The sequence below is a fragment of the Mesorhizobium sp. 43Arga genome (genome assembly GCF_053714255.1).
Window position 1 is genome coordinate 1 of sequence record NZ_JBSKBO010000011.1, and the last position, 53522, is coordinate 53522.

At 63.4% G+C, this 53522-nt stretch carries 57 protein-coding genes and 4 pseudogenes (1 of these 61 running past the window's edge); 30 read left to right on the top strand and 31 right to left on the bottom strand.

Annotated elements, in window-relative coordinates:
• From ACWGS8_RS29190 to ACWGS8_RS29200, 3 genes and pseudogenes are all read right to left on the bottom strand, one after another.
• Nucleotides 1-132 (bottom strand): annotated as a pseudogene (locus ACWGS8_RS29190) (IS110 family transposase); the annotation flags it as partial.
• Between the two features lie 270 nt (nt 133-402).
• Nucleotides 403-609 (bottom strand): tautomerase family protein, encoded by a 207-nt coding sequence (locus tag ACWGS8_RS29195; protein ID WP_140703857.1) that lies wholly within the window; start codon nt 607-609, stop codon nt 403-405.
• Nucleotides 610-771: 162 nt separating this feature from the next.
• A complete protein-coding gene (locus ACWGS8_RS29200; protein ID WP_454584178.1) occupies nt 772-1692 on the bottom strand; it encodes an SMP-30/gluconolactonase/LRE family protein in 921 nt (306 codons plus the stop codon).
• Between the two features lie 295 nt (nt 1693-1987).
• Here ACWGS8_RS29200 and ACWGS8_RS29205 point away from each other — a divergent pair, with 295 nt between their 5' ends.
• A complete protein-coding gene (locus ACWGS8_RS29205; RefSeq protein ID WP_019862058.1) occupies nt 1988-2155 on the top strand; it encodes a hypothetical protein in 168 nt (55 codons plus the stop codon).
• Nucleotides 2156-2373: 218 nt separating this feature from the next.
• Here ACWGS8_RS29205 and ACWGS8_RS29210 read toward each other — a convergent pair whose 3' ends face one another.
• The 4 genes from ACWGS8_RS29210 to ccmA all read right to left on the bottom strand — a co-directional run bounded on the left by ACWGS8_RS29210 (nt 2374) and on the right by ccmA (nt 4766).
• Nucleotides 2374-2952 (bottom strand): DsbE family thiol:disulfide interchange protein, encoded by a 579-nt coding sequence (locus ACWGS8_RS29210; protein ID WP_454584179.1) that lies wholly within the window; start codon nt 2950-2952, stop codon nt 2374-2376.
• Entirely contained in the window at nt 2949-3122 is a 174-nt protein-coding gene (gene ccmD, locus ACWGS8_RS29215) for a heme exporter protein CcmD (RefSeq protein WP_454584180.1), read from the bottom strand. Before ccmD ends, ACWGS8_RS29210 begins: the two co-directional genes overlap by 4 nt.
• 161 nt (nt 3123-3283) lie before the next feature.
• Entirely contained in the window at nt 3284-3949 is a 666-nt protein-coding gene (gene ccmB, locus ACWGS8_RS29220) for a heme exporter protein CcmB (protein WP_454584181.1), read from the bottom strand.
• Between the two features lie 211 nt (nt 3950-4160).
• Nucleotides 4161-4766, bottom strand: a complete 606-nt coding sequence (gene ccmA, locus ACWGS8_RS29225) for a heme ABC exporter ATP-binding protein CcmA (protein ID WP_454584182.1) — start codon at nt 4764-4766, stop codon at nt 4161-4163.
• Between the two features lie 285 nt (nt 4767-5051).
• On the opposite strand from ccmA, the gene acnA reads away from it, so the two are divergent.
• On the top strand, nt 5052-7742 hold the full coding sequence (acnA, locus tag ACWGS8_RS29230) for an aconitate hydratase AcnA (protein ID WP_454584183.1): 2691 nt from the start codon (nt 5052-5054) through the stop codon (nt 7740-7742).
• A gap of 113 nt (nt 7743-7855) precedes the next feature.
• Here the strand turns inward: acnA and ACWGS8_RS29235 are convergent.
• Nucleotides 7856-7993, bottom strand: a pseudogene (locus tag ACWGS8_RS29235) (ceramidase domain-containing protein); the annotation flags it as partial.
• Between the two features lie 178 nt (nt 7994-8171).
• Here ACWGS8_RS29235 and ACWGS8_RS29240 point away from each other — a divergent pair.
• A complete protein-coding gene (locus tag ACWGS8_RS29240) occupies nt 8172-8978 on the top strand; it encodes a DUF1223 domain-containing protein (protein WP_454584184.1) in 807 nt (268 codons plus the stop codon).
• A 160-nt stretch (nt 8979-9138) separates the two neighbouring features.
• Here the strand turns inward: ACWGS8_RS29240 and ACWGS8_RS29245 are convergent.
• Nucleotides 9139-9263, bottom strand: a pseudogene (locus tag ACWGS8_RS29245) (4-hydroxybenzoate octaprenyltransferase); the annotation flags it as partial.
• A gap of 470 nt (nt 9264-9733) precedes the next feature.
• Between ACWGS8_RS29245 and ACWGS8_RS29250 the strand changes: the two are divergent.
• Nucleotides 9734-10120: a DUF2794 domain-containing protein gene (locus ACWGS8_RS29250; protein ID WP_454584185.1), complete on the top strand. Its 387-nt coding sequence runs from the start codon at nt 9734-9736 to the stop codon at nt 10118-10120.
• Nucleotides 10121-10201: 81 nt separating this feature from the next.
• Here the strand turns inward: ACWGS8_RS29250 and ACWGS8_RS29255 are convergent, their stop codons facing one another.
• The 4 genes from ACWGS8_RS29255 to ACWGS8_RS29270 all read right to left on the bottom strand — a co-directional run bounded on the left by ACWGS8_RS29255 (nt 10202) and on the right by ACWGS8_RS29270 (nt 15278).
• Entirely contained in the window at nt 10202-10786 is a 585-nt protein-coding gene (locus ACWGS8_RS29255) for an N-acetyltransferase family protein (protein ID WP_454584186.1), read from the bottom strand.
• Nucleotides 10787-11031: 245 nt separating this feature from the next.
• Nucleotides 11032-11805, bottom strand: coding sequence for a Bax inhibitor-1/YccA family protein (locus ACWGS8_RS29260; RefSeq protein WP_454584187.1), 774 nt, complete (start codon nt 11803-11805; stop codon nt 11032-11034).
• A gap of 228 nt (nt 11806-12033) precedes the next feature.
• The gene (locus tag ACWGS8_RS29265; protein WP_454584188.1) at nt 12034-14583 is read right to left on the bottom strand and encodes an ABC transporter permease; all 2550 of its coding nucleotides are present in this window, start codon (nt 14581-14583) and stop codon (nt 12034-12036) included.
• Nucleotides 14583-15278 (bottom strand): ABC transporter ATP-binding protein, encoded by a 696-nt coding sequence (locus ACWGS8_RS29270; RefSeq protein WP_454584189.1) that lies wholly within the window; start codon nt 15276-15278, stop codon nt 14583-14585. Before ACWGS8_RS29270 ends, ACWGS8_RS29265 begins: the two co-directional genes overlap by 1 nt.
• An 89-nt stretch (nt 15279-15367) precedes the next feature.
• Here ACWGS8_RS29270 and ACWGS8_RS29275 point away from each other — a divergent pair, with 89 nt between their 5' ends.
• Both ACWGS8_RS29275 and thpR read left to right on the top strand, forming a co-directional pair.
• Complete coding sequence (locus ACWGS8_RS29275) at nt 15368-16012, top strand: arylesterase (protein ID WP_454584190.1); 645 nt, start codon at nt 15368-15370, stop codon at nt 16010-16012.
• Nucleotides 16013-16139: 127 nt separating this feature from the next.
• Complete coding sequence (thpR, locus tag ACWGS8_RS29280) at nt 16140-16736, top strand: RNA 2',3'-cyclic phosphodiesterase (protein ID WP_454584191.1); 597 nt, start codon at nt 16140-16142, stop codon at nt 16734-16736.
• On the opposite strand, the gene ACWGS8_RS29285 is transcribed toward thpR, so the two are convergent.
• Nucleotides 16640-17152 carry a low molecular weight protein-tyrosine-phosphatase gene (locus tag ACWGS8_RS29285; protein ID WP_454584192.1) on the bottom strand — a complete coding sequence of 171 codons (513 nt, stop codon included), beginning with the start codon at nt 17150-17152 and terminating at the stop codon, nt 16640-16642. The genes thpR and ACWGS8_RS29285 overlap by 97 nt on opposite strands.
• Before the next feature lie 102 nt (nt 17153-17254).
• On the opposite strand from ACWGS8_RS29285, the gene ACWGS8_RS29290 reads away from it, so the two are divergent.
• Both ACWGS8_RS29290 and ACWGS8_RS29295 read left to right on the top strand, forming a co-directional pair.
• On the top strand, nt 17255-17548 hold the full coding sequence (locus ACWGS8_RS29290) for a 4a-hydroxytetrahydrobiopterin dehydratase (RefSeq protein ID WP_454584193.1): 294 nt from the start codon (nt 17255-17257) through the stop codon (nt 17546-17548).
• Between the two features lie 235 nt (nt 17549-17783).
• Nucleotides 17784-18146, top strand: a complete 363-nt coding sequence (locus ACWGS8_RS29295) for a YkvA family protein (protein WP_454584194.1) — start codon at nt 17784-17786, stop codon at nt 18144-18146.
• Between the two features lie 47 nt (nt 18147-18193).
• Here ACWGS8_RS29295 and ACWGS8_RS29300 read toward each other — a convergent pair whose 3' ends face one another.
• Entirely contained in the window at nt 18194-18805 is a 612-nt protein-coding gene (locus ACWGS8_RS29300; RefSeq protein ID WP_454584195.1) for a methyltransferase family protein, read from the bottom strand.
• Nucleotides 18806-19157: 352 nt separating this feature from the next.
• On the opposite strand from ACWGS8_RS29300, the gene ACWGS8_RS29305 reads away from it, so the two are divergent.
• Nucleotides 19158-19661, top strand: coding sequence for an invasion associated locus B family protein (locus ACWGS8_RS29305; RefSeq protein ID WP_095774831.1), 504 nt, complete (start codon nt 19158-19160; stop codon nt 19659-19661).
• Between the two features lie 57 nt (nt 19662-19718).
• Here ACWGS8_RS29305 and ACWGS8_RS29310 read toward each other — a convergent pair whose 3' ends face one another.
• Both ACWGS8_RS29310 and ACWGS8_RS29315 read right to left on the bottom strand, forming a co-directional pair.
• A complete protein-coding gene (locus tag ACWGS8_RS29310; protein ID WP_454584196.1) occupies nt 19719-21074 on the bottom strand; it encodes a chloride channel protein in 1356 nt (451 codons plus the stop codon).
• 192 nt (nt 21075-21266) lie between these two features.
• Complete coding sequence (locus ACWGS8_RS29315; protein WP_454584197.1) at nt 21267-21566, bottom strand: hypothetical protein; 300 nt, start codon at nt 21564-21566, stop codon at nt 21267-21269.
• Between the two features lie 261 nt (nt 21567-21827).
• Between ACWGS8_RS29315 and rlmN the strand changes: the two genes are divergently transcribed.
• Genes rlmN through ACWGS8_RS29330 form a run of 3 tightly spaced genes read left to right on the top strand, consistent with a single transcriptional unit; the run spans nt 21828 to nt 23985 of the window.
• Nucleotides 21828-23060 (top strand): 23S rRNA (adenine(2503)-C(2))-methyltransferase RlmN, encoded by a 1233-nt coding sequence (rlmN, locus tag ACWGS8_RS29320; protein WP_454584198.1) that lies wholly within the window; start codon nt 21828-21830, stop codon nt 23058-23060.
• Nucleotides 23057-23506: a hypothetical protein gene (locus ACWGS8_RS29325; protein ID WP_454584199.1), complete on the top strand. Its 450-nt coding sequence runs from the start codon at nt 23057-23059 to the stop codon at nt 23504-23506. Before rlmN ends, ACWGS8_RS29325 begins: the two co-directional genes overlap by 4 nt.
• Nucleotides 23503-23985 carry a hypothetical protein gene (locus tag ACWGS8_RS29330; RefSeq protein WP_454584200.1) on the top strand — a complete coding sequence of 161 codons (483 nt, stop codon included), beginning with the start codon at nt 23503-23505 and terminating at the stop codon, nt 23983-23985. The genes ACWGS8_RS29325 and ACWGS8_RS29330 overlap by 4 nt, the downstream gene beginning before the upstream one ends.
• Here ACWGS8_RS29330 and ACWGS8_RS29335 read toward each other — a convergent pair.
• The gene (locus tag ACWGS8_RS29335) at nt 23957-24598 is read right to left on the bottom strand and encodes a LysE family translocator (protein ID WP_454584201.1); all 642 of its coding nucleotides are present in this window, start codon (nt 24596-24598) and stop codon (nt 23957-23959) included. The genes ACWGS8_RS29330 and ACWGS8_RS29335 overlap by 29 nt on opposite strands.
• A gap of 195 nt (nt 24599-24793) precedes the next feature.
• Here ACWGS8_RS29335 and ACWGS8_RS29340 point away from each other — a divergent pair, with 195 nt between their 5' ends.
• Complete coding sequence (locus tag ACWGS8_RS29340; protein WP_454584202.1) at nt 24794-26281, top strand: hypothetical protein; 1488 nt, start codon at nt 24794-24796, stop codon at nt 26279-26281.
• 86 nt (nt 26282-26367) lie between these two features.
• On the opposite strand, the gene ACWGS8_RS29345 is transcribed toward ACWGS8_RS29340, so the two are convergent.
• The gene (locus tag ACWGS8_RS29345) at nt 26368-28446 is read right to left on the bottom strand and encodes a putative bifunctional diguanylate cyclase/phosphodiesterase (RefSeq protein ID WP_454584203.1); all 2079 of its coding nucleotides are present in this window, start codon (nt 28444-28446) and stop codon (nt 26368-26370) included.
• Between the two features lie 353 nt (nt 28447-28799).
• Between ACWGS8_RS29345 and ACWGS8_RS29350 the strand changes: the two genes are divergently transcribed.
• Entirely contained in the window at nt 28800-30023 is a 1224-nt protein-coding gene (locus tag ACWGS8_RS29350; RefSeq protein ID WP_454584204.1) for an argininosuccinate synthase, read from the top strand.
• A gap of 120 nt (nt 30024-30143) precedes the next feature.
• Nucleotides 30144-30779, top strand: a complete 636-nt coding sequence (locus ACWGS8_RS29355; protein ID WP_454584205.1) for a hypothetical protein — start codon at nt 30144-30146, stop codon at nt 30777-30779.
• Nucleotides 30780-31013: 234 nt separating this feature from the next.
• Here ACWGS8_RS29355 and ACWGS8_RS29360 read toward each other — a convergent pair whose 3' ends face one another.
• The gene (locus ACWGS8_RS29360) at nt 31014-31811 is read right to left on the bottom strand and encodes a lytic murein transglycosylase (protein WP_454584206.1); all 798 of its coding nucleotides are present in this window, start codon (nt 31809-31811) and stop codon (nt 31014-31016) included.
• Nucleotides 31812-32199: 388 nt separating this feature from the next.
• On the opposite strand from ACWGS8_RS29360, the gene ACWGS8_RS29365 reads away from it, so the two are divergent.
• The 7 genes and pseudogenes from ACWGS8_RS29365 to ACWGS8_RS29395 all read left to right on the top strand — a co-directional run bounded on the left by ACWGS8_RS29365 (nt 32200) and on the right by ACWGS8_RS29395 (nt 38865).
• Nucleotides 32200-33297: a zinc-binding metallopeptidase family protein gene (locus ACWGS8_RS29365; RefSeq protein ID WP_454584207.1), complete on the top strand. Its 1098-nt coding sequence runs from the start codon at nt 32200-32202 to the stop codon at nt 33295-33297.
• A gap of 63 nt (nt 33298-33360) precedes the next feature.
• Nucleotides 33361-33966, top strand: a complete 606-nt coding sequence (locus ACWGS8_RS29370) for a DUF1236 domain-containing protein (RefSeq protein ID WP_454584208.1) — start codon at nt 33361-33363, stop codon at nt 33964-33966.
• Nucleotides 33967-34119: 153 nt separating this feature from the next.
• A complete protein-coding gene (locus ACWGS8_RS29375) occupies nt 34120-35106 on the top strand; it encodes a CPBP family intramembrane glutamic endopeptidase (protein ID WP_454584209.1) in 987 nt (328 codons plus the stop codon).
• Between the two features lie 389 nt (nt 35107-35495).
• Nucleotides 35496-37094 carry a signal recognition particle protein gene (gene ffh, locus ACWGS8_RS29380; protein ID WP_454584210.1) on the top strand — a complete coding sequence of 533 codons (1599 nt, stop codon included), beginning with the start codon at nt 35496-35498 and terminating at the stop codon, nt 37092-37094.
• Nucleotides 37095-37102: 8 nt separating this feature from the next.
• Entirely contained in the window at nt 37103-37429 is a 327-nt protein-coding gene (locus ACWGS8_RS29385; protein ID WP_019862096.1) for a chorismate mutase, read from the top strand.
• A gap of 111 nt (nt 37430-37540) precedes the next feature.
• The gene (gene rpsP / locus ACWGS8_RS29390; protein ID WP_447256322.1) at nt 37541-37942 is read left to right on the top strand and encodes a 30S ribosomal protein S16; all 402 of its coding nucleotides are present in this window, start codon (nt 37541-37543) and stop codon (nt 37940-37942) included.
• 91 nt (nt 37943-38033) lie between these two features.
• A pseudogene (locus ACWGS8_RS29395) lies at nt 38034-38865 on the top strand (acyl-CoA thioester hydrolase/BAAT C-terminal domain-containing protein).
• A 66-nt stretch (nt 38866-38931) separates the two neighbouring features.
• On the opposite strand, the gene ACWGS8_RS29400 reads toward ACWGS8_RS29395, so the two are convergent.
• The 4 genes from ACWGS8_RS29400 to ACWGS8_RS29415 all read right to left on the bottom strand — a co-directional run bounded on the left by ACWGS8_RS29400 (nt 38932) and on the right by ACWGS8_RS29415 (nt 41395).
• A complete protein-coding gene (locus ACWGS8_RS29400) occupies nt 38932-39195 on the bottom strand; it encodes a YMGG-like glycine zipper-containing protein (RefSeq protein WP_454584211.1) in 264 nt (87 codons plus the stop codon).
• A gap of 130 nt (nt 39196-39325) precedes the next feature.
• Nucleotides 39326-39853 carry an SRPBCC family protein gene (locus tag ACWGS8_RS29405; RefSeq protein WP_454584212.1) on the bottom strand — a complete coding sequence of 176 codons (528 nt, stop codon included), beginning with the start codon at nt 39851-39853 and terminating at the stop codon, nt 39326-39328.
• A 30-nt stretch (nt 39854-39883) separates the two neighbouring features.
• On the bottom strand, nt 39884-40294 hold the full coding sequence (locus ACWGS8_RS29410; RefSeq protein ID WP_454584213.1) for a DoxX family protein: 411 nt from the start codon (nt 40292-40294) through the stop codon (nt 39884-39886).
• A 195-nt stretch (nt 40295-40489) separates the two neighbouring features.
• Nucleotides 40490-41395, bottom strand: a complete 906-nt coding sequence (locus ACWGS8_RS29415; RefSeq protein WP_454584214.1) for a bestrophin family protein — start codon at nt 41393-41395, stop codon at nt 40490-40492.
• Between the two features lie 171 nt (nt 41396-41566).
• On the opposite strand from ACWGS8_RS29415, the gene ACWGS8_RS29420 reads away from it, so the two are divergent.
• Nucleotides 41567-41974 (top strand): ACT domain-containing protein, encoded by a 408-nt coding sequence (locus ACWGS8_RS29420; protein WP_454584215.1) that lies wholly within the window; start codon nt 41567-41569, stop codon nt 41972-41974.
• A 68-nt stretch (nt 41975-42042) separates the two neighbouring features.
• Here the strand turns inward: ACWGS8_RS29420 and ACWGS8_RS29425 are convergent, their stop codons facing one another.
• Both ACWGS8_RS29425 and ACWGS8_RS29430 read right to left on the bottom strand, forming a co-directional pair.
• On the bottom strand, nt 42043-42474 hold the full coding sequence (locus tag ACWGS8_RS29425; RefSeq protein ID WP_454584216.1) for a hypothetical protein: 432 nt from the start codon (nt 42472-42474) through the stop codon (nt 42043-42045).
• Nucleotides 42475-42717: 243 nt separating this feature from the next.
• Nucleotides 42718-43752 (bottom strand): aspartate-semialdehyde dehydrogenase, encoded by a 1035-nt coding sequence (locus ACWGS8_RS29430; RefSeq protein ID WP_454584217.1) that lies wholly within the window; start codon nt 43750-43752, stop codon nt 42718-42720.
• A 443-nt stretch (nt 43753-44195) separates the two neighbouring features.
• Here ACWGS8_RS29430 and ACWGS8_RS29435 point away from each other — a divergent pair, with 443 nt between their 5' ends.
• The 5 genes from ACWGS8_RS29435 to ACWGS8_RS29455 all read left to right on the top strand — a co-directional run bounded on the left by ACWGS8_RS29435 (nt 44196) and on the right by ACWGS8_RS29455 (nt 48752).
• Nucleotides 44196-46079, top strand: a complete 1884-nt coding sequence (locus tag ACWGS8_RS29435; RefSeq protein ID WP_454584218.1) for a DEAD/DEAH box helicase — start codon at nt 44196-44198, stop codon at nt 46077-46079.
• Between the two features lie 188 nt (nt 46080-46267).
• On the top strand, nt 46268-46987 hold the full coding sequence (locus ACWGS8_RS29440) for a DUF805 domain-containing protein (protein WP_454584219.1): 720 nt from the start codon (nt 46268-46270) through the stop codon (nt 46985-46987).
• A 362-nt stretch (nt 46988-47349) separates the two neighbouring features.
• A complete protein-coding gene (locus ACWGS8_RS29445; RefSeq protein ID WP_454584220.1) occupies nt 47350-47721 on the top strand; it encodes a DUF805 domain-containing protein in 372 nt (123 codons plus the stop codon).
• A 154-nt stretch (nt 47722-47875) separates the two neighbouring features.
• On the top strand, nt 47876-48304 hold the full coding sequence (locus ACWGS8_RS29450) for a polyketide cyclase (RefSeq protein WP_454584221.1): 429 nt from the start codon (nt 47876-47878) through the stop codon (nt 48302-48304).
• Nucleotides 48297-48752: a MarR family winged helix-turn-helix transcriptional regulator gene (locus tag ACWGS8_RS29455; RefSeq protein WP_454584222.1), complete on the top strand. Its 456-nt coding sequence runs from the start codon at nt 48297-48299 to the stop codon at nt 48750-48752. The genes ACWGS8_RS29450 and ACWGS8_RS29455 overlap by 8 nt, the downstream gene beginning before the upstream one ends.
• A gap of 38 nt (nt 48753-48790) precedes the next feature.
• On the opposite strand, the gene leuB is transcribed toward ACWGS8_RS29455, so the two are convergent.
• From leuB to ACWGS8_RS29470, 3 genes are all read right to left on the bottom strand, one after another.
• Nucleotides 48791-49894, bottom strand: coding sequence for a 3-isopropylmalate dehydrogenase (leuB, locus tag ACWGS8_RS29460; RefSeq protein WP_032932300.1), 1104 nt, complete (start codon nt 49892-49894; stop codon nt 48791-48793).
• A gap of 84 nt (nt 49895-49978) precedes the next feature.
• On the bottom strand, nt 49979-50329 hold the full coding sequence (locus ACWGS8_RS29465; protein ID WP_454584223.1) for a VOC family protein: 351 nt from the start codon (nt 50327-50329) through the stop codon (nt 49979-49981).
• Nucleotides 50330-50339: 10 nt separating this feature from the next.
• Complete coding sequence (locus ACWGS8_RS29470) at nt 50340-50726, bottom strand: RidA family protein (protein ID WP_454584224.1); 387 nt, start codon at nt 50724-50726, stop codon at nt 50340-50342.
• Between the two features lie 237 nt (nt 50727-50963).
• Here ACWGS8_RS29470 and ACWGS8_RS29475 point away from each other — a divergent pair, with 237 nt between their 5' ends.
• On the top strand, nt 50964-51377 hold the full coding sequence (locus ACWGS8_RS29475; protein ID WP_454584225.1) for a hypothetical protein: 414 nt from the start codon (nt 50964-50966) through the stop codon (nt 51375-51377).
• The gene (locus tag ACWGS8_RS29480; RefSeq protein ID WP_454584226.1) at nt 51374-52048 is read left to right on the top strand and encodes a hypothetical protein; all 675 of its coding nucleotides are present in this window, start codon (nt 51374-51376) and stop codon (nt 52046-52048) included. The genes ACWGS8_RS29475 and ACWGS8_RS29480 overlap by 4 nt, the downstream gene beginning before the upstream one ends.
• Before the next feature lie 124 nt (nt 52049-52172).
• Here ACWGS8_RS29480 and ACWGS8_RS29485 read toward each other — a convergent pair whose 3' ends face one another.
• Both ACWGS8_RS29485 and leuD read right to left on the bottom strand, forming a co-directional pair.
• Nucleotides 52173-53126 carry a hypothetical protein gene (locus ACWGS8_RS29485; RefSeq protein WP_454584227.1) on the bottom strand — a complete coding sequence of 318 codons (954 nt, stop codon included), beginning with the start codon at nt 53124-53126 and terminating at the stop codon, nt 52173-52175.
• Nucleotides 53127-53197: 71 nt separating this feature from the next.
• On the bottom strand, nt 53198-53522 hold the 3' portion of the coding sequence (gene leuD, locus ACWGS8_RS29490; RefSeq protein WP_454584228.1) for a 3-isopropylmalate dehydratase small subunit. 281 nt of this gene lie beyond the right edge of the window; only the last 325 of its 606 coding nucleotides appear in the window; its start codon lies beyond the right edge, outside the window — the gene reads right to left on this strand; its stop codon occupies nt 53198-53200.

Here is a 53522-nt window from a genome sequence, read left to right on the forward strand (position 1 = left end):
CTGCGCGGCGAAGAACTTCTCCACCTGCGCGCGGCGCAGCTGGCGCTGCACCACCACCTTCCCGGCAGCATCCACACCGTGCACCTGAAACACATTCTTGGCCAAATCGATTCCAAATCTGATAGCTTGCATGACGGACGGTCTCCTCCGCTGGGGTTCAACAACACGACCAGCTTGGCACATTCGATGCCGCAAGGGGCCGTCCACCCATCATTCTAGGGCGCAGCAAGGAGCGCAGCGACGCGGCGCAGACCCTGGAATCCATGCCGTTACACTAAGGCGCTGCAATCCTTACAGAATTCTGCACCGCAGCACTCTGCGTCGGAAGTTGCGGCATGGATCCTCGGGTCAAGCCCGAGGATGACGAAGGAAAGGGTGCGCCTGCACTCGAGCGTCGCCACCCTACCCCTTCCGCAGCGTCTCGACATCGGTCTTGCCGACATACCAGTCCCGCGCGTTGACCTCTTCGAAAACCACCCAGACATCGTCATTGCCGAGCCCGGTGGTCTCCATGATGGCCGCCGTGACTTTCTTGGCGATGTCAGCCTTCTTGCCGGCCGGATCGGCGGCGATCACTTCCTTGACGATGCGGATGTTGACGAATGGCATGACGTCCTCCCCTTGAATTGTGTCTGGTACCGCCAGCCGGCTGTTTAGACATTCGCTCTGGCGAGTCGCTTGGCGGCGGTGCCGGCAGCCGTAGCGCGGCAGGCGCTGCGGTAATACGCAGAAACACCATCAGCGGCCGCCAGAGAAGCGTGTCGAGCAGCCTCAAAAAGTCTTGGCTCCGTTCACCATCAGCCGCACCGAATAGAGCGAGGTGGTGCCAGCTATGTAGAGGCAATTCAGCTTGGCGCCGCCGAACACGCAATTGGCGGTCACCTCCGGCACCTTGACCTTGCCGATCAGCGTGCCGTCGGGATCGTAGCAATGGATGCCGTCGGTAGCGCTGGTCCAGATGCGCCCGTCCGCGTCGAGCCGGAAACCGTCGAACAGGCCGGCGGTGCAGTCGGCGAAGACCTTGCCGCCCGAAACCTTCTTGCCGTGCTTGCCGACATTGAACACCCGCATATGCGCCGGGTTCTCGGCGCCATGCGTGCGGCCGGTATCGACGACATAGAGCTGGCTTTCGTCCAGCGAGAAGGCGAGCCCGTTGGGTCGCACCATGTCGGTGATGACGGCCTCTACCTCGCCGCTGTCGGGATCGACCCGGTAGACATAGCAGGCGCCGATCTCGCTCTCGGCCTTGTCGCCTTCATAGTCGGTGTCGATGCCGTAGGTCGGGTCGGTGAACCAGATCGAACCGTCGGACTTCACCACCACGTCGTTGGGCGAGTTCAGCCGCTTGCCCTTCCATTTGGCGGCAATGGTCGTGACCGAGCCGTCATGCTCGGTGCGGCTGACGCGGCGGCCCGAATGCTCGCAGGTGACCAGCCGGCCTTGCCGGTCGACGGTGTTGCCGTTGGAATTGCCCGAGGGCTGGCGGAAAACGCTGACGCTGCCGTCCGTCTCGTCATAGCGCAGCATGCGGTTGTTTGGGATATCGGACCAGACGACATAACGGCCGGCGGCGAACCAGGCAGGCCCCTCCGCCCAGCGGCATCCGGTGAACAGCTTCTCCACTTGCGCATTGCCGTTGAACAGGCGCGCGAAACGCGGATCGAGAATTTCATAATAGTCTGCGGCCGCCATGCATTTTCCTCCCGGCATCACATGATACCGGATCAAGCCAGCCCGCGATCGATCTGGCAAGACGCGGCCTTCGCAATTTGTATGACAAAACGGAGAGGAACGCCCGTGCGACCAGGGCGGCCAGCGACCGGTCACGCAGGACGCGCCTTTAGGACTCGATTAACCGGCTATGCGCTGCGTGCAATGGTGCATTGCAACATCTTCTTTTTGCAATGCACCAATCCTATGTCATGCTTCGTATTGACCAAGGGAGGAAGAAACCGCCGCCAGAACGCGGCACGAAAGGACCCTTGCTATGATCTTCAACGACCTCATGACCCGCGCTCGCAACAACATCGCCAAGCGCAAGCACTACAATCGCCTCGTCGCCGAAATCGACAGCTTCTCCAGCCGCGATCTGGCCGACATGCGCGCCGACCGCTCGGAAATGCTCTACCAGATCCACAAGCAGATCTACGGCTGAGTATTCGGTCGACCTATCACGTTCGTCATCCTTGGGCGTAGCGACGCGAAGCGGAGCGAAGACCCCGGAGCTGCTCAGCAGCCCGAGGGATCCATGCCGTGATCTTCGAGCGCCGCAGCGGTGCGGAATTTCTGTCTACCGCTGTACGCAACGCCTGTTGTGATCCGAAGTACCCTTTGACCAACGTCTCGGCATGGATTCGAAGCGAGAGAACGCCGTCAGTTCGCTGCGGCCAATGCCTTTTCAATCTGCGGCAGCAAAAGATCCCGCGCCGCCCCCGCCGTCAGCGGGCCGACATGCTTGTAGGCAATTTTGCCGTCCTTGCCGACGACGAAGGTTTCCGGCACGCCGTAGACACCCCAGTCGATCGCCGTGCGGCCGGCTTCGTCGACGCCGATGGCCTGGAACGGATTGCCGAGATCACCGAGGAACCGGCGGGCGTTTTCCGGACGGTCCTTGTAGTTCAGCGCCGCCATGGTGAACCGCTTGTCCTGCGACAGCGCCAGGAGCACCGGATGCTCTTCCCGGCACGGCGCACACCATGACGCAAACACATTGACCAGCGTGACCTTGCCGGCGAACGCCCTGGAATCAAGCCCCGGCAGGTTTGACCCCTCCAGTGCCGGCAGATTGGTCTGCGGCGCCGGCAGGCCGATCAGCGCCGAGGGCACTTCCGAGACATCGCGTCCCGACAGTAGCTGCCACAGGAACAGGCCGGCGAGGCCGAGAAAGATCAGCAGCGGCAGCAGCACGAAGAGGCGGCGGCCGTGCGTCGGCGTTTCGGTCTCGCCGCTCACGGTTTCTGTGCCTCCGCCTTGTCGGAACGCCGCCGCACGCCGGCTGCTTCCAGCTCGGCAAGATCGCGCTTGCGCCCCTTTTGGTCGAGCAGGATCCAGCCGATCAGCCCTGCCAGAACAACCGCCGTGATGCCATAGGCGGCCGTGACATAGAGTGCGTGCGCACTCATGCCTGCCGCTCCATCGGCGCGCCTCTTTCCAGCCGTCTGCCTCGTTCGATCATGCTTTCCCTTAGCGATATGCCCATGGCTGCGCAACGCGCCGTGGTTTCAAACATACGTGGCCGCCACGCCGCCGCCCTTGATGTCGCGCAAACCATGCCAAACCTCGCTCAATCGGTTCCGTGGCGCAGCGCCAGCGCCGCCGAGACAGGTCCCAGCACGGCAAGAAACAGCGTCAGCGCGGCAAGAATGAGGAAGGGCTGCAGGAAAGGATCGGGATTGGCCGTCGCGCCATAGCTCGCCGAGACGCCGAAGATCAGCACCGGAATGGTCAGCGGCAGCACCAGCACCGAGATCAGCAGCCCGCCGCGCGGCAGCGCCACAGCCACCGCGGCGCCCGCGGCACCGATGAAGGTGATGGCCGGCGTGCCGACCAGCAGTGTCAGCGCAGTCGCGCCGATGGCAACCGGCTCCATGTTCATGAACAGTCCGAGCAAGGGGGCGGCGACGACCAGCGGCAAAACGCTGCCCGCCCAATGCGCCAGGCATTTCACCAGCACGGTCAGCGCCAGCATGTGCCGGTCATTGCCGAGCACCAGCAGATCGAGCGAGCCGTCCTCGCGGTCCGCCTGGAACAGCCGGTCGAGCCCGAGCAGGCAGGAAAGCAGCGCGCCGATCCACAGGATCGCCGGGCCGACGCGGGCAAGCAGCTTCAGGTCCGGCCCGACGCCGAACGGGATGGTGGCAATGACGGCGAGGAAGAAGATGACGCCGGTCAACGCGCCGCCGCCGGCGCGGATGTTGAGGCGGATGTCGCGGGCAAAGAGCGACCACATTACGATGTGGTCCCTTGTTGAGGACGGCGTTCTGTGGCGCCCCCCTCTGGCCTGCCGGCCATCTCCCCCACAAGGGGGGAGATCGGCAGCTCCGCCGACGGCACACTTCTAGCAATGCTCGAGATTGGCGAAAACCGAGCCAACAGCCAATCTCCCCCCTCGTGGGGGAGATGTCCGGTAGGACAGAGGGGGGCGCCGTAGAGTGCCACCATCAACCGGCCACCCCCATCTTCAACTCCGTCGCCTCGATCCCCAGCGGCAAATGCGTCGCCGCGACAATCATCCCGCCAGCCACGCAATGCTCCATCATCAGCCCCGCGAACCGCGCCTCCGACGCCTTGTCCAAACCCGCCGTCGGCTCGTCGAGCAGCCACAGCGGCCGGTGGCTGACCAAGAGCTTGGCGATCGCCGCCCGACGCCTTTGCCCAGTCGAGAGATAGCCGAACGGCAGATGGCCGATGCCGCTGAGCCCGACCGTGTCCAGCGCCGCGTCGACGCTCGAATCGCCAGGCCCATTGAAATCGCGCCAGAAGCGCAGGTTTTCCGCCACGCTCAGCGCCGTCTTCATCGCGTTCTGGTGTCCGAGATAGTGGCAGGCCGAAGCGATCGACGGAAAGTCATCGCCGCCGCCTTCGATCAGCAGCCGGCCTTCGGCCTTCGGCAGCAGCCCGGCGATGATCCTAAGCAGGGTCGATTTGCCCGATCCGTTCGGCCCGGTGACGACCAGCGCCTGGCCTGGATCGAGCGCAAAGCCGATGCCGGAAAAAACCGCCTCGCCGCCGCGCTCGCCGCCCAGATTTTCGGCGATAAGCCGCATCCCTCGCCTGCCCTGAACTCAATGTTGCGCGACCGCTGCCGCATCGCACAAATTTGCTTTTCGACTGTCTAGAACTATTCCAGAAAATTCTCTATATGCGGTGCATCCGTGCCAGCGGTCGGCGCGGGAACAGAATTAGCGCCGAACCAGCGCACGCGCCGCCTTGAACGGCTCGGGTTGCTTGGGAACGGACAGCGGAAATGGCCGTACCCGCACCTTTGCGCGTGATTGCATGCCATCGGCGTCCGTTCCCTTTCAGGCTGAACAGACAAGGACGGATCGCACGTGTCAAAATCCCTCGATAGTTTCAATTGCCGTCGCACGCTGACCGCGGGCGGCACCGAATATGCCTATTTCGACCTCGTCGAGGCCGAGAAGAACGGCCTCACCGGCATTGCCCAGCTGCCCTATTCGATGAAGGTGCTGCTGGAGAACCTGCTGCGCAATGAGGACGGCCGCTCCGTCACCAAGGAATCGATCCAGGCGGTGGCCGGCTGGCTGACCGACAAGGGCACCGCCGGCGTCGAGATCGCCTATCGCCCGGCCCGCGTGCTGATGCAGGATTTCACCGGCGTTCCGGCCGTCGTCGACCTGGCCGCCATGCGCGACGCCATGGCCTCGCTCGGCGGCGATCCGCAGAAGATCAACCCGCTGGTTCCCGTCGACCTCGTCATCGACCATTCCGTCATCGTCGACGAGTTCGGCACGCCGATGGCCTTCGCCCGCAATGTCGAGCTCGAATATGAGCGCAACGAGGAACGCTACAAGTTCCTGAAATGGGGCCAGCAGGCGTTCCGCAACTTCCGCGTCGTGCCGCCCGGCACCGGCATCTGCCATCAAGTCAATCTCGAATATCTCGGCCAGGTGGTGTGGACCAACACCGAGGACGGCGAAACCACCGCTTATCCCGACACCTGCGTCGGCACCGATTCGCACACCACCATGATCAACGGCCTTGGCGTTCTCGGCTGGGGCGTCGGCGGCATCGAGGCCGAGGCCGCCATGCTCGGCCAGCCCGTCTCCATGCTTCTGCCCGAAGTCATCGGCTTCCGCCTCACCGGCAAGCTCAAGGAAGGCGTCACCGCCACCGACCTGGTGCTCACCGTCACCCAGATGTTGCGCAAGAAGGGTGTCGTCGGCAAGTTCGTCGAATTCTTCGGCCCCGGCCTCTCCAACATGACGCTCGCCGACCGCGCCACCATCGGCAACATGGCGCCGGAATATGGCGCCACCTGCGGCTTCTTCCCGGTCGATTCGGAAACCATCCGCTATTTGACGATGTCAGGCCGCGAGGAAAGCCGCATCGCCCTGGTCGAAGCCTATTCCAAGGCGCAAGGCATGTGGCGCGAGGCCGGCTCCGCCGACCCGGTCTTCACCGACCTGCTCGAGCTCGAGCTCAGCAGCGTCGTGCCGTCGATGGCCGGCCCCAAGCGGCCCGAAGGCCGCGTCGCGCTGGAAGGCATTCCCGCCGGCTTCGCCAAGGCGATGGATACCGAATACAAGAAGGCGGCGGAGATTTCCAAGCGCTACGCCGTCGAAGGCACCGACCATGATCTCGGCCATGGCGACGTCGTCATTGCCGCCATCACCTCGTGCACCAACACCTCGAACCCGAGCGTGCTGATCGGCGCTGGCCTTCTGGCCCGCAACGCCAACCGCCGCGGCCTCAAGCAGAAGCCGTGGGTGAAGACCTCGCTCGCCCCCGGCAGCCAGGTGGTCGCCGAATATCTGGAGAAGTCAGGCCTGCAGAAGGAGCTCGACCAGATCGGCTTCAACCTGGTCGGCTTCGGCTGCACCACCTGCATTGGCAATTCCGGCCCGCTGCCGGCGCCGATCTCCAAGACCATCAACGACAAAGGTTTGATTGCTGCCGCGGTCTTGTCCGGCAACCGCAACTTCGAAGGCCGCGTCTCGCCCGACGTGCAGGCCAACTACCTGGCGTCACCGCCGCTGGTCGTGGCGCACGCACTGGCCGGCACCGTCACCAAGGACCTCACCACCGAGCCGCTCGGCGAGGACAAGAACGGCAATCCGGTCTACCTCAAGGACATCTGGCCGAGCTCGGCCGAGATCCAGGAGTTCATCGAGAAGAACGTCACCCGCGAGCTGTTCGCCCGCAAATATGCCGACGTCTTCAAGGGCGACGAGTACTGGCAGAACGTCAAGGCGCCGGAAGGCCAGACCTATGCCTGGGACGACAACTCGACCTATGTGCAGAACCCGCCCTATTTCGCCGGCATGACATCAGGTTTCGGCAAGATCGGCGACATCAAGGGCGCGCGCGTGCTCGGCCTGTTCGGCGACAAGATCACCACCGACCACATCTCGCCGGCGGGTTCGATCAAGGCCGCCTCGCCGGCCGGCAAGTACCTCACCGACCATGGCGTCGGCGTCGCCGACTTCAACCAGTACGGCACGCGGCGCGGCAATCATGAGGTGATGATGCGCGGCACCTTCGCCAACATCCGCATCCGCAACCACATGCTGGGCGAGAACGGCCGCGAGGGCGGCTACACCATCCACTACCCGTCGAAGGAAGAGGAATCGATCTACGACGCGGCGATGGAGTACAAGAAGGAAGGCGTGCCGCTGGTCATCTTCGCCGGCGTCGAATACGGCAACGGCTCGTCGCGCGACTGGGCGGCCAAGGGAACGAATCTCCTTGGTGTCCGCGCCGTCATCGCCCAGTCCTTCGAGCGCATCCATCGCTCGAACCTGGTCGGCATGGGCGTCATCCCCTTCGTCTTCGAGGAAGGCACGTCCTGGGCTTCGCTGAACCTCAAGGGCGATGAGCTGGTCGAGATCGATGGACTGAGCACGATCAAGCCGCGCCAGACGATGACCGCCAAGGTCACCTATGGCGACGGCAGCGTCAAGAACGTGCCGATCATCTGCCGCATCGATACGCTGGACGAGCTCGACTACTTCAAGAACGGCGGCATCTTGCAGTACGTGCTGCGCGATTTGGCTGCGTAGCCGCAGCCAGGGAATAGGGCTTAGGCAGTAGGGAATACGGCCCCTACTGCCTACTGCCTACTGCCTACTGCCTACTGCCTGCTGCCCTAGGTTTTCCAAATCGCGCCGTCGCATCGGCGTACTTCCCGGACACCCCATAATCCCGCTGCAATGAAAGCAAGATTGGCCAAAGCATTTATCGGCTTGGCCCAAAGTCCAGGCCCGGTCCGCTCGCAATAGAGATCGACAGGGGTCAGGAGAGTTTGCCACATGATGGTGATGCCACTCCCTAATCGAACCACGTCGTGAAATGCAGCGTCTGTCCTATTGCTGCCTTACCTGCGGCTGCAGTGGCAAAATTTCACCGCAACGTGACTTCCCGTTGACTTCCGCTTCTGCCACATATTTCAGACAATCAGAACAAAGCCGGCGCCACCGGCGGGAATTGGAATGATCATGGCCTGGCGAAGATCACTTTGGCTGGCAGCCTTCGCGCTGGCCTTCTCGGCGGTTGCCGGTGCCGGCCATGCCGGCGAGACCGAAAGAATCCAGGCCGAAAAACCCTCGCCCGACAAGCCGCTCGGCGTGGTCGAACTCTTCACCAGCCAGGGCTGCAGTTCCTGCCCTCCGGCCGATGCCTTCTTCGCCGAACTTGCCACAAGCGATGACATCGTCGCGCTCTCCTATCACGTCGACTATTGGGACTATCTCGGCTGGAAGGACACGCTGAGCCGCAAGGAAAACACCGAACGTCAATATGACTACATGCGCGCCTTCGGCAGTCGCTCCGTCTATACGCCGCAGGCGGTGCTCAATGGCCGCGCGCATGTCAACGGCGCCAATCGCGGCGAGGTCGACGGCGCGCTCGCCCGTATGGCGAAATCCGGCGAAGGCATGCGTGTGCCCGTCAAGGTCAGCCGCACCAGCGACCGCGTGATCATCGATGTCGGCGATGCCGGCGCCGGTCCGAGCGACGCCCATGTCGTCATCGTCTATTTCGAGCCGCCGCAGACGATCAAGATCGCCCAGGGCGAGAACTCCGGCCGCAAGATGACTTATTGGAACGCCGTCACCGGTATCCAGACCGCCGGCATGTGGCACGGCAAGGCGCAGCGCTATGAGTTGCCGATGAGCGAGATCACCAAGAAGGGCGGCTGCGCCGTGCTTTTGCAGTCGGTCGGCAAGGACGGCATGCCAGGCCCCATTCTCGGCGCCGCCTTCATCCACAAGCCCCCGAACAAGACCGAGAACCTGTAACCATTTCCGGCAAGCCGGATAACCTCACAATGCCCCGGCGAGTGCCGTGCATGTCAGCAGCACGCCGGTCAAAATGTTTGACAGGAAAAGCCTGAATTCAGCTCCGGGTGCTGAAAGTCAATACGCCATGCCTGCCAGGCCAAATGAGCGGCGATCACGGCCATTCCGGGGGCGGTCGATCCAAACGCGCCAGCCTTGGTATGGCCGCCACGACCAAGGCAATCGGCGATCGACCCAGTCACCGGGGTGAACATCGCTCAGGTTGGGACGGCTCAATGCGGTCATCCGCGTGCTGTCGTTTGGGACAACGACTTATGCGAAACAAGAGCCTGGGGCGCAAGCGCCGGCAAGGTTTGTCCCGATCCGGACCTTCAGGCATGAAAAAACCGACGTCAGCTTGCTTCTGACGCCGGTCATTTAGGTTTGGGATCGTCGCACCCGATCTTTCCAAGGAAAAACCGAGGTTGGTTCGATCCGACGCAGACCCGTGGGCGGGGGGCTTGGGGTTTACGAGCCGGTGCCGGACCGAACCGTCTCAGGCAACGCCGGTAAATTCGTCGGACATTGGGGCATGAGCGCGGATAAAAAAAGGCAGAAATGTGGCGAAGCATCACCAATTCCAACAGCGCGCGTTACAAAGTGACTGGACGTGACCGAAAAGGCGCGCCGCCGCCACCGCTTTGTCGGCTCTTGCAATTGCAGCGCGAAGGGGCCAATTTTGGTTGGCAAAGATTCATTTTTTGAAGGATCGAGGCATGACTGACGACAGCGGCGGGATGGGGGATGGTGACGCATCCGCAATATTGATCCCGCTGCACGAGGCGCGCTTCTCACGCCTCGACCAGCCGGTGCGCTTCGACCGGCGTGAACTGGACCAGATCCTCAGACTGTACGGACGCATGGTCGCCGCCAATGAATGGCGCGACTACGCTATCGATCATCTCACCGACAGGGCGGTGTTTTCCGTCTTCCGCCGCGCCAGCGAAGTGCCGCTGTTCCAGATTGTCAAGGACCCGAAACTGGCCCGCAAGCAGGGCGCCTTCGCCGTCATCGCCGCCGGCGGGCGCATCCTCAAACGCGGCCAGGAGCTTGGGCGCGTGCTCGGCGTCTTCGACAGCAAGCTGAGAGTGGTCGAGGCCTGAGCCGGGAATTGGAATTGGGGAAGAAGGCACTCAGCGCCTGACGTAAGCGCCATCTTCTTTGCTCTTCAATTCTCCAATTCTTCAGTTCTTCAATTCTTCTTTCTCCCCCCGGAACTTCCGCTCCGGCAGCGAGACCGGGTCGGGCGGAAGCGACGCGCCGCCATTCAGCGACAGCTGCATGAACACCGTGTCCAGCCAGCGGCCGTGCTTGTAGCCGGAGCCTTCGAGCCGGCCTGAATGGCGAAAGCCGAGCTTTTCGTGCAGCCTGACCGAGGCGCTGTCGGCATGGCCGTCGCCGATCACCGCGATGATCTGGCGAAAACCCGCCGCTTCGGCCGCCGTGACCAGGGCTTGCATCAGCTTGAGACCGACGCCCTGGCCTTTGGCGTCAGGCGCGACATAGACCGAATCCTCGACGATAAAGCGATAGGCGGGGCGCGGCCGGAAGGCACCGGCATAGGCATAACCGAGCACCGCACCGTCCTTCTCCGCCACCAGATAGGGAAAGCCGCCGGTTGTGAGCGTGGCGAATCGCGCGCCCATCTCGGCGCGGCTGGGCGGCTCCAGCTCGTAGCTCGCCGTGCCATGTGTCACCGCGTCGGCATAGATTTCGGTGATGGTGTCGAGGTCGGCGGCGCTGGCCGCCCGAATCACGATATTGCTCATTCTTTGTGCAAGCCTTATGTCTGCCTCCGATAACAGCAAACGTCGGCGCAAAAGAAAAGGGCGGCCGTTGGGCCGCCCCTTCCAAACCCGATGGTCCAGTCAGACCATGATGCGAAGCCTTAGAGCAATTCCAGGAAAAGTGTGAAACGGTTTTCCCGGGAAAAGCGTGTAGCGCTTTCCCTTGGGAATTGCGTCAAAACAAAAATTTAGAGCGGTTCGCCGTTTCCGTGAAACGGCGAGCTGCTCTAGCGGCGGTCGCCCATGAACTGCAGCAGGAACATGAACAGGTTGATGAAGTCGAGATAGAGCCGCAGCGCGCCCATGATGGCCTTGCGGCCAGCGATATCGGAAGCGTCGCCCTCGAAATACATCTCCTTGATCTTCTGCGTGTCGTAAGCGGTGAGGCCGGCGAAGACCAGCACGCCGATCGCCGAAACGGCGAAGGACAGCGCCGACGACTGCAGGAAGATGTTGATCACCGACGCGATAATGATGCCGAACACGCCCATGATCAGGAACGAGCCCATCGCGGTCAGGTCGCGCTTGGTCGTGTAGCCGTACAGCGACAACGCGCCGAAGGCGGCGGCCGTGGCGAAGAAGGTCTGCGAAATGCTGGCCGTGGTGTAGACCAGGAAGATCGACGACAGCGACAGGCCTACGAGGCCGGCATAGACCCAGAACGTCGTCTGCGCGGCGGCGACGCTCATCGACTGGATCCTGAACGACAGAAAGAACACGGCGGCCAACGGTGCCAGCATCACCACCCAGCGCAGCGGCGAGCCGAAGATCGCATAGCCGAAGGACGTCAGCATCTCGCCGCTCGGCAGCGTTGCGACGGCCGAGGCCGGGTCCGTGGTGGTGGCCAGCATGATCGTGCCGACGGCGGCAAGACCGGTGATGAGGAGGCCAAGCCCCATCAGATTGTAGACCTTAATCATATAGGCGCGCAGACCCTGATCGATGTCGGCGCGGACGCCGGGCACCGCCGACGTCTGATAATTGCGAATGGGATCAGCCATTGGAATCCTCTATTGCTTCTGCCCCGTCCGGTGTCGGGCCTCTTGCGGACCCAGGCGCCGCTGGCAGGGCTCCAGCATGCCTGTGGCGAAATATGATGGTTATTCGCGCCAAGAACAAGACCGTAACCGGATGTAACGGTTCGTGAGGGGCCGAAAGGCCGATTCCCGCGCTTTCCAGCCGGCATCCTTACCAAGATTTAATGCGCGACGGCCGCTTAGGCCATGAAATTACAGCTCGCGCAGCACCGGTGCCGCCTTGTGGCCGAGCACCCGCCAGGTGCCGGCGAGACCGATGCCGACGGTAATCACCAGCGCAAAGACGATGGTCACCACCGCCACCTCCGGCATGAAATGCGACGGCAGGGTCATGATGCGGGCGACAATGTACCAGGCCGCGATGCCGCCGGCCGCCAGTGCAAAGATGGCGGTGGCCAATCCGATCAGCATGTATTCGAGGGAGAACGCCGTGATCAGCGTTCGCCTTGTGGCGCCGAGCGTCTTCAGCACCACCGCGTCATGGATGCGCGCCCGGTTGCCGGCGGCGAGCGCGCCGGCCAGCACCAGCACCGAAGCGATCAGCGCCACGCCGGCCGCCGCGCGGATCGCCGTGCCGAGTTGCCCGACCAGCCGGTTGACGACATCGAGCGCGTCCTTGACGCGCACCGTCGTCACCGCGGGAAAGGCGCGGGTGACGGCATTGAGGACGCGCGCGTCGTCAGCCGTGGTGGCGCTCTTTTCGGTCAGCGTCGCCATCCAGCCATGCGGGGCGCCAGCAAATGTGTTGGGCGAGAACACCATGACGAAGTTGATGCCCATCGTTTCCCATTGGACCTCGCGGAAATTGGCGATCCTCGCCGTCACGTTGCGGCCGAGCACATTGACGGTGACGGTGTCGCCGAGCTTTAGCCCGATTTCCTGGCCCTCATGCGCCGAGAAGGAAACCAGCGGCTCGCCGGCATAATTGTCCGGCCACCATATGCCTTCGGTCAGTGTCGCGTTTTCCGGTTGCCTGGCGTCGTAGGTCAGGCCGCGATCGCCTTTCAGCACCCAGGCGCCTTCGGCCGGCACCTTGACCTTGTCGACATCGACACCGTTGAGCGCCATCACCCGGCCGCGCAGCATCGGCACCTTGGCCAGCGTCCCCTTTGGTGCCTCCTTGCCGATCAGCGCCGAGAACGCATCGACATCGCTGCCCTGGATGTCGACGAAGAAGAAGTTCGGCGCCCGCTCCGGCAGGCTGCCGGAGATTTGTTGCCGCAGATTGCCGTCGATCAGCGCCAGCGTCACCAGAAGCGTCAGCCCCAGCCCCAGCGACAGCACCACTGACGGCGTCAGGGCGCCCGGCCGGTGGATGTTGCCGACGGCGAGCCTGAGCGCCACGAAGCGCACGCGCGGGCTTTTTCTCGCCGCCCATTGCACCAGCGCGCCGACCAGACGCAGCACCAGGAAGGCGAAGATGGTGGCGCCGACGAAGATCGAGGCGATGCGCTGGTCGCCGGAAAACAGGATCGCCAACGCAGCCAGCAGCAGTGCTATGCCGAGCGCCGAAGCGACATAGATGGGACGCGGCTGGCCGCGGCCTTCGAGCCCCATCTCGCGGAACAATGCTGTCGCCGGCACATCGCGGGCGCGGCCGAGCGGCAGCAGCGCGAAGGCCAGCGTCACCAGCAGGCCGAACAGCGCCGCCATGGCGAGCGCGCCGGGATAGAAGCCGCCTTGCGCCGGCACCGGGATGACGGATTGGAGGACGGCACTCGCCACGAACGGCATCAGCGCGCCGAGCACCAGGCCGGCGGCGATACCGAATGCGGCGATGATCAGGATCTGCACGAGATAGACGGCAAAGACGAAGCCGCCGGAAGCGCCCAGGCTCTTGAAGGTGGCGATGACGCCGCGCTTGCCGTCGAGGTAGGCGCGCACCGCGTTGGCGACTCCGACGCCGCCGACCACCAGCGCCGTCAGCCCGACCAGCGTCAGGAATTGCGAGAAGCGTTCAATGTTGGACGACAGCGCCGGCGCCGCATTGTCGCGCGTACGGATCGACCAGCCGGCCTCGGGAAAATCCTTCGCCGCCTGATCCTGGATGGCCTTGAGCCGCGCTACGTCGGCGTCGGCGGGCAGCCGGATCTTGTAGGCGTTTTCGACCAGACTGCCTGGTTGCACCAGCCCGGTGGCGGCCAGGCCTTCGGTCGAGATCATCAGCCGCGGCGCGAAGCCGAAACCGTCGGACACGGCATCCGGCTCGGTGATCAGTTTGGCGCGCAGTTCGAAGGTGGCGGTGCCGAGCTTCAGCCGGTCGCCGGGCTTGAGATGCAGCCGTTCGAACAGCAAATCAGGGGCGGCCGCGCCAAAGACGCCGAATTCTTCGCCGAACAGTTCCTGCTTCGACAGCTTAGGTTCGGTTTCCAGCGCGCCATAGAGCGGATAGGCGTCGTCGACCGCCTTGGCTTCGACCAGTGCCTGATCCGAACCGTCGGCCAGCCGCGCCATCGAGCGCATGCTGGCTGTGCGCGAAACTGTGCCCAGCCCATCGAGGAAGCCGCGCTCGGCCTGGCTGGCGTCGCGCTGGTTGATCTGGAAGCGGAGATCGCCGCCAAGCAGCGTCTGGCCCTGGTCGGCAACGCCGGCGCTGATCGAGCGGGCAACCGAATTGACGCCGCCGATCGCCGCGACGCCGAGCGCGATGCAGGCGAGGAAAATCAGGAAGCCGGATAGGCCGCCGCGCATTTCTCTGAGCGAGAAGCGGATAGCGAGCTTCAGCGTCTGCGCCATCGGCATCAGGCGGTGACCTTCAGGGGCGCCGGCGTTTCGATCCGGCCCGAGCGCATCGAAACCTGGCGCGAGCAGCGCGCCGCGAGCGCCGGATCGTGGGTGACCAGCACCAGCGTCATGACGCGCTCGGCCGCCTTGGCGAACAAAAGGTCGGCGACCTGCCGCCCCGTCGCCTGGTCGAGATTGCCCGTCGGCTCGTCAGCGATGAGGATGCGCGGCGACGGCGCCAGCGCCCGGGCTATCGCCACGCGCTGCTGCTCGCCGCCGGAAAGCTCGCCGGGATAATGGGTGACGCGGTCGCTCAGGCCCACCGCCGCCAGTTCCCGCGCCGCCACCGAGAACGGATCGGCATGGCCTGCCAGTTCCAGCGGCACCGCGACATTCTCGAGCGCCGTCATATTGGGGATGAGGTGGAAGGACTGGAAGACGATGCCAATGTTTCGGCCACGAAACGAAGCGATCTGGTCCTCGCTTTTGCCGTTGAGCAGCTCGCTGGCGATTCGTACCGTACCCGAATCGACACGTTCCAGGCCTGCCAGCACCATCAGCAGTGTCGACTTGCCGGACCCCGAAGGACCGACGATGCCGGTCGCCTCGCCAAGTGGCACGTCGAGGCTGACGCCCTTCAGCACATGCACCGACGAAGCGCCCTCGCCGAGCGTCAGGGATACGTCTTTCAGCGCGATGATGGCTTCTGTCAAAATGAAAGTGTCCTATATGGAACGTGAAGGCTCTGTTTGCCGGAAGCCGTCGCCCGGAAGAAATCCTTTGGTCATATGGGGCCTGCCGCATGTCTTTCAAACGCCAGATAGCCGCAGGCTTGATCCTTTTCCTCGCCGTCTGCGGCGCCATTTCGTCGGCGCGGGCCGAGGCCTTCAAGATCGTCGGTTTCGGTGACAGCCTGACGGCGGGCTACGGTCTCGGACCCGGCGAGGGTTTTACCGACAAGCTTCAGGCCGCGCTGCGCGCCAAGGGCCGTGATGTGACCGTCGCCAACGCCGGTGTTTCCGGCGACACCACCAGCGGCGGCCTGGCGCGGCTCGACTGGTCGGTGCCGGACGGAACCCGGCTGGTCATCCTCGAACTGGGTGCCAACGACATGCTGCGCGGTGTTTTGCCCGATATCGCCAGGAAGAACCTCGACGAGATGCTGGCCAGGCTGAAGCAGCGCAAGATCGCCGTGCTTCTGGCCGGCATGCGCGCGGCGCCCAATCTCGGCGCCGACTATCAGAGCGCCTTCGACGCCATCTTTCCGGAGCTGGCAAAAAAATACGATGTCGCGCTCTACCCGTTCTTCCTCGATGGCGTCGCCGGGCAGCCCGGCATGCAGCTCGAGGATGGCCTGCATCCGAGCGCCAAGGGGGTCGACCTGATGGTCGAGCGCATCCTGCCGACGGTCGAGAAGGCCATTGCGGCGGTGCCCGGAGGCGCGTGAGGCCAACCGGAACCGCTTTCCGTTAGGGAAATTTTTAGCAAAGCCTGTGACCAATAAACCTCTTGCTCCGTTCGGCTATCGATGATTCGCTATAGGTGACAGTCGATTCGAGGAAGGGAGGCTCTTCATGCCGCGTCTTTTCACCGCCCTCGAAATTCCGCGTGATGCTGCCCTTTCGCTGTCCCTGCTCCGGGGCGGCCTGCCCGGGGCCCGCTGGATCGATGTCGAAAACTACCATCTGACACTGCGCTTCATCGGCGATGTCCCCGGTCACGTAGCCGACGAGATCGCCAATGCGCTCGACCGCGTCCACCGCCCGTCCTTCTCGCTGACACTGTCGGGTGTCGGCGCTTTCGGCCAGAAAAAGCCGCATGCGGTGTGGGCCGGCGCGTCCCCCTCACCCGATCTGGCAGCGCTTCAGGGCGAGATCGAGCGCATCTGCCAGCGGCTCGGCATTCCCGCCGATCCGCGCAAGTTCATGCCGCATGTCACACTGGCGCGGCTACGCAATTCGAGCCCGCTGGATGTCGCGCAATATCTCTCGGCACGCGGCAATTTCTCGACATTGCCCTTCCGCATCGGCCGCTTCGTCCTGATGTCGTCGCGCGATTCGGTCGGCGGCGGCCCCTATATCGTCGAGGAGGCCTGGCCGTTGTCCGGCAACGATGCCCGCGCCGCTAGCCGCGTCGCCAGCGCCTCCGATGCCTCGCGGATCATGCGATAGACCTCGGCAAAGGCCTCCGGCCCGTCATAATAGGGATCGGGCACGTCACGCGCCTGTCCATGCGCGAATTCTAAAAACAGGTGCACTCGATCCCGCGCGGGCGCCAGCGCCTTGAGATCGGCGACGTTCGAACGGTCCATGCCGAGGATCAGGTCGAAACGGGAGAAATCCCGTGGCGTGACCTTGCGCGCCCTCTGCCCGGAAATGTCGATGCCGTGACGCATCGCGACCGCGATCGAGCGTGGATCGGGGGCCGAGCCGACCTCCCAGCCGCTGGTGGCGGCCGAATCGAGCAGCATATCGCCGCCCTGGCCACGCTCGGCCAAGACGGCGCGAAAGACGCCCTCGGCCAGCGGCGAGCGGCAGATGTTGCCGAGACAGACGAACAGAATGGAATTTATCGGCTTTATGCTCATGATATGCGCCGTTTGTGCATTTGGAACCCCAAAACCGCAAAGCAGTTCTGGGGGACTTGCATTATGGTGAGGGTCAAATTCGAGATAGCACGGGAAATCATCATGACGAGAGAAAAACTCAGCAAGGACGCCATCACCACGGCCCTTGCCGAACTCGGCGACTGGTCGCTGGCCACGGACGGCGCTTCGATCAAGCGCAGCTTCGTCTTCAGGAATTTCTCCGAAGCCTTCGCCTTCATGACCCGCGTTGCGCTGGCCGCCGAGAAGATGGACCATCACCCCGACTGGTCGAATGTCTACAAGACCGTGGACGTGACGCTGAACACCCATGACGCCGGCGGCGTCACGGCGCTCGACATAGCGCTGGCCAAGAAGATGAACGGATATGCTGGTTAGGGTGATCAATAGGTGTGGCAACCCAACTTCGTCATCCACGGGCGAAGCGGACGCGCGGACCCGAGGATGACGACGAGAGAGGCGTTCCGCTAATCTCCAGACGGGACAATCGCAAGCGCGATTCCGATTTTCAGGCCGACGAACCGCTCGCATCTTGCAGCCGGGTCCGGCTTTCACCACATCATCCCCGCGAGGCATGCGCCAGGACACGCATGCGGCCCGCCAGGAGTGATTGATGGCGCAACAACCCGGTTTTGATTTCTTCGGCTTTGGCGACAGGCTGGGCGGCGAAAGCGAAGTGCGCGAGAAATTCTGGCGCACGGCCAAGAAGGCGGCGCGGCAGATCCCGTTCATGGAAGAGGTCGTCGCCGCCTATTACTGCGCCATGGACAAGAACACGCCGCTACGCGCCAAGGGCATATTGGTGGCCGCACTCGGTTATTTCGTCCTGCCGGTGGACCTCATCCCCGACTTCATCTTCGGCCTCGGCTTCACCGACGACATCGCCGTGCTGACCGCCGCGATCACCGCCGTCAGCGCCCACATCACGCCCGCGCATCGCCAGGCCGCCAGGGACGCCATCGCCGACAAGGGCTGAGCCGGTGTGGCGCAAGGAATGGCACGAGGCTCAGGCGCCGCGGCCGATCAAAACCACCGTCGCACACGCACCTTGTAGGCGCGATACGCATCGCCGAATTTCCGTTCCAGGTAGCGCTCTTCCCGCGCGATGACGCCGGTATTGATCACCCACAGCAGCGGGATGACCAGGGCGATGGCCCAGAAACTCCCCGCTGCGACGCCCAGACCCAGATAGACGAGGACGGCTCCCAGATAGAACGGGTTCCTGGTCCGCCGGTAGATGCCGTCGACGACCAGCGCCGTGGTTGGCAGGGTTGGAGGAATGTTGGTGCCAGCGGCGTTGAAGCGCCCCGCCGCCATGAAGATAATGACAAAGCCGCACGCCGCGAGCACGGCCCCGCCCAGATAGCGGGCGGGCCCGGCCAGGGCCGGGAGCGGAATGACCAGTTCGAGGACCACCGCCGCCGCCAGGAAGCCAAGAAAGATCAAAGGCGGCAGCGCGATGACGCCAGCCACGTCGGGTGCGCCCGATTCGCCTGCATCCTGCCCGCCACCCGGTCGTCGCGGCACTGCCGTGGCGCGGTAGGCCGCCCCTCGGATGGCAACACGTGCGCCGAACATGATCGACAGGACGACAGTGCCGCCCGCCAGGATCAGGACCGTCTCGGAAATGGCCATGACCGAAATCTCCCGTGCACCCCCAATGAGGCGCTCGGCCCGAGCGCCTTGGAAACGTACGCAGGCACCCTACCGGCCGGAGAGAAATTCGTCACGCGTCTCGCAAGCAGAACGGCTGGAGGACCTGGTTTGAAAAGTCAAACTCTTGCCGCTTTCGTGGCCTCCAAGTCGCCGAAGGGACGTCGCGCCGGCCGCTGACAAGGCGGCGGCGCGGGAATGGCGGTGGTTTCCTGGGGTGAGCGTCCTTTTTTGAGGGAAATTCACCGTTTGGTAACCCAGATTAAATCAAAATGAAGCGACGGCAGGACGCCATGCGGCCCGCCCCCGCACCATTTGGAATACGGGAAAGACGATGCGCGGATTGATAGCACTGGTTTCGAGTCTGGTCCTGGTGGCCTCGGCAGCGCCTGTTCTGGCGCAGCAGGCGACCAAGATCGGCCAGCACAATGCCTGGGGCACCTACAGCTACCAGGCATCGGGCGGCAAGGTCTGCTACGTGCTCACCGTGCCGACCGACAAGCAGCCGCCGACGCTCGACCATGGCGACATGTTCTTCTTCGTCAGCCAACGTCCCGGCCAGCAGGTGTCCTACGAGCCGCAATTCATCGCCGGCTACAATTTCCAGGAAGGCTCCAAGGCCACCGTCACCATCGACAAGAAATCCTTCTCGATGTTCACGCGCGGCAAGTCGGCCTGGGTCGAGAACGCCGCCGAGGAACCGGTGCTGATCGCCGCCATGAAGACCGGCACCGACATGAAGGTGACGGCGAAGTCCGGCCGCGGCAATCCGACCTCCTATGTCTTCTCGCTGAAGGGCATTTCGGCGGCGCTGACGTCGATCGCCAAATGCAAATAGGCAAACCTTCGCTTTGAAGCGAAAGGGCCGGGCCGCAAAGCCCGGGCCTTTGCTTTTTCAGCCCTGACCTGGCTCTGCAACTGTCTCCGCCCGCCGCCGCCGGATCGCCTCGGCAATGAAGACGCGCGAGAGCGCATGATAGAGCGGCTCGTGCGAGATCATGCGCGCCGTGCCGTAGCCCAGCATCGAGGCCAGCATCAGCGCGATGACATTGTCGTGATTGCCGGTCATTTCCAGGATGATGACGAAGGCGGTCATGGGCGCCTGCACGACGCCGGCGAAATAGCCGGCCATGCCGAGCAGCGCGGCAGCCCCCGCGCTGGCGCCAAACAGCAGCCCGAGCGAACTGCCCATGCCGGCGCCAACCGCCAGCGACGGCGCGAAGATGCCGCCGGGTATGCCCGAGACCATCGACAGCAGCCCGGCCAGGAATTTTTCCACGAAGAAGAACCATGGCAGTGGCGAGCCTTCCACGGCACTGCGCGCCTGCGCGTAGCCGGTGCCGAAGGTCAGCCCGCCCGAGGCGATGCCGATCACCGCCACGCCGAGGCCGCAGACAGCGGCCACCAGCAGCGCGCGAGCCAAAGGCTGCTGCGCGTGCCAGCGCCGGATCCGCCGCGTGATCTTCAGCGCCAGCAGCGAGAACAGCGCGCCGGAGCCGCCGCCTATGATGCCGCAGGCAAGCACCAGCGGCCAGTCGGCGGCAAACGCGATCGTCTCCTTCGAGACGCCGAAATAGGTGTAATTGCCGAGCAGGCCGAGCGAGGCGAGACCGGCCAGGATCACCGCCGTCAGCACCAGCCCGTTGGTGCGCGCCTCATAGGTGCGGCCCATCTCCTCGATGGCAAAGACGATGCCGGCCAGCGGCGTGTTGAAGGCGGCGGCAATGCCGGCGGCCGAGCCGGCCAGGATCAGGCCGCGCGCCTGCGCCATGCCGCCCCAGCGCGCCGCTTGCAGCATCAGCGAGGCGCCGACCTGCACGGTCGGACCCTCGCGGCCGATCGAGGCGCCGCAGAACAGGCCGACGATGGTGAGCGCGATCTTGCCCGCCGCCAGCCGCAGCGACAGAAGGTGGTTGCGATCGTCGTCATCACGCAAGTGGCGGGCGGCGATGGCCTGTGGAATGCCACTGCCTTGCGAGCCCGGAAAGAAGGCGTGGGCGAGCCAGGCGCACAGGACAAAGCCGAGCGGCGTCACAGCAAGCGGCAGATAGAAGCGCCAGCCGCCGCCATCGCCGATCATCATGTGGAAAAGCGCCTGCGCCTTGTCGGCCAGCACCGCGAACAGCACGCTGATGACACCGATCGACACCGCGCCGGCCCAGAACACCAGCCGCGGCTGCCACACGCGTCGCGAGCCCCACATCGCCCGCGAGCGCCGCAGCATGGGATATTTTCGCGATGTACCGGCCATGTCTGTCCTCGCTGTGAATGCCCCAGCCCTAGCACAGGCATGGGGTCGATCAAGTCGGGGAGGACGTCAGGCCACCGTCACGCACGAGTTGAATGACAGAGAGCGGGAAACAAAGCCCGGCGACGTTGGACTCGTATCAGAATGACCCGCCGGCGTGTGCGCCGGCGAGTCTCGATCGTGACAGGTCCAGTCTTACATGGCCATCTTTTCACATTCGGCCTGAGCCTTCTTGGTCGACGTGTCGATCATGAAGGCTTTGCCCTTCGCGTCGGTCATCATCATCATGCAGTGCTTGATCGGCTTTGCCATCTTCATCATCTCGGCGCCCATCTTTGCATCCGGCATCATGGTACCCATATGCCCGTCCGGCATGATCGCCATCACTTCTCCGCCCTTCATCATGGTCATCGTGCCCATTGCGTCTTCGGCAAATGCCGGCGAGGCGGAAAGGCCGACGAGGCCGGCAATGACGGCGAACTTGATAGAGTTCATTCTGCATACTCCCATTTTGTAGAGGCATGGTTGCCCCTTTCCGACTTCGAAGGCGCGATGGGAATTGTTACGCAAACACGACCTTGTGATCGCTCCTTTGCAGCGGGGACATGGGCAAGGCCGCGGATGGTCGTGGCGGGCTGTCGGCCGGCGGTTGTGTTTCCCCGGCATGACTCTGCCCTCAACCTGTGCTATGCGCCGCGCTTCAGTTCCCGGCACGATGGATGAAATCGGCCGCAAACCGCTTATATCAGTGCGACCATGACCCTTTCCTTCGACCTCACCACTGAGGGTGCCCGTGACGCGTTGCGCGCTCGCGCCGCGCCCGAGAAGCCGACGCTGATCGGCCTGACCCGCGCCGAGCTCGCGGAGGCGCTCGTCGCCTCCGGCATCGTGCCGGAGCGCCAGGCCAGGATGCGCGCCCAGCAGCTCTGGCACTGGATGTATGTGCGCGGTGTTTCCGACTTTCCCGGCATGTTCAACATCTCCAAGGACCTGCGCGCCGAACTCGACAGGCATTTCACCGTCGCCCGTCCCGAGATCGTCGAGGAGCAGATTTCTTCCGACGGCACCCGCAAATGGCTGTTCCGCTTTCCGCCGCGGGGCGCCGGCCGGCCGGTCGAGATCGAGACAGTCTATATTCCCGAGGAAGGCCGCGGCACGCTCTGCATCTCCTCGCAGGTCGGCTGCACGCTGACCTGCTCGTTCTGCCACACCGGCACGCAGAAACTGGTGCGCAACCTCACCACTGAGGAGATCCTCGCCCAACTGCTCACCGCGCGCGACCGGCTCGGCGATTTCCCCGACCGCGACACGCCGGACGGCGCCATCGTGCCGGCCGAGGGCCGCAAGGTGTCCAACATCGTCATGATGGGCATGGGCGAGCCGCTTTACAATTTCGAGGCGGTGAAGAAGGCGCTGCTGATCGCTTCCGATGGCGATGGGCTTTCCCTTTCGAAGCGGCGCATCACGCTGTCGACCTCCGGCGTCGTGCCCGAGATTTTCCGCACCGGCGAGGAGATCGGCGTCATGCTGGCGATCTCGCTGCATGCCACCAATGACGATCTGCGCGACTTGCTTGTGCCGATCAACAAGAAGTATCCGCTGAAGGAGCTGATCGCCGCCTGCCGTGCCTATCCCGGCCTGTCGAACGCCAAGCGCATCACCTTCGAATATGTGATGCTGAAGGACGTCAACGATTCCATCGAGGACGCCAAGGGCCTGATCAGGCTGCTCAAGGGCATTCCGGCCAAGATCAACCTGATCCCGTTCAACCCGTGGCCGGGCACCAACTACCAGTGCTCGGACTGGGAGACGATCGAGAAATTCGCCGACTACATCAACAATGCCGGCTATGCCTCGCCGATCCGCACGCCGCGCGGCCGCGACATCCTCGCCGCCTGCGGCCAGCTGAAGTCGGAATCCGAGCGCATGCGAAAAGTCGATCGGCTGGCGCTGGAAGCCATGATGATCGCGGGGCACGGGGAGGCGTGAGCCGTCTCGTCGCCGGGCTCAAACGCATCGCCATCATAGCCGTCGGTTACATCGCCGGCGTGCTGACCTCGATCCTGGTGCCCGTGCTGCTGATCACGCTGCTGGAAGGCATCGAATACGGCAATTGGTCCCTGGTTTTCACCTTCGACTGGCTGGGGTCTTTCCCGCTCGCCGTGGTGACCGTAGCGGTCTGCGCGCTGCTGGTCGTCGGGCCCGCGATCCTGGTCGCCGAATGGTTTTCGCTGCGCGGATGGTTCTATTTCGCGGTCACGGGCGCGATCACTTCCATCGCCTTTGGCGTTCTTGTCCCGGGCTCGGCCGGAGGCTTTGTGTTCAATCCGGGCTTTCTCGGATTTCTGGCCACCGCCGGCACCGCCGCCGGTTCAGTGTACTGGCTGTTGGCCGGGCACAAGTCCGGCAGTCTCGTGCAGCGAGATGCCGGATGACCCGTCTCGTCGCCTATCTCGTGCGCTTTGCCATGATCCTGTTCGGCTATGCCGTCGCCTCGCTGGCGGCGAGCGCCTTCCTCAACGTCCTGTTCCTGGCCTCGCTCGGCTATACGCCTGACCACACGCATCCGACGGCGACGGCTTCGCTGTATTTCTCGATTCCCTTCGTCGCCTTGTTCGTCGCCTATTTCGCCTTCCTGCCGGCGGTGATCGTCATCCTGCTTGCCGAAATCCTCGGCCGGCGCGACTGGCTGTACTATGCGCTGGCGGGTGCGATGGTGGCCGCCGTCTTCCTCGGCCTGGTCGACCATGCCCAAGAGCCCGCCTTCGCGATCACCGATACCAGCGCCATCATGGCGGTGATCGGCGGCGGCATGGTCGGCGGCATCTCCTACTGGCTGAGCGCCGGGCGCTGGGCCGGGAGCTGGTGGAAGGAGGACAACGCCTCTATTTCGCCTGGGCCGTCAGGATCTTGAGCGCGAAGGCCGAGAAAACGCCGGCGAAGAGATAGTCGACCACCCGCGTGACGCGGGGGCTGGCCTTCATCGCCGCCGAGAATTTCTCCGCCGCCAGCACCATCGGCACCGTCACCGGGATCGACAGCACGATGAACATCGAGCCCAGGAAGAACAGCTTGCCCGGCGCGTTGGGATCATGCGCGGAGACGAATTGCGGCAGGAAGGTCATGAAGAACAGGATGATCTTCGGGTTGAGCAAATTGACGCCGAGCCCTGCCGCCCAGCTGCGCAGCAGCGAGATTTGCGGGCCTGTCTTCTTCTCCGGCGAGAAGGCCGAGCCCTTGGCGATGGCCTGCCAGGCCAGGAAGACGAGATAGCCGGCGCCAAAGATCTTCAGCACGAAGAAAGCCATCGGCGAGGCGACGATCAGCGCCGAGACGCCGACCACCACCAGCGTGGTGTGGATCAGCGTGCCGCACAGTGCGCCGGCCATCGAGGCAAAGCCGGTCGCGCGCCCCTGGCTTAGCGTGCGCGAGACGAACAGGGTCATGTCGGGCCCGGGCGTGATCGCCAGGATGACCGTGGCGATGGCGAACTGGATCAGCGTGGCGGTGTCGGGAATGAAGGACATGGAGCAGCCTTGGTCGGATCCGCGCCGTTTTACGCGTAGGACACGCGCCAAACAAGACGCGTAAACAGGGGCTTGCCCTCCAATTTGGTGTGCCGACCAGAATTATCCTCAGGCCGACATAAACAAGGTATTTACTTCCCAGATGCCGACTTTCATGTATCGTCGGCGGAAATTACTGGGCGCCGGGGGGCACTTATGAAACGGTACTTCCTACCGCTATTCCTGCTCGTCGCGGCTTTGTCGCTTTTTGCGATCGTCTCTAAAGCCGATACCAACCATCACCCAATTTGCGATAAGGGTGGAGCGGCCGCGGACTGCTACAAACCCGAAAACTTCGTTCAGAATCGCTTGTGCAACGATCCCGGCAAGAAACTGTGTTTCGGGACTGCGGACGACGGTTGGGACACGGATCGGATGGGGAGCCTCCCGGGACTGTGGCCGGAGCCATTCGAATATGCCGCCATCGAGTATCAAACCGACTTGCCAGGAGAGGCAAAGCGCTTTGAACCACCACAAGTAGATGCGGTGGTTGCACACATAAACGAGATGGTGCATTCCAATAAATCCGTGTTGCTTGTCGTCTTTGTTCATGGCTGGCATCACTCCGCGCGAGAAGACCGCAACGATTTGGAGAAGAATGGTGAGCCTGAAGTCGGCTCTACCGGGGCTTCTCTCCAGGACGGCAACCTTCTCTATTTCAAACACATTCTGGCAAAGAGCAGCCATGAGCTTACGGTGCGAAAAAATCCGCAGCATGTGCTGGGGATTTACATCGGCTGGAACGCAGGTCCAGAGAATGCCTACCTGAACATCGGCGCACGCGCTCGCGCGGCTGATCGTCTGGGCAATTCGGTTGATTTCGCCACGGACATGCAAAAGCTGAGAGATGCTCTTGGGCCCGATCCCAACAACAGGATGCTTGTGCTCGGCCATTCCTTTGGCGGACGTGTTTTATCGCGCTACATGCTCCGCCAGATTTCCAAGGAACACAATTGGGAGCCGCTCGGCTCTCGAAGTCTTGTCGCTACGATCAATCCCGCGATCGGCGCGGACGCCTTCGACGACGTTATGAACACACCGATCGACGAAACGAAGCCGCTGCCATCCTGGATCAACCTGACCTCGAAAGACGACCCGGCAACGGGCTTTGCATTCCGGGTAGCGGCATCCCTTGGCCGCGCTGCCCTGGTGGGCTGGGGCGTCTCGGATAAGGTATTGGCACGCAGCGCCTATTCCGCGATCGGCCATTTCAGGCCTTACCAGACACATAGTCTGGCGCTGCGACATGTGCCGTCCGAGGATAAGCCTTGCAGCGACAGCGTCAATTGTACCGACCATTGCCCTTTGGCGAGGACGATCGAGAACGAGAAGCTTTTTCTTCCGCCTGTTGGCCGCCAGACCTTGTGGTACGAGACAGCGGACAATCCTCGGCCTCTGAAGTATTTAGCCGGCGCGGGATGCTCATCAAAATTCTATTTCACGACGCTGACTGCAGCTTCCCATCCAGTGCCTGGGCGGCTGTGGAACATCACCACCGATCGCAACATGATCGATGTTCAGCCGTCAGAAGACGGTAAGAGGGCGACATTCGCTCGTCACAACGCATTTGTCCAAACGAGCCTGGTGAGAATGCTGATCGAGATGCTGTTCGCTAAACAGCCTGTCCAATCCGGCGCCGGCTGATAGCTGGCACCAGGCCGGCGCTCGGAGCGTGCGGCAGTCCGCCAGATTGCTGGCGGGCGGCAATCGAGCCGGCCCGCGAGCAGATCCTATGCCCGCTTGCCGAGGCGCATCCTGATAGGTTCCTCGACGGCTGCCCGATGGCTCGATGCATCAGAGCCGCCGATGAGCACGATCTGATCGATCGGCTTGGGGCGGCCGAGGAAATAGCCTTGCGCCTCGTTACAGCCTTCGACCTGCAGGATGGTGAGCTGGACATGGGTCTCGACGCCTTCGGCAAGCACCGGAATGTCGAGGCTGCGCCCCAGCGTCAGCACGGCGCGGATGATCGCCTTGGCCTGCGGGCTGCGCTCGACATCGGCCATGAAGGAACGGTCGAGCTTGATCTTGTCGAACGGAAACGAGCGCAGCGTGTCGAGCGAGGAATAGCCGGTGCCGAAATCGTCGATAGCGATCGTCACGCCGAGCGCCTTGATCTGGCGCAGCACGTGCAGCGTGCGCACCTTGTCGGCGACGATGGTCGATTCGGTCAGCTCGAGCTCGAGGCGCTTCGGCGACAGGCGGGTCTCGATCAGGATCTGGTGGACGAGCGTGGCGAGATCGGCATGGGCGAACTGCACCGGCGACAGATTGACCGCGATCTTGTGGCCATTGTCCCAGGAGGCTGCCTGGCGGCATGCGGTGCGCAGCACCCATTCGCCGATCGCCAGGATGGAGCCGTTCTCCTCGGCGATCGGAATGAATTCGGCCGGCGGGACCATGCCGTGCACGGGGTGCGTCCAGCGCAGCAACGCCTCGTAGCCGCACGTGGCGCCGGTCTGCACCGAGGTCTGCACCTGATAGTGCAGCGACAGCTCGCCGCGCTCAATCGCCTGGCGAAGGTCGGTGGCAAGCGTGCGGCGCGCCCGCGCCGTCTCGTCCATGACCGATTCGTAGAAGCAGACGGCCCGCGTCACGTCGTTCTTGGCCCGGTACATGGCGAGATCCGCATTGCTGACCAGCCTCTCCCGGTCCGCCCCATCACGCGGATAGACGGCAACGCCGATGCTGGCACCGGTCACGGTCTCGAAGTCGTCGATCCGCAACGGTTCGAACAATGATTTCTCAAGGCGCGACACGAGGCCGAGCAGGTCGTTCTGGTCCTTGAAGCGCTTGATGGCGGCAAATTCGTCGCCGCCGAGCCGGGCGACGAACTCGCCATCGCTGGCCAGCTTCGCCAGCCTGCGGGCGATGATCTTGAGCGCCTGGTCGCCGGCGGCATGTCCCCTGAGGTCGTTGATTTCCTTGAAACGGTCGAGGTCGATGACGATGACGGCCATCATGTCCTGATCCTCGCGCGCCCGCTCGATCTCATGGTCGAGGCGGTCGTTGAAGGAGACCCGGTTGGCAAGGCCGGTGAGCGCATCGTTGAGGGCAAGATGCTGCAGCCGCTCGAAGCTCTCGAGCCGGCCGCGTTCGTCGATCAGATAGCTGGCAAAACCGGTGGCGGCGACGATCAGGCCGACCACGGCGACCGCGACGGCCATCGCTTCGAGGATATCGGGATTGGTGCCCGTTGTTATGAACGAGATCGGCGTCACCGCCACCGCCGCCATCGCCGTGAAGTGCAGGCCGACGATCGCCAGCACCAGCAGGCCGATGCCGAGATAACGCGACCAGCGGTGCGGCCGGCGCACCGCCTGGCCGACCGCCACGGCGGAGAACGCCATCGCGATCAGCACCGAGGCGACGACGTAGAAGGCGTCCCATTCGACGATGCCGGCCACGTGATAGGCCATCATGCCGGTATAGTGCATGGCCGAGATCGCCAGCCCAACGGCACAGCCGCCCCATTCCGGCGCCAGGCCGCGGCCTTTGTCGAGCGCAAGGCCGAAGCCGGCCCCGGTTCCGACCATGGCGATGACCAGGGAGATCATGGTGAGCGCCGGATCGAAGGTGATCGGCGCGCCGGGCTGGTAGGCCAGCATGGCAATGAAATGCGTGCACCAGATCGAGGAACCGGCCGCGACCGCGGTCAGGAACAGCCATCCCCGCATCTGCACGCCGACGGTTTTCCTGGCGCGGTCCAGGAGGCCGATCGTCACCCAGCAGCCGGTGACGCACATCAGCGCCGCCAGCAGGACGAGCCACAGATTATGCTCCGTGACGATGCATGATATGACGCGCATCAGCAATGGTCCAAGCACGAGGACGCCCGTGACGAACGGGCAAAAGCCGCTTCGCCACCGTTGCGTGGCCAGGGCAATTCTGTGTCGCCGGTCTAGCGGCAGGACATGAAAACTTGCTTAAATCCCGGGCATAAATGCAGCCCATGATTGTAGCGGGTTGTTTTCCCAGGGGGTATGATCGCGAACCGAAGCACCGCGCCTGCGAAAAGCATGGCGCGGTTTTCACGCCCTCGCTTCCCTTCTGGATCAGCGGTCCGGCGTCGCGCGTGCTTGCTCGCTTTGCCGTTCCTGCTAAAAGGCGCTCCGACAATGCGCGACGCCTTGCCCAGGCGTCCGCCACCGACGGAGCAGAAATGTCCAAGACCAAAGACGTCAAGAAAGTCGTGCTCGCCTATTCCGGCGGCCTCGACACATCCATCATCCTGAAATGGCTGCAGACCGAACTCGGCGCCGAAGTCGTCACCTTTACCGCCGATCTCGGCCAAGGCGGCGAACTGGAGCCGGCACGCAAGAAGGCCGAGATGATGGGCATCAAGGACATCCGCATCGTCGATGTGCGCGAGGAATTCGTCACCGATTTTGTCTTCCCGATGTTCCGCGCCAACACCGTTTATGAAGGGACCTATCTGCTCGGCACCTCGATCGCGCGGCCGCTGATCTCCAAGCACCTCGTCGAGATCGCCAGGGAGACCGGCGCCGATGCGATTGCCCATGGCGCCACCGGCAAGGGCAACGACCAGGTTCGTTTCGAGCTGTCGGCCTATGCGCTGAACCCCGACATCAAGGTCATCGCGCCGTGGCGCGACTGGTCGTTCAAGTCGCGAACCGACCTGATCAACTTCGCCGAGCAGCACCAGATCCCGGTGGCCAAGGACAAAAGGGGCGAGGCGCCGTTCTCGGTCGACGCCAACCTGCTGCACTCCTCTTCCGAAGGCAAGGTGCTCGAGGATCCGTGGAGCGAGCCGCCCGAATTCGTCCACCAGCGCACCGTTTCACCGATGGACGCGCCGGACAAGGTCACCGAGATCGAGATCGAATTCCTGAAGGGCGATCCCGTAGCGCTCAACGGCAAGAAGCTGTCGCCGGCAACCATGCTGGCCGCCCTCAATGACCTTGGCCGCGACAACGGCATCGGCCGGCTCGACCTGGTCGAGAACCGCTTCGTCGGCATGAAATCGCGGGGAGTGTATGAGACCCCCGGCGGCGCCATCCTGATCGTCGCGCACCGCGCCATCGAATCGATCACGCTCGACCGCGGCGCCGCGCACCTCAAGGACGAGTTCATGCCGCGCTACGCCGAGCTCATCTACAACGGCTTCTGGTTCTCGCCCGAGCGGCTGATGCTGCAGGCGATGATCGACAAGAGCCAGGAAGACGTCGAAGGCACGGTGCGGCTGAAGCTCTACAAGGGCAATGTCATGGTAACCGGCCGCAAGTCGAAGAAGACGCTCTATTCCGACGCTCTGGTCACCTTCGAGGACGATCGCGGCGCCTACGACCAGAAGGACGCCGCCGGCTTCATCCGCCTCAATGCGCTGAGGCTGCGCACGCTGGCCGCGCGCAACCGTAAGGGCTGAAATCCAGACGGCGGCCTGGCGCTTTGCCAATCCACGTTCAAGAAACCCGGCGGAGACGCCGGGCTTTTATTTGGCATCGCTAATATAGGCAAAATAAAGCCGCCCGTAGTCGGTTCCTGTTTGACCTTTTGGCGGCTTCATTTAAGTTCATTTGCGGGTTTGGGGGTTTTGACAGTGAAAAATAGCCTTTCTCTTCTGCTCGGCGCGGTCGTCGTCTTGATAGTATGCCAGTCCTCACACGCAGGCGCGAAGCGTGACCCGAAGGTGGATATGAACCAATGTATCGCCTCCGCCCGCACATCGGACCTTACGTTCAAGCATGACATGGCTTTGTTCATGGGCGTCTCGCAGGAGCGCATGCCCGCTTTGTTTTGCCAGCGTCTTGCCGATGGGGTACGCAGCGGCCGCATCAGCTATTCGGACATCAACAGACTGCAGCTCGACCAGGCGACCGAAATCTGGATGGTCCTCAAGGGCAAGCCAAAGCCGGCTAAGGTCACGCAATCCCAGGCGCCGCGGTCGACCAACTTTCGCAACTGCAGCGGGATTGCCGGCGCCTTCCAGGTTCCCGTTTCCCAGAAATGCCCGATAAGCGGCTATGCCAAGCTCGACCAACCGACCAAAATCGATATGAAGGGCAGGCCAAAGGCGGCTCCTCCAGCACGGCGAAACGCCAAATTCCGTACCTGCTCAAATGTTTACGCCGGCACCTTCGAGGTTCCCGCTTCCAAGACGTGCCCCTCGGGCGGCGGCTAATCGCAAGCTACCGGAGTTCCGACGGTGGTCGAGGGCACGCCAAAGGCGGCGGCTACCACTCCGAGGAACTCAGCACTCCCGTTTCCCGGAAATGCCCGTTGAGCGGCTACGCGCATCGTTGAGGGGGATTTGGCGGGATCGAACCTGGTCGTTCGAGCAATTGGGTTTCAATCCTGGTCCATGACCAAGAGCCCGGCGCATGGCCGGGCTCTTGCCGTCGAACAGAGCTTTCAATCAGTCGCCGTCGATCGCCGTGGCGATGCGCACGATCGCCTGCTGGTAGACGTTCGCGTCATTCCAGCCGGCAATGGCGCCGATATTGTCCGCCGCGCTCGCGCCCCGCCGCCAGCCATGGGCCTTGAGGAAGTTGGCGGTGGAGGCCAGTGCTGTCGCCTTGTCGCGCAGGTTGCCGCTGCCCACGCCATATTTCAGGACATTCCCGGGCAGGAACTGCGTATGGCCGATCTCGCCATGCGCGGCGCCGACCGACGAGGCGCTCAAGGCACCGCGATCGACCAGCTTCAGCGCCGCAATGGCGTGCGGGTGGAAGAATTCCGGGCGGCGGCAATCATAGGCGAGCGTCAAAATGGCCGAGACCGTATTCTGGTTGCCCATGGACGAACCGAAGCCGGTCTCCATGCCCCAGATGGCCAGCAACACGCCGGGCGACACGCCGTAATTGCTCTCGATCTGGCTGAACATCGCCGCGTTCGCCTTTTTCAGCGAACGGCCCTTGGAAATGATCGCCTCGCCGCCACGGCGCTTCATGAAGGCATCCACCGAGCCGCTGAACGCCTTGTGAATGCCGCGGTCGACGGAAATTGTCTTTGTCGCGTAAGTGGCGCCGGCCAAGGCGGCCAAGCCCTTCGCGCCCACACCTTCGGCTTTCGCCTGTGCGGCGAAGCCCGGCTTCCAGGCATCGAAGCCCGCACCGGTGCTGCCACAGCTGGCCGCCGCCTGGGCGCCCGTCGCCAGCCCAAGCACGGCCACCATCGCGGCCGCTAAAATCCTACCCTTGGCAAGAAATGCCATGTTGTTCTCCTGATTGCCTGATTCACGTCCCATCTGCGAATTTGCCAGCGAAACGTGCATTTGTCACCGTCCGCGGCACGATGCTGGCGAATGCCGGGGAATTTGCCTACGATCAAGTGATTATTGTGGCGGGGTCGAAACAGCCATGGAAGACGTTGATGTCGCATCGGCGGCAGCGCCTGGGCCAACGCCCGGCATTCCGGCGTGCCTTTCGACATCGGCGGCGTGATCATCGGCGGCGCGGCGGGGCCTGCCACGGCCGGCGCCCTGCAGGCGATGGGCGGCTTGCGGCGAAATAGCATCGAAACATGCGGAACGCCGGTCGGCGATTGGCGTTGGGCACCTGCCGCCCGACACGACAGGCTAGCTCTGAGGTTTTGAGACCGACATGAAACTCTTCGACTGCCCGCATTGCGGCCACCGTCTCTACTTCGAGAACGCGCAATGCCTGAACTGCTCCAGCCTCGTGCTCTATGATCCCGAACACGCCCGCTTCGCCCTGTCGGGCGCCGACGGCATCTTCCAGTGCACCAATGCCGATGAATGCGCCTGCAACTGGATGGCCGAACCGGGGCAGGGGTTTTGCCGCGCCTGCGGGCTGAACCAGCTGATCCCCGATCTCTCCGTCGACGGCAACCGCCGCCGCTGGATCCGGGTCGAGGCGGCCAAGAAGCGCGCCATCTATTCGCTGCTCGCCTTCGGCCTGCCGGTGGCGCCCAAGCAGGGGCCCGCGGACGAGGCGGGCCTCGCCTTCGACTTCCTTGCCGATCCGATCGGCGGCGGACCGGGCGGCGAACGCATCCTGACCGGCCATGACAATGGCCTGATCACACTCAATGTCGCCGAGGCCGATTCAGCCGAGCGCGAGAAGCGCCGCGTCGAGATGGGTGAGAATTACCGGACGCTGCTCGGCCATTTCCGCCACGAGCTCGGCCACTATTACTGGGATCGCCTGATCCGCGACGATGCGCAAAGGCTGGACGCTTTCCGCGCTTTGTTCGGCGACGATCGCGCCGATTACGAACAGGCGCTAAAGACTTATTACGCCAACGGTGCGGCGCCCGACTGGCAGCAAAACCACATCTCGGCCTATGCCACCTCGCATCCCTGGGAGGATTGGGCCGAAACCTGGGCCCACCATCTGCACATCACCGACACGCTGGAGATGGTCCACGCGCTGAACTTCCCGCTCGGCCGGCTGGAGACGGTGGAAGCCAATGATTTGCCGCGGGGCGACACCGGCGGCGAACTGCAGGCGGCCCCTTCGGAGCCTGCCAACACACCCGAGCCGTTCGAAAAGATCCTTGCCCGCTGGCTGGTGCTGTCGGAAGCCTCCAATTCGATCAACCGCTGCATGGGTCTGCCCGACCTCTATCCCTTCGTCATTTCTGACGTGACGGCGCGAAAGCTGGCCTTCGTTCACGAGCTTTTGACCGGTTTGTCACAAGACGTGGGAACAAATCGTGAGTTGGCGCGGGCGTTTTAGCCGGAACGCATGCGCCGCTGCTCCGTTTTCACCGCCGAGGGACCATGAAAACGGAGTGAGACCATGAAATCCGTCTTGTTGCCCGCGATCGCCGGGATGATGACCGTGATGTCGGGCGCGGCTTTTGCCGACACCGCCGTCTCGGCCGTCACCGATCTTAACGTGCGTGCCGGCCCCGGACCGCAATATCCTGTCATCGGCGTGCTCGCCGCCGGCCAGTCGGCGACGCTCAATGGCTGCATCGAAAACAGCAAATGGTGCACCATCGCCGAAGCCGGCGGCCAGGGCTGGGTCTATTCCGACTATGTGACGGCCGATTTCAGCGGCAGCCGGGTGATCCTGACGCAGCGCCCGCACGGTTCCAGCGTGGCCATCGTCTCGCCGCCGAAAGACATCGGCAATTATTCGACCGACTATACGGGGGCGATTGTCGCCGGCGAGCCGGCCGAGGACGCCTTTCCCCCGCCTCCGGCCGAAGTCCGCACTTACGTCGATACCCATCGCCTCGACCCGGTCTATCTCGACGGCGAGGTAGTGACCGGCGCGACCCTGCCCGACACTGTCGAGCTGCGCGAAATTCCCGACTACAGCTATCGCTATGTCTATGTGAACGGTCAGCCGGCGCTGATCGACCCGCAGACGCGGCGCATCATGTACGTGGTGCGTTGACAAAAACCAGCGGTCGCCAAGGCGGCCGCTGGCGACACTGGACAGTCGATCCGCGGCACCCCGAGCAGCGCCTGGTCGCTTGGAGTTCATTGCGCATTGATCTCGGACGAATAGCGATTCCGATTCCCGAGGCCACCGGCTAGATCAAAAGCGATGGATTCAGGTGAGGGACCGAGCGTGACGATCGACGACACTGCCTTCGAGCGCTACCGCCAGTCGCCGAACGCCAGGACGACCTTGCCGCGCCTGTTCCTGGGAATGCTGGTCGTCGTCGTATTGTGGGGCGTCACCACCGCGGGCGTGCTGTATGGCGGCGCCTATGCCTTCTTCACCTGGCAGACACCGGCGACTCTTCCCGCCGACGGAGCGATGCAAGGCTTCCTCGCCTCGCCGATCGGCATCCTCACCGCGCTCGCCTCCTTCGCCGGCATCTGGATCGGACTGGGGATCGCCATGCGCTGGGTGCATGGAGAACCGCTGTCGGCGCTGCTCGGCGCCAGCCGGCGCGTGTCGTGGCCGGATTTCCTCAAGGGACTGGTCGCGGTGCTGATCACTTCGGCTCTGTCCGAAATCCTGCTCTATCTGCTGCAGCCCGGGCTCACGCGTGGCACGATCAGCCTGTCGTCCTGGCTGCTGTTCGCGATCCCGATCGTCGCGCTCACTCTGCTGCAGACGTCCTCGGAAGAGGTGCTGTTTCGCGGCTATCTGCTGCGTGGCCTGGCCAACCGGTTCAGGAGCCCGTTGATCTGGGCGCTGCTGCCCGGACTCCTGTTCACCTCGCTGCACTGGAGCACCGCCTCGTCGCTCGCCATCAACGTCTGCGTGCTGGTCTCGATCGCTGCTTTCGCGCTGCTTCTGACGCTCGTCGTCTACGCCACCGGCAATCTCGGTGCCGCGCTCGGCACCCATCTTGGCAACAACCTGACCGGCTTCCTGCTGATCTCGCATCAGGAGAGCTACAATTCCTTCGCTCTGTTCACCGCCAGGCCGCTCGAAGGGCCGGGCTGGATGATGTCGGATGCCATCCTCATCGCCCTTATCGGCATCGCCTGCAGCCTGCTGACGATCATGCTGCTGCTGCATTCCCGCTCGCCGCTCAGGATCACGGCCGAGCTTCCGGACGCCAAGAGCGCGGTCTGATCGCGGCGCAAGCAACGGCGCCGCCTGGCCCTTGTCTTGACTCTTCAGCCGATTTCCTGTCTACACGCCTCGAATTCCGCGACGAGTATCCCTCCGAGCAAGCCGACCAGGACGCCGAAGCCTCTTTGAGGCCAAGTGCTGTAAATCGATCCTGGAGGCCAACACCCGGCAGCGCAATGCGCCCCCGGGTGCTTTTTGGCTTTGCGCTTGCACGGGCTTTTGCTTGGACACTTGGCGCGAACGCATTACTTCTCGGATCGAACCCCGAACCGAGATCGAAGGACGATAGATGTTTGAATCGCTGCAGGAGCGCACAAGAGGCGTGGAGGGCCATCGGCCCGACAGGGATCACTATGAATCCAAGGCGCTGTCGCGAGACGGGTTGACCAATGTTTGACTCCCTACAAGAGCGCCTTGGCTCCATCCTGAACGGCCTTACCGGCCGCGGCGCGCTTTCCGAGGCTGACGTCTCGGCGGCGCTGCGCGAGGTGCGCCGTGCGCTGCTCGAGGCCGACGTGGCGCTGGAAGTGGTGCGGTCCTTCACCGACAAGGTGCGCGAGAAGGCCGTCGGCGCCGCGGTGCTGAAGTCGATCAAGCCCGGCCAGATGGTCGTCAAGATCGTCCATGACGAGCTGGTCGACATGCTGGGCGCCGAGGGCGTCGCCATAGACCTTAATGCGCCGGCCCCCGTCGTCATCATGATGGTCGGCCTGCAGGGCTCCGGCAAGACGACCACTTCGGCCAAGATCGCCAAGCGGCTGACCGAGCGCCAGAACAAGAAGGTCCTGATGGCCTCGCTCGACACGCGGCGGCCCGCCGCGCAGGAGCAGCTGCGCCAGCTCGGCGAGCAGACCAAGGTCGCGACGCTGCCGATCATTGCTGGCCAGAACCCGGTCGACATCGCCAAGCGCGCCGTGCAGGCGGCCAAGCTCGGCGGCCATGACGTCGTCATCCTCGACACCGCCGGCCGCACCCATATCGACGAGCCGCTGATGGTCGAGATGGCCGACATCAAGAAGGTGTCGAGCCCGCACGAGATCCTGCTGGTCGCCGATTCGCTGACCGGCCAGGACGCCGTCAACCTGGCGAAAAGCTTCGACGAGCGCGTCGGCATCACCGGCCTTGTGCTGACCCGCATGGACGGTGATGGCCGTGGCGGTGCCGCGCTTTCGATGCGTGCCGTCACCGGCAAGCCGATCAAGCTGATCGGCACCGGCGAAAAAATGGACGGGCTGGAGGAATTCCATCCCAAGCGCATCGCCGACCGCATCCTCGGCATGGGCGACATCGTCAGCCTAGTCGAAAAGGCCGCCGAAAACATCGACGCCGAGCAGGCGGCGGCGATGGCCAAGAAGATGCAGTCGGGCAAGTTCGACCTGAACGACCTCGCCCAGCAGCTTCAGCAGATGTCGAAAATGGGCGGCATGGGCGGCATCATGGGCATGATGCCCGGCATGGGCAAGATGAAGGACCAGATGGCCGCCGCCGGCCTCGACGACAAGATGTTCGGCCGCCAGCTCGCCATCATCTCCTCGATGACCAGGGCCGAGCGCGCCAATCCCGATATTCTCAAGCATTCCCGCAAGAAGCGCATCGCCGCCGGCTCCGGCACCGATGCCGCCGAGATCAACAAGCTGTTGAAGATGCATCGCGGCATGGCCGACATGATGAAGGCGATGGGCGGCAAGGGCAAAGGCGGCGGCCTGATGCGCGGGATGATGGGCGGCCTCGCCTCCAAGATGGGCCTCGGCGGCATGATGCCTGGCGGTATGGGCGGCATGGGCGGCATGCCCGATCTCTCCAAGATGGATCCCAAGCAGCTCGAAGCCTTGCAGAAGCAGGCGCAGGCCGCCGGCCTCGGCGGCATGAAGGGCCTGCCCGGCGGACTTCCCGGCGGCGGCCTGCCAGGCCTGCCCGGCGGCATGAAACTTCCGGGGCTTCCCGGCCTCGGCGGAGGCGGACTGCCAGGCCTTGGCAAGAAGAAGTGAGAATACGGATGAACGAAGAAAAGGACATGGCCGACGCCCGCACCATCCTGGCCGGCTACCGCGCTTCGATCGACAACATCGACGCTGCCCTTATCCACATGCTGGCCGAGCGCTTCCGCTGCACCAAGGCGGTCGGCGTGCTGAAGGCCGAGCATGGCTTGCCGCCGGCCGACCCGGCGCGCGAGCAGCAGCAGATTGCCCGTCTGCGCCAGTTGGCCAAGGACGCGCATCTCGACCCCGATTTCGCGGAGAAATTCCTCAACTTCGTCGTCCGCGAAGTGATCCGCCACCACGAACAGATCGCCGCTGCCAACGGCGTGACGAAAACCGGCTGACCGGTGCATGTCGCCCAAAAGTGCTTAGCGGTTTTGGGACAACGACATGCACAAACAAAAAATTCAGCCGAAACCATATCAACGAAATCAGAGCTTTTAGGAGATAAAGAAATGGCACTGAAGATCAGACTGGCCCGTGCGGGCTCGAAGAAGCGTCCTTACTACCACGTCGTCGTCGCCGACGCCCGTTCGCCGCGTGACGGCCGGTTCATCGAGTCGCTGGGCTCGTGGAACCCGCTGCTGCCGAAGGACGGCGAGCGCGTCAAGGTCGACGCCGACCGCGTCAAGCACTGGTTGTCGCACGGCGCCCAGCCGACCGACCGCGTGCTGCGCTTCCTCGACGAGGCCGGCCTTGCCAAGCGCGACGCCCGCTCCAACCCGAAGAAGGCCGAGCCGGGCAAGAAGGCGCAGGAACGCGCCGCTTTGCTGAAGAAGGCGCAGGACGACGCTGCCGCCGCCGTTGCGGCCGCTTCCGCGGCACCGGCCGAGGCGGAAGCCGCCACCGCCGAATAAATATCGCTTCATCGCATCGACGAAACGGCGGGCCTGCGCCCGCCGTTTTGCTATTGTCCAGCAATGCCATGGCGGCATTCAGGTTGGTTGGATGAGCGAACGGCCCGTCACCGAAGAAATCCTGTCCGGCGGCGTTGCCGGAACGCTGCTGCGATGCGCTGACGCCACGACGGGCGTCGTGGTGCTGAGCGGAGCGAGCGGCCGTGTCGACGTCGCCCGCGCACGGCTGTTTGCCGGCGAGGGCGCGTCCGCCCTGGCGCTCCAGTGGTTCGGCGGCGAAGGCCAGGTTCCCGGCATATGCGAAATCCCCCTGGAGACTTTTTTCGCCGCGACCGACCATCTTGTCGGATTGGGCTGCCGGCGCATCGTCTATGTCGGAACGTCCAAAGGCGCAGAGGCATCACTGCTTGCGGCGGCGTTTGACCCGCGCATCGACGCCGTGATCGCGATCAGCCCGACATCGGTGGTCTGGGGCAATATCGGGCCGGGCCGCGACGGCATCAGTTGGCCCGAGCGGTCGTCATGGACGCTGAAGGGGCTCCCGCTCCCATTCGTTCCGACCGAACCGAACTGGCGCGCGAGCCATGTCGATGGCCTTGTGTCCTACAGGGGGCTTTTCCAGCACTGCCTGGCAAGCTTCGAGCAGGAAGCGGAAAGGGCCGCCATTCCCGTCGAAGCTATCTCGGCGAAGCTTGTGCTGGTCGCGGGCGGCGACGACGCGCTTTGGCCATCGCTCGATTTTGCCCGGTCGATTGTTCGGCGTCGCGAAGATGCCGGAAAGACCACGCGCCTCGTTTCGAGCGGCCACCGCATTCTCTTGCCGGGTGAAACCACGGTCCGCATTGCACGCCCATGGCGGCAATGACCAAGCCGATGTAAGTCTCGGCCGCGACACCTGGGAATTGATCCGAGACCTGTTGTAGGGCGATCTCTGACGGAGACGGCGGGCCCATGCCCGCCGTTTTGCTGTTTTCAGTGCTGGTCGCCGCTCAATAGCCGCTTGGGCAGCGGTCGACATAGACACGGCCGTTACGGTCGCGATAGCGGCATTGGCCACTTTCGCTGGCGTGCCCGATCAGGGCGCCCGCAATGGCGCCAGCCGCGCCTCCGACGATAGCCCCCTGGGTCGGATTTCCGGCCACGGCCGCGCCGATCGCCGCACCACCAAGGCCGCCTACCGCAGCGCCTTTTTCCGTTTGCGAGCATGCGCCCAGCGCCGTCGTCAACACGAGAATGGTCAAGATTTTCTTCATTGTCGCTCCTCTCACATGCGGATCGCCGTCTCGCCGCCAAGGGCTTAACTCTCAGACGGCTAATTTGATCCCGAGAAGAATGAAGATCGCGACACCACCCGCTTGGACAAGCAGTGGCGCCCCACGCCGGTCATGCCTCGGTGTTGCGCTTCAGATTGGCGAGGCCGACCTCGAAATCCCGGCCGATAAGCGTGTCGAAATTCATGAACAGGCCCATGAGCTTGGCGATGAAGGGCCGGCTGCCGCGCATCGCCCAGGTCACGGCGGTCGTGTCGCCCGATGGCGTCAAGGTGAAGTCGACACTGTTGTTGGCCCGGAACGGCTTCTCGAAATCGAGCTTGAGCGCGACCAGCGAGGACGGCACCGAATTGACGATCTCCATGCGCCCCTTGCCGGCCTTGCCATTGCCTTCCCAGGCATAGGCGGCACCCTTGCCGCTTTGCGCGCCGGAGAGCGTGCGCTTCATGTTGGGGTCGAGCTTCTCGTAGGGCGACCATGTCGGCCAGCGGCTGAAATCGTTGATCAGCGGGAAGATCGCCTCCGGCGCGGCCTTGATGGTGGCCGTGCGGGTGACGACGAAATCATTCGGCCGTGTCGCGGCATAGATGAGGATCGCGGCGATGATGACGACGAGGATGATGAAGATGGTGCTGAACATTTTTCTCTCTCTGAAAAATTACCTGAAAAACTATCGGCTGAACGGGATCAGCGCGCGCACCTTGGGGTCGCGCAGATAGAGGCCGCCCCACAGGATGATGCCGAGATAGACGCCGAACAGCGTGTGCGAGAACAGCGGATTGCCGATCCGCGCGTTGGTGGCGATGGCCCCGCCCATATAGGCGGTAAGCAGGATGGCGCCGAGCACCGATGTGCGCGGCAGCGCGTAGAGCGCGGTCGCGATCAGGCCGATGACGCCGAGCAGGCGCGCGACATTGGCGTCGGCCGGCCAGCCGAGCGGCACCATCGTCTGGGTGACGACATCGAGCGGCGGCAGCTTGATGGCACCGTCGAAGATCATGAACAGGATGATGAGGCCGCTGAGCACGCGGCCGGTCCACAAGGCGCCGGACGAGGCAGGCGCGGTTTCGGAAATGCTCATCGGTGTTCCCTCCTGATGGTTCAACCCCTTTTCGCCGGGGTCGAACCAAGGACGCGGCATGGGGCTGTGATCCGACACGGTCCGGAATACTTTTTGGTGCCGGTGGTAGTGCCTTCGTCATCCTCGGGCTTGACCCGAGGATCCATGCCGCGACGTTTCGGCCAATCTCGAAGGGCGGAACCCGGTGTCGAGCACCTACGAGAAATAAAACTTCTCCGCCGGCAGCATTTTCGGCGGCACCTCCCCCAGCGCCTCGAACACCGAGATCTCGCAAACGCGGCACAGGCCGTCGAGCGCGAGGTCGTTGGCTTCGGTGCCGAACGGGTCCTCGAGTTCCTCCGAAAGCGCGTCGAGGCCGAAGAAGGTGTAGGCGATCAGCGCCGTGAACAGCGGCGTCGCCCAGCCGGTGGTCGAGATCAGCCCGATGGGCAGAAGCAGGCAGACGATATAGGCCGTGCGGTGCACGAGCAGCGTATAGGCGAAGGGCAAGGGCGTGCCGGCGATCCGCTCGCAGCCGGCCTGGATGGCGGTGATCGACGCCAGCCTTTCATCGAGGATGCGGAAGCCGATCGGATCGACTTCACCCGCCCGGCGCTGTGCATTGGCGCGCCGCCCCATGCGCCTGACCATCTCGTCGGCCGGATTGGCGAAGCTTGCTACCGTCTCCGCCTCGGTTTCGATGAAGGCGCGGGCGTCCTTGATGCTGTCGGTCTTGCGCAACTGGCCGCGCAGGAAATGGCAGAAGGCCAGCGCCTCCATCAGCAAGGCGCGCTGTTCGGCCGGATCGGGAAAGAGACTGGTCGTGGCGCGCGCCAGGTTGCGGATTTCGAAAACCAGCGTGCCCCACAGCTTGCGCGCTTCCCACCAGCGGTCGTAGGCGGCGTTGTTGCGGAACGACAGATAGATGGACAGCGTCACGCCGACCAGTCCGAAAGGCGTGATGTTGAAGACGCCGAGATCGAGCGCGAACCATCGCGCCAGGCCCAGGATGACCGCCGAATAGACAGCGAACCCAAAGATCTGCGGCAGGATGCGCGGCACCACGGAGCCGCGCATGATGAAGAACAGCTGCAGGAAGTTGGGGCGCGGGCGAACGATCATGGACGGGCCTTTCACGGACCGGCATCGGCCCTCAGCGCCTCTATTGTGCGATGCGACGGATCCGCAAGCCCGGCCGCCAGCGACATCGCCATGTCGTGCGCGTGGACTATCGGCATGTGCCGGTTGCGGATATTGAGAAGCCCGTTGCCCGTTCCTGTTCAGGCGAGAGAAATGACCGGCGAGACCGATCTGAAGACATTGCTGGCATCGATGACGCCGGAACTGCTCGACGGCATCCATGTCTTCGCCACGCTGGCGCCTGGGGTTCCCCGGCCGAAGAACCTCGACCCGGTGATGGTGTTTCGCGAGCGCGAGGGCACGACGCTGATCGTGACCGAGGACGCGGCGAAGGCAGCCGGACTGGCCACCTCGTTCCGCTGCCGGATGATCACGCTGAACATCCACTCATCGTTGGAAGCCGTCGGCTTCCTCGCCGCCATCACCAAGCGGCTGGCTAGCGCCGGCATGGGCGTCAATCCGGTCTCGGCTTTCTACCATGATCATCTGTTCCTGCCGGCGGACCGGGCCGAGGAGGCGCTAGAGCTGCTGCGGCAACTGCAGGCGGATGGCGCAGGCTGAAATTATAGCAATGCCTCAGTTTGAATTCTGTTTCGTTGTCATTGCAACTGTCACTGAGATTGTAAAATCTAGAGGCCGATGAACATTAAAAATCCTTCGGTCCATACGATGTTTCCTTGCCCATCAACTTTCCAAAACACCGATGAGTCGGTGCGATATAAAGAATAAAAACCATCGGCTTCCAGTGTATAATTTGCCACTCGAATGGAATTATCTTTTTCGCAACGCGGTCCGAGAACGAAGCCTTGGACCACAAGGGTTGCCGAAAGCTTGCTTTCAGAGGTGCCGGGGGGAAACTGCTGACGCAAACGCCCATCAAGTTCCGGCGAGAGCGCAAGTGCTTGTTTGTCGACCGGGGCTGGACGTGGACAGCCCCCGTACAAGCCGCCTCGGGCCGAGGCTCCTTCTAGCAGAGGCGGAAGCGCTGGCCCGCATGATGTTGTTGCCACACAGCCGATCAAGCAGAACGTGAGCCGAAACAAAGCGACTGTTCTGGTCACGCCTATCCTCATAGATGCAATCTCAGTGAAGCATTCTCATGATAGGCCAATTCTTGATGCCAGCAACTGAGCCCTGCTGACATTCAAACTGATTAGCATCGACGCAAACGAACCAATGCCCGAACGCAACACGACCTTTGGCGTTGTCGCTCACATTATAAGTCCGCGACCGCGGGCCGCCGGTCTTCCGGCGCCCCCGCGGAGGGCCCGCCGCGGCAGCGGCGGTGCGGCCCGTGAGCGGAATTAAGCCGCCTTCTTCTTCGGCTGGATCAGGCCGCGCTCGACGAGGAGCTCGGCGATCTGCACCGCGTTGAGCGCCGCGCCCTTGCGCAGATTGTCGGAGACGACCCACATCGACAGGCCGTTGTCGACGGTCGAATCCTCGCGGATGCGCGAGATGAAGGTGGCGTCCTCGCCAGCCGATTCCAGCGGCGTGATGTAGCCGCCATCCTCGCGCTTGTCCAAGACCTGGCAGCCCGGCGCATCGCGCAGGATGTCGCGCGCCTCGTCGGCGGTGATCGGCTTCTCGAACTCGATGTTGACCGCTTCCGAGTGGCCGATGAACACCGGCACGCGCACGCAGGTCGCCGTCAGCTTGATCTTTGGGTCGAGCATCTTCTTGGTTTCGGCGACCATCTTCCACTCTTCCTTGGTGAAGCCGTCGTCGAGGAAGACGTCGATATGCGGAATGACGTTGAAGGCGATGCGCTTGGTGAACTTCTTGACGTCGACCTGGTCGGCGACGAACACCGCACGGGTCTGCGTGAACAGCTCGTCCATGCCTTCCTTGCCGGCGCCCGACACCGACTGGTAGGTGGCGACGACGACGCGCTTGATGGTGGCGACATCGTGCAGCGGCTTCAGCGCCACGACCAGCTGCGCCGTCGAGCAGTTCGGGTTGGCGATGATGTTCTTGCGCGTGAACAGCGAGATCGCGTCCGGATTCACTTCCGGCACGATCAGCGGCACGTCCTGGTCATAGCGGAAGGCCGACGAATTATCGATGACGACGCAGCCCTGCTTGCCGATCTTCGGCGACCATTCCTTGGAGACATTGCCGCCGGCCGACATGACGCAGATGTCGGTGTCGGAAAAGTCATAGCTGTCCAGCGCCTTGACCTTCAGCGTGCGGTCGCCGAACGACACTTCCGTGCCCTGGCTGCGCCGCGACGCGAGCGCCACCACTTCGCTTACCGGAAAGCCGCGCTCTTCCAGTATGTTGAGCATTTCCCGGCCCACATTGCCCGTGGCGCCGACGACTGCAACCTTGAAACTCATAAAGATCTCCTGTCCCTCTCCGCTTGGTTTTTTGGAGAAAACCCGCCGGCCAATGCGGGTTCCGTCCCCCGGGCCGAACCCGGGAGAGGGTGGTTAGGCCAAGGGAATCACACCGTTTTGGTGGTGGTTTTTTTGGCCGTGGTTTTGCTGGAACGAGGGGACGCGCCGACGCGCCCGGCCCAATGGTTCGCATTGAGGCTAGGGGCGTCGAATGCAAGAAGAGCCATCAAAAGGCCGCGCATCGAAAAACGATCCCGTTCGAAGCGGGCTTTTACGCGGTTTGCGGCAGGAGTCAATGCGCGGCGCGTCGCATGGCCTTCATGGCGCGCCCTGTACAAGAGCGGCGGCAGGAAGTACGAACGGCCAAGATTGTTGGGCTGGCGCGGCGCCGGCCCCGATGTGCTCCATGATGAGCGCAGAACCCTGAATTCCGAAAGAGCGAGATGTCCAACTTTGAAGGTATCGTCCCGGCGCTGGCAAAGGCGCTGGAAAAACGCGGCTATTCCGAACTGACGCCGGTGCAGAAGGCGGTGCTGGAACTTGGGTCCGCCGATGCGCTGGTGTCGGCGCAGACCGGCTCCGGCAAGACGGTGGCCTTCGGCCTTGCCATGGCGCCGACGCTTCTCGACGGCGCCGAGCGCTTTGGCGCGGCCACGGCACCCCTGGCGCTGGCGGTGGCGCCGACGCGGGAGCTGGCGCTGCAGGTGACGCGCGAGCTGGAATGGCTTTACGAGCCGACCGGCGCCACGGTGGCGTCCTGCGTCGGCGGCATGGACATGCGCACCGAGCGGCGCGCGCTGGAGCGCGGCGCCCATATCGTCGTCGGTACGCCCGGCCGGCTGCGCGACCACATCACACGGCAATCGCTCGACATGTCGGCGCTGAAGGCCGTGGTGCTAGACGAAGCCGACGAGATGCTCGATCTCGGCTTCCGCGAGGACCTCGAATTCATCCTCGATGCCGCGCCGGCCGAGCGCCGCACGCTGATGTTCTCGGCCACCGTGCCGCGCTCGATCGCCACGCTGGCGCAAGGCTATCAGCGCGATGCTGTGCGCATCTCGGCCGCCGGCGAGGAAAAGCAGCATCTCGACATCGAATACCGGGCGCTCAACGTCGCCCAGGCCGACCGCGAGAACGCCATCATCAACGTGCTGCGTTTCTATGAGGCGAAGAACGCGCTGGTGTTCTGCAACACGCGTGCCGCGGTCAACCACCTGACCGCGCGCTTCAACAACCGCAATTTTTCGGTTGTCGCGCTTTCGGGCGAGCTCAGCCAGAACGAGCGCAGCCATGCGCTGCAGGCGATGCGCGACGGCCGCGCCAAGGTCTGCATCGCCACCGACATCGCGGCGCGCGGCATCGACCTGCCAAATCTCGAACTGGTCATCCACGCCGACCTGCCGACCAATCCCGAAACGCTGCTGCACCGCAGCGGCCGCACCGGCCGCGCCGGGCGCAAGGGCGTCAGCGCGCTGATCGTGCCGGGCAGCGCCCGCAGGCGCACCGAGCGGCTGTTGCAGAACGCCGGCCTCAAGGCGACATGGGCCAGCCCGCCCTCCGCCGACGACGTGATCCGCCGCGACGATGAGCGCATTCTCGCCGATCCGGCTTTCGACGAGCCGGTGAAGGACGATGAGCGCGGCTTCATCGACGCGCTTCTTGCCAAGCACGGCCCTGAACAGGTGGCCGCCGCCTTCGTGCGCCAGTGCCGCGCCAGCCGCTCGGCGCCCGAGGACCTGATGGACGTCGCGCCTTTCACGCCTTCGCGTGAAGGATTGGCGCGCGAAAGACCGGCGGGCGAAAAGTTCGCGCAGCGCGACGAGGCGCCGAGCCGCCGCGACGATTTCGGCGCCAGCGTCTGGTTCTCGCTGTCGGTCGGGCGGAGGCAGAATGCCGAACCGCGCTGGCTGATCCCGATGCTGTGCCGCACCGGCAGCATCTCGAAGCGCGAGATCGGCGCCATCAAGATGCAGCCGGAAGAAACCTTCGTGCAGATCGCCGAGGACTGGGCCGATCGCTTTCTCGCCGCCATCGGACCCGACCGCAAATTGCAGGGCAATATCGTGGTCAAGCGGCTGGAGGGCACGCCGGACTTGTCGCGGGCCGGCTATCAGCCGCCGAGCCCGGACAAGAAGCCGCATCGCGGCAAGGCGCCATTCGACCCGAACGCGCCGAAGCGGAAGTTCGAGAAGCGCGCACCGGCTTCGGCCGATCAGCGCCCGGCAGCCGCGCATGAGGCAAAGCCGTGGGCGAAAAAACCGGGCAAGCCGAAATTCGACAATGCCGGCCCGCCGAAGCATAAGAAGCCGAAGAAGCGGCCTTCCTAGGACAGGGATGACGCCGCAGCCTGGCGTCAGAATGCTCGACTGTCGTGGTCCGATTTGGCGAAGACGACAGCACCTGAAGCTTTGCGCCTGATTTGCCGCTAATGTGGCAGCTACGTCGCGCCGTCTTGCCCGCGGGCTCGGCCCTGTGCCACACCTTGGCAGGGACGCGGCGACAAGGGGGGTGGGCGATGCGTGGCGAAGTGCTTCACTATGACGAGGACCAGGGTTTCGGCTTCATCACCGGAGCCGACGGCAACCGGTACACATTCACCCGCGAAGACCTTCGCCGGCAAACCGCGATGGCCAGGGGCACTGCGGTCGAGTTCCAGCCGGGCGGCGGCCAGGCGCGTGACGTTTTCTCGATCGCCACCCAGACAGCAAGCCCGGCCGCCGACCCAAGCCCCGCACCGGCTCAAGCAAATCCCAAGGCCAACCCCGCACCAGCGGCCGGCGGCGCAGCGCCGGCACAGCATTTCGGCCGGACAGCCGACCCGGCCGAGCCCACCGATCTCTGGTCCTATTTCTGGCGCGGCTTGACGCGGAACTACTTCAATTTCGCCGGCCGCGCCCGGCGTAAGGAATATTGGAGCTATTGCCTGTTCTGGACGATCGCGTTGCTGGTGATCATGGGCATCGGGGTTTTCGCCGATGTCGGGATGGGCAATTTCGACAACGCCGAGGTGCCGGCGATGACGGTCGGGCTTTTCGGCCTTTTCCTGCTGGCCACGTTCCTGCCCAGCCTCGGCATGATCGTGCGCCGCCTGCACGACCTCGGCCTGACCGGCTGGCTCTGCCTGCTCATCCTGATCCCGACCTTCGGCAGCCTGATCATCCTGGTCTTCGCATTGATCCCGACACAGGGACGCGAAAACCAGTGGGGGCCGGTGCCGGCGGGGGTCAGAATTTAACCTAAACGTGCATATTGCAACTTGTCGCAACTTCAGATAGAGTCCCCGCTCTGCATGGCGGGGGCAAAGTATGCGTGGCGCGGTCTATCACTACGACCAGGATCAGGATTTCGGTTACATCAATGGTGTCGACGGCAAACGCTATATGTTTGCCCGTAGTGATCTGAGCCATGAGGTGGCTCTCGTCAGGGGCACCCTCGTCGAATTCCAGCCAGACGACGGCACGGCTCACAATATAGCCGCCGCGGCCTCAACCACGTCGTCGTCAGCCACCGGTCAGCCGCCACGTTCCAGGCCGGCTCGCCGAAAAGCGGACCGCCAGTTCCACAGGATTGTGTGCCTGCTTCCGACGAACGGTGAGCTTGGATTATTTCAATTTCGACGGACGCGCCCGCCGCAAGGAATTCTGCGCCTTTTGGCTCTGCTTTGTCATTGTGCAGTTAGCACCTGTTGGCTTCGGGATACTCGTCAATCTGGCCATTAATGGCTTCGGCATCAACGCGGGCCGGAGCTCGGTAGGGTTTATACCAGCTCTTCTCTTCACATTGGCATTCGGCCTGTCGTGGATCGCGCTTGTCGTGCGGGGTCTTCACGACATCGGCCTGAGCGGCTGGCTTGTGTTGATCTGCTTCATCCCGGCTATCGGCGGGGTGGCCGTGCTGGTCTTGGCGCTTGTGCCGTCTCAGGTGGGCGAAAATCAGTGGGGGCCTATGCCGGCGGGGGTCAGGGTTTAGCGACTTCGGCAGCATGCGGCTCGAAACTGCATAAAAACAAAGAGTTGCATTATCCTGGCGGAGCAGCAAGATTCTTCTTGCAATTTAATCCGCGCACAGATAGTCTGTGCGAAGATCGAATGATCGATCAGGCAAGATGAATGGAGCCAAGACAATGTGGAGCAATGAATACACCGCCATTTCCTCCCTTTCCGCAGCAGCCATCTGGAATGCGCTGAAGGCGTTGCACGAGGGCCGCCTGACCTATGAAGGGTCCGACACTTTCGTGCTGCACGGCCCGTTCGCCAAGGGCACTCGCGTCTCGGTGACGCCGGTCGGGCAGGGCACGTTTGAATCTGTTATCGTCGATCTCGTCGATAATTTCACCTATGCCGACGAAACCATGTTCGGTGACACGAAATTGCTGTTCCGGCATACGCTGGTCCCGGTCGAGGGCGGCACGCAGGTGACGCACCGATTGGAAATTTCTGGCCCCTCGGCAGCCGAGGTCGGACCCGAACTCGGCCCGCAGATCAGCGGCGATTTCGACGTGTCGATGGCTAAATTGCTCGAGCAGGCAAAGGAGTTGGCGAACGGTGGCTGATGGACAGGATTTGAAGACGCGCGTCAGCGGACCTTCGGAGAGCCCCGGCTTGTTGTTGTGGCGAACCACCATGCGCTGGCAGCGCGTCATGACGGCGGCATTGGCGCCGCTCGACCTGACGCATGTCCAGTTCGTGCTCTTGGCCTCGGCCATGTGGCTCGGCCGCGATGGCGAGCCGCCCAACCAGGTGCAGCTCGCCGCCCAGGCCGGCACCGAGGTGAAGATGACCTCGGATGTCGTTGCCCGGCTCGAGGCCAAGGGTTTGATCGCGCGGGAGGCCGACCCCAGGGATTCGCGTGCCAAGGTGATCCGCGTCACCCCGGCCGGGGCCGCCGCCGCGCAGCGCGCCATCGTTGCCGTGGAGACCGCCGACGCGGCCTTTTTCGAACCGGTGGACGAAGCGCAACTCGTCGGCCTGCTGCAACAGCTGGCCGGCGATATCCGCTAAACCGGGAGGTCCTGCGCCAAGGTGTGTTGAGATTCGCCTTAGCCCAGGAACTTGGCGATGATCGCGTCGCCCATCTCGACCGTGCCGACTTCGGTCATGCCCGGCGAGAAAATGTCCTTCGTCCGCAGGCCCTGATCAAGCACGGCGGCGATCGCGCCCTCCAGCCTGTCGGCTTCATCGACCATGCCGAAGGAATAGCGCAGGCACATGGCGAAGGATGCGATCATGGCGATCGGGTTGGCGATGCCCTTGCCGGCAATGTCGGGCGCCGAGCCGTGCACGGGCTCGTAGAGCGCCTTGCGCTTCTTGGTCTTGACGTCGGGCGCGCCGAGCGAGGCGGACGGCAGCATGCCGATCGAGCCGGTCAGCATGGCGGCGATGTCGGACAGCATGTCGCCGAACAGATTGTCGGTGACGATGACGTCGAACTGTTTTGGCCAGCGCACCAGCTGCATGCCGCCGGCATCCGCCAGCATGTGGTCGAGCTTGACATCGGAATAGCGCGCCTTGTGCGTCTGGGTAACGACCTCGTTCCACAGCACGCCCGATTTCATGACGTTGCGCTTTTCCATCGAGGTGACGTGGTTCTTGCGGGTCCGCGCCAGCTCGAAGGCGACGCCCGAAATGCGCTCGATCTCGAACGTGTCGTAGACCTGCGTGTCGATGCCGCGCTTCTGGCCGTTGCCGAGATCGATGATCTGCTTGGGCTCGCCAAAATAGACGCCGCCGGTCAGTTCGCGCACGATGAGGATATCGAGGCCTTCGACCACCTCCTGCTTGAGCGAAGAGGATGCGGCGAGCGCCGGATAGCAGATCGCCGGGCGCAGATTGGCGAACAGCTCCATATCCTTGCGCAGCCGCAGCAGGCCGGCCTCGGGGCGCACCTCGTAAGGCACGGCATCCCATTTCGGTCCGCCGACCGCGCCGAACAGCACCGCGTCCGCCGCCATCGCCTTGGCCATGTCGGCATCGGAGATCGCCGCGCCATGCGCGTCGTAGGCGCAGCCGCCGACCAGACCCTCATCGGTGGCGAAGCCGCTGCCGAGCTTCTCGTTCATGGCCGATATCAGCTTCTTGACCTCGGCCATGGCCTCGGGGCCGATGCCGTCGCCGGGGAGCAGGAAAAGATGCTTCGTTGCCATGGAGAACCGTCTCAGAAAGATTTGAACCGCGGCCTTGCTAAACGCCAAGCGCTTGCGGCGCAAGCCTGCGGTTCAGAACCACGATCACCGATGTGATAGAATGTTGACCAGCCGGCCCAGGGGATCGCGCACATAGAAGCGCCGCACGCCCCACGGTTCGTCGGCCGGGCCGTATTCGATGGCGAAGCCGGCGGCCTTCATGCCTTGAAGTGCAGCCTCGACATCGTCGACCTCGATCGACAGGTCCGGCACCGGCGTGCCGGAGCCGCCTTGCGCCATGAAGGAGACCTGCACCTGCATCTTTTCCTCGGAGCCGTAGGTGGCGATCCAGCCCTGATCCATCAGCATGTCGAGGCCAAGCACATCCTGGTAGAAGCGTTTCGCCGCCGCTGCGTCCTGCGTCTCGATGTTGGCCACGATGCGGCGGACCTTCATGGCCTTGGCCTCAATGTCCCGAGTGCCGCAGCGCCGTGACTTCGATCTCGATCTTCATTTCCGGCTTGTTGAGCTGGCACACGATCATCGTCGCCGCCGGCCTGATGTCGCCGAACGTCTCGCCGAGGATCGGGAAGACCACGTCGACGAAGGCCTGGTCGGTGATGTAGTAATGCGCCCGCACCACGTCGGCCATGTCAAACCCGCCGTCGGCAAGCGCCTTGCCGATCGTCGCCAGGCAATTGCGCGTCTGCGCCTCGACCGTCTCCGGCATCGTCATCGTCGCATAGTCATAGCCGGTCGTCCCGGACACGAAACACCAATCGCCCTGCACCACCGCGCGCGAATAGCCGGCGGTCTTTTCGAACGGCGAACCGGTGGAGATCAGTTTGCGCATGGGAGGCCTCGCGGTTGTTATAGCAATCTGTCGGACAGCCGGTTGCCTGGCTATATGCCAGGGAAAATTGGTTGTTGTCCTGCTGGGAAAGAAACTTGCCGGATCATTCTGTTTCGTCGTCGTGTCGCAATTGGCGTGTATTCAAAACGAATTGAAGTCCGGCAGGGTTGCCGCCCGTCTGCTGTTAATCCAGTGCGAGTTGTGTCATTCTTGTTGTCTCAATACTTGGAGGCCGCCATGATTACGCATGTGATCGGGATTCCGGACAAGAACGGTATCATTCGGGTTTCATGTGGCTCAGACATCATTGAAATTCAGGTCGTTCCGCCCACCGGGGGTTCGGCCGGCGAGCCTGCCGGTGGAGAGGTCGACCTGCCCCCAGGTCCTGTTGGAATAAACCCGGGTGACATACCAGTAATCTATCTCACCGTACCGAAAAAGGCGGGCGGCGAACTGGATCTCGAGCAACTCCTGAAAGATTATGAGGGTCGAATTTCCGACCCCGACAAGCCCAATCCGAGCATGATCCTTTTTCAAGCTCAACAGGCTGACCTTCATGAGGTCAGTCGATTGAAACAGCAGATCGCAAAGGAGATGAGGGATCTTCCCCTGGCGATCGATTTCGGCGATCTGGGATACTTGGAGAAATGAGCGATCCTATACCGCCCGTTGTGACGGCAATGGCGGCCGGGGCGCAATCGTTGAGGGATACCGCCAAATGGCTGGTCGGTGGGGTGGTGGCGACCGCGGCGGCCGTCTTTGCCGGCAGCTCCCTGACATCGTTTGGAGCGCTTGATCCGACGGCAGACGAGCACCGGATGGTGCTGGCCGTCGGAGGTCTTGCCGCGGGATTTGTCGGCCTCTGCGTCGTCATGGTGCCGGCACTTCGGGTTCTGGTCGTCGAGGCCAGGACGTTTCGCGATTTCGCCACCACCATGGATGCGGAAATCCAAACGGTGCGGAATCGTCTGATTCCGCGCTACCGGAAGGAGTTTCCGCCGACTGTGGATTCCTTCGACGGCTATCAGCGAGTTGTTGATGACGCACAGACGCGAATAAAAGCGGGCGGAAGAGATGAAAAAGATGCGACCTTGATCGCCGACAAGACGTTGGTCGCCAAGGCTCAAAACGACTTCGCGACAATCAACGCCGACGCCGGGTTCAATGTCGTGCGCGACCGGGTGACGAAGCTTTGGTACGGGCTGGCGATCGGCACGATAATTGCGATCCTCGGCTTTGGCCTGTTCGCGTGGGCTGCAAATCCCGGCGCGCCAAAATCCCCACCTCCGGCTTTCTCGCTGACCATTCAGGGCAAACAATAGCGTCGGCCGCCGGAGTGGTGACCGAGTACCGAGGCTTCGCAAAAGAGACCGTTCTGACACAATTGCCAAGGGAAAGCGCTGTGCGCTTTTCCCGGGAAAGCGTTCACACTTTCCTGGGATTGCGCTAGTTTCCCGACCCCTGCGCGTCGCCCAGCGCCTTCTTGATGTCGTCCGGCCAGTCCTTCAGCGGCGGCCAGGCTGCTGGCTCGCCATTGTCGCCGCGCCGCGAGAAGTAGAGCTTGTGCTTGGCCGGGTCGACCGCCATGAAGCCGTCATTGCCGCCGCAGTCATGCGGCACGCAGCCGGTGGCGTAGAAGGCGCCGGAGGCCGTCTTTTCCGTGCCGCCACCGACCAGCAGGCTGGTTGCCATGTCAGGCATGGTGTCGCCGAGCAGCGCCTTGGCCGCCTTGTAGACGGCCTCGTTGTGGAAAGCATCGATGATGTTGTCGTATTTCGAAGGGTCGATATCTTTCCAGTCGGTGCCGGGTTCGGGCGTGTAGGCGAGGTTGCCGGAGGTCGTCAGGCCTTCGGTCGGCGACCATTGCAGCGCCGCCTTTATCTCGCCCGGCAGCAGGTAGGGCACGAAATAGATGGCGCTGTCGGAGATCGCCGCCGGCGGCGCGCCGCATTCGTCCTGTTCGACCGTCGTGGTCTTGATCTCGCCGTCCTTCGGCTTCCAGACGATGACCTTGGCCGGGCCGCATTGATTGCCGCCATCGCCGACATCGACCAGCGCCACGTTGACGTCGCCGATCTTCACGATCTTGTCGAAGAACACATCGTAGTTGCTGGCCAGCTGCTTGCCGTCATAAGCGAGCACCTTCTCGCCATCCTGCTCCGGTTGCGTGATGGTCAGCTGGCCGCCCTCGAACGCTATCGGCGCCTGCTTGTCGTCTTCGGCGGGCGCAGCGTCGCTGGTGCTCGATGATCCCTGGTCGGTCGCCGGTTGTTCGGCCGGCTTCTGGGCTGCAGCTGGCGTCTGTTGCGCCGCGGGCGTCTGTGTCTGGGCAAAGGCGCTCGCGGCGGGCACCAGCAACAGCGCCGGCCCGCAAACGCCGGCAAGAAGCGAACGTGCCATGACTGTCCCTCCCCTCAGTCGCCATCAAACCCGGCCGGAAAGCGGCCGGGCCTATCCTCGGATGGTGCCGCTCAGGCCCAGGGGCGCTGTTCGGCGTTGCGCTTCTCGAACGAGGCGATGGCGCCGGCCTTCTCCATGGTCAGGCCGATATCGTCGAGCCCGTTGAGCATGCAGTGCCGCTTGAAGTCGTCGAGGTCGAACTTGACGACGCCGCCATCGGGGCCACGGATTTCCTTGGCTTCGAGGTCGACCGACAAAGTGGCGTTGGAGCCGCGCGAGGCGTCATCCATCAGCTTCTCCAGATCCTCGGGGCTGACGGTGATCGGCAGCACGCCGTTCTTGAAGCAGTTGTTGTGGAAAATGTCGGCGAACGAGGTCGAGATGACGCAGCGTATG

Bases quoted from the DNA above. Each gene is read 5' to 3' on its own strand.
- ACWGS8_RS29195 (WP_140703857.1), bottom strand. From the start codon at position 609: ATGCCATTCGTCAACATCCGCATCGTCAAGGAAGTGATCGCCGCCGAT.
- ACWGS8_RS29200 (WP_454584178.1), bottom strand. From the start codon at position 1,692: ATGGCGGCCGCAGACTATTATGAAATTCTCGATCCGCGTTTCGCGCGC.
- ACWGS8_RS29205 (WP_019862058.1), top strand. From the start codon at position 1,988: ATGATCTTCAACGACCTCATGACCCGCGCTCGCAACAACATCGCCAAG.
- ccmD (WP_454584180.1), bottom strand. From the start codon at position 3,122: ATGAGTGCGCACGCACTCTATGTCACGGCCGCCTATGGCATCACGGCG.
- ccmB (WP_454584181.1), bottom strand. From the start codon at position 3,949: ATGTGGTCGCTCTTTGCCCGCGACATCCGCCTCAACATCCGCGCCGGC.
- ccmA (WP_454584182.1), bottom strand. From the start codon at position 4,766: ATGCGGCTTATCGCCGAAAATCTGGGCGGCGAGCGCGGCGGCGAGGCG.
- ACWGS8_RS29240 (WP_454584184.1), top strand. From the start codon at position 8,172: ATGATCATGGCCTGGCGAAGATCACTTTGGCTGGCAGCCTTCGCGCTG.
- ACWGS8_RS29250 (WP_454584185.1), top strand. From the start codon at position 9,734: ATGACTGACGACAGCGGCGGGATGGGGGATGGTGACGCATCCGCAATA.
- ACWGS8_RS29255 (WP_454584186.1), bottom strand. From the start codon at position 10,786: ATGAGCAATATCGTGATTCGGGCGGCCAGCGCCGCCGACCTCGACACC.
- ACWGS8_RS29260 (WP_454584187.1), bottom strand. From the start codon at position 11,805: ATGGCTGATCCCATTCGCAATTATCAGACGTCGGCGGTGCCCGGCGTC.
- ACWGS8_RS29265 (WP_454584188.1), bottom strand. From the start codon at position 14,583: ATGCCGATGGCGCAGACGCTGAAGCTCGCTATCCGCTTCTCGCTCAGA.
- ACWGS8_RS29275 (WP_454584190.1), top strand. From the start codon at position 15,368: ATGTCTTTCAAACGCCAGATAGCCGCAGGCTTGATCCTTTTCCTCGCC.
- thpR (WP_454584191.1), top strand. From the start codon at position 16,140: ATGCCGCGTCTTTTCACCGCCCTCGAAATTCCGCGTGATGCTGCCCTT.
- ACWGS8_RS29285 (WP_454584192.1), bottom strand. From the start codon at position 17,152: ATGAGCATAAAGCCGATAAATTCCATTCTGTTCGTCTGTCTCGGCAAC.
- ACWGS8_RS29290 (WP_454584193.1), top strand. From the start codon at position 17,255: ATGACGAGAGAAAAACTCAGCAAGGACGCCATCACCACGGCCCTTGCC.
- ACWGS8_RS29295 (WP_454584194.1), top strand. From the start codon at position 17,784: ATGGCGCAACAACCCGGTTTTGATTTCTTCGGCTTTGGCGACAGGCTG.
- ACWGS8_RS29300 (WP_454584195.1), bottom strand. From the start codon at position 18,805: ATGGCCATTTCCGAGACGGTCCTGATCCTGGCGGGCGGCACTGTCGTC.
- ACWGS8_RS29305 (WP_095774831.1), top strand. From the start codon at position 19,158: ATGCGCGGATTGATAGCACTGGTTTCGAGTCTGGTCCTGGTGGCCTCG.
- ACWGS8_RS29310 (WP_454584196.1), bottom strand. From the start codon at position 21,074: ATGGCCGGTACATCGCGAAAATATCCCATGCTGCGGCGCTCGCGGGCG.
- ACWGS8_RS29315 (WP_454584197.1), bottom strand. From the start codon at position 21,566: ATGAACTCTATCAAGTTCGCCGTCATTGCCGGCCTCGTCGGCCTTTCC.
- rlmN (WP_454584198.1), top strand. From the start codon at position 21,828: ATGACCCTTTCCTTCGACCTCACCACTGAGGGTGCCCGTGACGCGTTG.
- ACWGS8_RS29330 (WP_454584200.1), top strand. From the start codon at position 23,503: ATGACCCGTCTCGTCGCCTATCTCGTGCGCTTTGCCATGATCCTGTTC.
- ACWGS8_RS29335 (WP_454584201.1), bottom strand. From the start codon at position 24,598: ATGTCCTTCATTCCCGACACCGCCACGCTGATCCAGTTCGCCATCGCC.
- ACWGS8_RS29340 (WP_454584202.1), top strand. From the start codon at position 24,794: ATGAAACGGTACTTCCTACCGCTATTCCTGCTCGTCGCGGCTTTGTCG.
- ACWGS8_RS29345 (WP_454584203.1), bottom strand. From the start codon at position 28,446: ATGCGCGTCATATCATGCATCGTCACGGAGCATAATCTGTGGCTCGTC.
- ACWGS8_RS29350 (WP_454584204.1), top strand. From the start codon at position 28,800: ATGTCCAAGACCAAAGACGTCAAGAAAGTCGTGCTCGCCTATTCCGGC.
- ACWGS8_RS29360 (WP_454584206.1), bottom strand. From the start codon at position 31,811: ATGGCATTTCTTGCCAAGGGTAGGATTTTAGCGGCCGCGATGGTGGCC.
- ACWGS8_RS29365 (WP_454584207.1), top strand. From the start codon at position 32,200: ATGAAACTCTTCGACTGCCCGCATTGCGGCCACCGTCTCTACTTCGAG.
- ACWGS8_RS29370 (WP_454584208.1), top strand. From the start codon at position 33,361: ATGAAATCCGTCTTGTTGCCCGCGATCGCCGGGATGATGACCGTGATG.
- ACWGS8_RS29375 (WP_454584209.1), top strand. From the start codon at position 34,120: ATGGATTCAGGTGAGGGACCGAGCGTGACGATCGACGACACTGCCTTC.
- ffh (WP_454584210.1), top strand. From the start codon at position 35,496: ATGTTTGACTCCCTACAAGAGCGCCTTGGCTCCATCCTGAACGGCCTT.
- ACWGS8_RS29385 (WP_019862096.1), top strand. From the start codon at position 37,103: ATGAACGAAGAAAAGGACATGGCCGACGCCCGCACCATCCTGGCCGGC.
- rpsP (WP_447256322.1), top strand. From the start codon at position 37,541: ATGGCACTGAAGATCAGACTGGCCCGTGCGGGCTCGAAGAAGCGTCCT.
- ACWGS8_RS29400 (WP_454584211.1), bottom strand. From the start codon at position 39,195: ATGAAGAAAATCTTGACCATTCTCGTGTTGACGACGGCGCTGGGCGCA.
- ACWGS8_RS29405 (WP_454584212.1), bottom strand. From the start codon at position 39,853: ATGTTCAGCACCATCTTCATCATCCTCGTCGTCATCATCGCCGCGATC.
- ACWGS8_RS29410 (WP_454584213.1), bottom strand. From the start codon at position 40,294: ATGAGCATTTCCGAAACCGCGCCTGCCTCGTCCGGCGCCTTGTGGACC.
- ACWGS8_RS29415 (WP_454584214.1), bottom strand. From the start codon at position 41,395: ATGATCGTTCGCCCGCGCCCCAACTTCCTGCAGCTGTTCTTCATCATG.
- ACWGS8_RS29420 (WP_454584215.1), top strand. From the start codon at position 41,567: ATGACCGGCGAGACCGATCTGAAGACATTGCTGGCATCGATGACGCCG.
- ACWGS8_RS29430 (WP_454584217.1), bottom strand. From the start codon at position 43,752: ATGAGTTTCAAGGTTGCAGTCGTCGGCGCCACGGGCAATGTGGGCCGG.
- ACWGS8_RS29435 (WP_454584218.1), top strand. From the start codon at position 44,196: ATGTCCAACTTTGAAGGTATCGTCCCGGCGCTGGCAAAGGCGCTGGAA.
- ACWGS8_RS29440 (WP_454584219.1), top strand. From the start codon at position 46,268: ATGCGTGGCGAAGTGCTTCACTATGACGAGGACCAGGGTTTCGGCTTC.
- ACWGS8_RS29450 (WP_454584221.1), top strand. From the start codon at position 47,876: ATGTGGAGCAATGAATACACCGCCATTTCCTCCCTTTCCGCAGCAGCC.
- leuB (WP_032932300.1), bottom strand. From the start codon at position 49,894: ATGGCAACGAAGCATCTTTTCCTGCTCCCCGGCGACGGCATCGGCCCC.
- ACWGS8_RS29465 (WP_454584223.1), bottom strand. From the start codon at position 50,329: ATGAAGGTCCGCCGCATCGTGGCCAACATCGAGACGCAGGACGCAGCG.
- ACWGS8_RS29470 (WP_454584224.1), bottom strand. From the start codon at position 50,726: ATGCGCAAACTGATCTCCACCGGTTCGCCGTTCGAAAAGACCGCCGGC.
- ACWGS8_RS29475 (WP_454584225.1), top strand. From the start codon at position 50,964: ATGATTACGCATGTGATCGGGATTCCGGACAAGAACGGTATCATTCGG.
- ACWGS8_RS29480 (WP_454584226.1), top strand. From the start codon at position 51,374: ATGAGCGATCCTATACCGCCCGTTGTGACGGCAATGGCGGCCGGGGCG.
- ACWGS8_RS29485 (WP_454584227.1), bottom strand. From the start codon at position 53,126: ATGGCACGTTCGCTTCTTGCCGGCGTTTGCGGGCCGGCGCTGTTGCTG.